The 57,671-nt window shown below is 42.3% G+C and carries 58 protein-coding genes and 6 pseudogenes (1 of these 64 running past the window's edge); 38 read left to right on the plus strand and 26 right to left on the minus strand.

The window, feature by feature from the left end:
- Window positions 1-289: 289 nt before the first annotated feature.
- Entirely contained in the window at window positions 290-607 is a 318-nt protein-coding gene (gene metJ / locus PSI17_RS03935; RefSeq protein WP_273550719.1) for a met regulon transcriptional regulator MetJ, read from the plus strand.
- 109 nt (window positions 608-716) lie between these two features.
- Here metJ and rpmE read toward each other — a convergent pair whose 3' ends face one another.
- Window positions 717-932 (minus strand): 50S ribosomal protein L31, encoded by a 216-nt coding sequence (rpmE, locus tag PSI17_RS03940; RefSeq protein WP_273550720.1) that lies wholly within the window; start codon window positions 930-932, stop codon window positions 717-719.
- 299 nt (window positions 933-1,231) lie between these two features.
- Here rpmE and priA point away from each other — a divergent pair, with 299 nt between their 5' ends.
- The 7 genes from priA to rraA all read left to right on the plus strand — a co-directional run bounded on the left by priA (window position 1,232) and on the right by rraA (window position 9,280).
- Window positions 1,232-3,430, plus strand: a complete 2,199-nt coding sequence (priA, locus tag PSI17_RS03945) for a primosomal protein N' (protein ID WP_273550721.1) — start codon at window positions 1,232-1,234, stop codon at window positions 3,428-3,430.
- 263 nt (window positions 3,431-3,693) lie between these two features.
- On the plus strand, window positions 3,694-4,719 hold the full coding sequence (cytR, locus tag PSI17_RS03950; protein WP_273550722.1) for a DNA-binding transcriptional regulator CytR: 1,026 nt from the start codon (window positions 3,694-3,696) through the stop codon (window positions 4,717-4,719).
- Window positions 4,720-4,790: 71 nt separating this feature from the next.
- Window positions 4,791-5,591: a cell division protein FtsN gene (gene ftsN, locus PSI17_RS03955; RefSeq protein WP_273550723.1), complete on the plus strand. Its 801-nt coding sequence runs from the start codon at window positions 4,791-4,793 to the stop codon at window positions 5,589-5,591.
- A 137-nt stretch (window positions 5,592-5,728) separates the two neighbouring features.
- A complete protein-coding gene (hslV, locus tag PSI17_RS03960; protein WP_273550724.1) occupies window positions 5,729-6,259 on the plus strand; it encodes an ATP-dependent protease subunit HslV in 531 nt (176 codons plus the stop codon).
- Window positions 6,260-6,270: 11 nt separating this feature from the next.
- Window positions 6,271-7,602, plus strand: a complete 1,332-nt coding sequence (gene hslU, locus PSI17_RS03965; protein ID WP_273550725.1) for an HslU--HslV peptidase ATPase subunit — start codon at window positions 6,271-6,273, stop codon at window positions 7,600-7,602.
- A gap of 130 nt (window positions 7,603-7,732) precedes the next feature.
- Window positions 7,733-8,650: a 1,4-dihydroxy-2-naphthoate polyprenyltransferase gene (locus PSI17_RS03970; RefSeq protein WP_273550726.1), complete on the plus strand. Its 918-nt coding sequence runs from the start codon at window positions 7,733-7,735 to the stop codon at window positions 8,648-8,650.
- Between the two features lie 108 nt (window positions 8,651-8,758).
- Window positions 8,759-9,280, plus strand: a complete 522-nt coding sequence (rraA, locus tag PSI17_RS03975; RefSeq protein WP_273550790.1) for a ribonuclease E activity regulator RraA — start codon at window positions 8,759-8,761, stop codon at window positions 9,278-9,280.
- Window positions 9,281-9,327: 47 nt separating this feature from the next.
- On the opposite strand, the gene zapB is transcribed toward rraA, so the two are convergent.
- Window positions 9,328-9,570: a cell division protein ZapB gene (gene zapB, locus PSI17_RS03980; protein ID WP_273550727.1), complete on the minus strand. Its 243-nt coding sequence runs from the start codon at window positions 9,568-9,570 to the stop codon at window positions 9,328-9,330.
- Window positions 9,571-9,888: 318 nt separating this feature from the next.
- Here zapB and PSI17_RS03985 point away from each other — a divergent pair, with 318 nt between their 5' ends.
- On the plus strand, window positions 9,889-10,686 hold the full coding sequence (locus tag PSI17_RS03985; RefSeq protein WP_273550728.1) for an MIP/aquaporin family protein: 798 nt from the start codon (window positions 9,889-9,891) through the stop codon (window positions 10,684-10,686).
- A 19-nt stretch (window positions 10,687-10,705) separates the two neighbouring features.
- Complete coding sequence (gene glpK, locus PSI17_RS03990) at window positions 10,706-12,229, plus strand: glycerol kinase GlpK (RefSeq protein WP_273550729.1); 1,524 nt, start codon at window positions 10,706-10,708, stop codon at window positions 12,227-12,229.
- 115 nt (window positions 12,230-12,344) lie between these two features.
- Here the strand turns inward: glpK and emrD are convergent, their stop codons facing one another.
- A complete protein-coding gene (gene emrD / locus PSI17_RS03995; RefSeq protein ID WP_273550730.1) occupies window positions 12,345-13,532 on the minus strand; it encodes a multidrug efflux MFS transporter EmrD in 1,188 nt (395 codons plus the stop codon).
- Window positions 13,533-13,908: 376 nt separating this feature from the next.
- On the opposite strand from emrD, the gene fpr reads away from it, so the two are divergent.
- The gene (gene fpr, locus PSI17_RS04000; RefSeq protein WP_273550731.1) at window positions 13,909-14,655 is read left to right on the plus strand and encodes a ferredoxin--NADP(+) reductase; all 747 of its coding nucleotides are present in this window, start codon (window positions 13,909-13,911) and stop codon (window positions 14,653-14,655) included.
- A gap of 38 nt (window positions 14,656-14,693) precedes the next feature.
- Here the strand turns inward: fpr and PSI17_RS04005 are convergent, their stop codons facing one another.
- Window positions 14,694-15,143 carry a DUF805 domain-containing protein gene (locus PSI17_RS04005; RefSeq protein WP_273550732.1) on the minus strand — a complete coding sequence of 150 codons (450 nt, stop codon included), beginning with the start codon at window positions 15,141-15,143 and terminating at the stop codon, window positions 14,694-14,696.
- 71 nt (window positions 15,144-15,214) lie between these two features.
- Here PSI17_RS04005 and PSI17_RS04010 point away from each other — a divergent pair, with 71 nt between their 5' ends.
- On the plus strand, window positions 15,215-15,835 hold the full coding sequence (locus PSI17_RS04010) for a DUF1454 family protein (RefSeq protein WP_273550733.1): 621 nt from the start codon (window positions 15,215-15,217) through the stop codon (window positions 15,833-15,835).
- Window positions 15,836-15,923: 88 nt separating this feature from the next.
- Window positions 15,924-16,691 carry a triose-phosphate isomerase gene (tpiA, locus tag PSI17_RS04015; RefSeq protein WP_273550734.1) on the plus strand — a complete coding sequence of 256 codons (768 nt, stop codon included), beginning with the start codon at window positions 15,924-15,926 and terminating at the stop codon, window positions 16,689-16,691.
- A 120-nt stretch (window positions 16,692-16,811) separates the two neighbouring features.
- On the opposite strand, the gene PSI17_RS04020 is transcribed toward tpiA, so the two are convergent.
- The 7 genes and pseudogenes from PSI17_RS04020 to PSI17_RS04045 form a co-directional block, all read right to left on the minus strand.
- Complete coding sequence (locus tag PSI17_RS04020; protein ID WP_337927201.1) at window positions 16,812-17,786, minus strand: sulfate ABC transporter substrate-binding protein; 975 nt, start codon at window positions 17,784-17,786, stop codon at window positions 16,812-16,814.
- A gap of 356 nt (window positions 17,787-18,142) precedes the next feature.
- Window positions 18,143-19,120: a 6-phosphofructokinase gene (gene pfkA, locus PSI17_RS04025; protein WP_273550736.1), complete on the minus strand. Its 978-nt coding sequence runs from the start codon at window positions 19,118-19,120 to the stop codon at window positions 18,143-18,145.
- Window positions 19,121-19,276: 156 nt separating this feature from the next.
- Window positions 19,277-20,176, minus strand: coding sequence for a CDF family cation-efflux transporter FieF (gene fieF / locus PSI17_RS04030; RefSeq protein ID WP_273550737.1), 900 nt, complete (start codon window positions 20,174-20,176; stop codon window positions 19,277-19,279).
- Window positions 20,177-20,207: 31 nt separating this feature from the next.
- Window positions 20,208-20,390, minus strand: a pseudogene (locus PSI17_RS04035) (phosphatidate cytidylyltransferase); the annotation flags it as partial.
- A gap of 42 nt (window positions 20,391-20,432) precedes the next feature.
- A pseudogene (locus tag PSI17_RS04040) lies at window positions 20,433-20,594 on the minus strand (IS256 family transposase); the annotation flags it as partial.
- 302 nt (window positions 20,595-20,896) lie between these two features.
- On the minus strand, window positions 20,897-20,980 hold the full coding sequence (gene dinQ / locus PSI17_RS17375) for a damage-inducible type I toxin DinQ (protein ID WP_443255997.1): 84 nt from the start codon (window positions 20,978-20,980) through the stop codon (window positions 20,897-20,899).
- 479 nt (window positions 20,981-21,459) lie between these two features.
- A pseudogene (locus PSI17_RS04045) lies at window positions 21,460-21,879 on the minus strand (hypothetical protein); the annotation flags it as partial.
- A gap of 36 nt (window positions 21,880-21,915) precedes the next feature.
- Between PSI17_RS04045 and PSI17_RS04050 the strand changes: the two are divergent.
- Window positions 21,916-22,137 (plus strand): annotated as a pseudogene (locus PSI17_RS04050) (tyrosine-type recombinase/integrase); the annotation flags it as partial.
- Between the two features lie 248 nt (window positions 22,138-22,385).
- On the opposite strand, the gene PSI17_RS04055 reads toward PSI17_RS04050, so the two are convergent.
- Window positions 22,386-22,892 (minus strand): Spy/CpxP family protein refolding chaperone, encoded by a 507-nt coding sequence (locus tag PSI17_RS04055; protein WP_273550738.1) that lies wholly within the window; start codon window positions 22,890-22,892, stop codon window positions 22,386-22,388.
- A 152-nt stretch (window positions 22,893-23,044) separates the two neighbouring features.
- Between PSI17_RS04055 and cpxR the strand changes: the two genes are divergently transcribed.
- From cpxR to trmL, 16 genes and pseudogenes are all read left to right on the plus strand, one after another.
- A complete protein-coding gene (cpxR, locus tag PSI17_RS04060; RefSeq protein WP_273550739.1) occupies window positions 23,045-23,737 on the plus strand; it encodes an envelope stress response regulator transcription factor CpxR in 693 nt (230 codons plus the stop codon).
- Window positions 23,734-25,110, plus strand: a complete 1,377-nt coding sequence (gene cpxA / locus PSI17_RS04065) for an envelope stress sensor histidine kinase CpxA (RefSeq protein WP_273550740.1) — start codon at window positions 23,734-23,736, stop codon at window positions 25,108-25,110. The genes cpxR and cpxA overlap by 4 nt, the downstream gene beginning before the upstream one ends.
- Window positions 25,111-25,363: 253 nt before the next feature.
- Window positions 25,364-26,293 carry an ATP-grasp fold amidoligase family protein gene (locus PSI17_RS04070; RefSeq protein ID WP_273550741.1) on the plus strand — a complete coding sequence of 310 codons (930 nt, stop codon included), beginning with the start codon at window positions 25,364-25,366 and terminating at the stop codon, window positions 26,291-26,293.
- The gene (locus PSI17_RS04075; RefSeq protein ID WP_273550742.1) at window positions 26,274-27,560 is read left to right on the plus strand and encodes an oligosaccharide flippase family protein; all 1,287 of its coding nucleotides are present in this window, start codon (window positions 26,274-26,276) and stop codon (window positions 27,558-27,560) included. Before PSI17_RS04070 ends, PSI17_RS04075 begins: the two co-directional genes overlap by 20 nt.
- Window positions 27,561-27,680: 120 nt before the next feature.
- Window positions 27,681-28,294 (plus strand): annotated as a pseudogene (locus PSI17_RS04080) (IS30 family transposase); the annotation flags it as partial.
- Between the two features lie 20 nt (window positions 28,295-28,314).
- Window positions 28,315-29,241 carry a glycosyltransferase gene (locus tag PSI17_RS04085; protein WP_273550743.1) on the plus strand — a complete coding sequence of 309 codons (927 nt, stop codon included), beginning with the start codon at window positions 28,315-28,317 and terminating at the stop codon, window positions 29,239-29,241.
- Window positions 29,225-30,481 carry a hypothetical protein gene (locus tag PSI17_RS04090; protein WP_273550744.1) on the plus strand — a complete coding sequence of 419 codons (1,257 nt, stop codon included), beginning with the start codon at window positions 29,225-29,227 and terminating at the stop codon, window positions 30,479-30,481. Before PSI17_RS04085 ends, PSI17_RS04090 begins: the two co-directional genes overlap by 17 nt.
- Window positions 30,478-31,398: a glycosyltransferase family 2 protein gene (locus tag PSI17_RS04095; RefSeq protein WP_273550745.1), complete on the plus strand. Its 921-nt coding sequence runs from the start codon at window positions 30,478-30,480 to the stop codon at window positions 31,396-31,398. The genes PSI17_RS04090 and PSI17_RS04095 overlap by 4 nt, the downstream gene beginning before the upstream one ends.
- A 1-nt stretch (window position 31,399) precedes the next feature.
- On the plus strand, window positions 31,400-32,677 hold the full coding sequence (locus PSI17_RS04100) for a hypothetical protein (protein WP_273550746.1): 1,278 nt from the start codon (window positions 31,400-31,402) through the stop codon (window positions 32,675-32,677).
- Window positions 32,678-32,805: 128 nt separating this feature from the next.
- Window positions 32,806-33,627, plus strand: a complete 822-nt coding sequence (locus PSI17_RS04105) for a glycosyltransferase (RefSeq protein ID WP_273550747.1) — start codon at window positions 32,806-32,808, stop codon at window positions 33,625-33,627.
- A gap of 300 nt (window positions 33,628-33,927) precedes the next feature.
- Window positions 33,928-34,122, plus strand: a complete 195-nt coding sequence (locus PSI17_RS04110; protein ID WP_273550748.1) for a hypothetical protein — start codon at window positions 33,928-33,930, stop codon at window positions 34,120-34,122.
- Between the two features lie 141 nt (window positions 34,123-34,263).
- The gene (locus tag PSI17_RS04115; RefSeq protein ID WP_273550749.1) at window positions 34,264-34,479 is read left to right on the plus strand and encodes a hypothetical protein; all 216 of its coding nucleotides are present in this window, start codon (window positions 34,264-34,266) and stop codon (window positions 34,477-34,479) included.
- Window positions 34,458-34,661 carry a hypothetical protein gene (locus tag PSI17_RS04120; RefSeq protein WP_273550791.1) on the plus strand — a complete coding sequence of 68 codons (204 nt, stop codon included), beginning with the start codon at window positions 34,458-34,460 and terminating at the stop codon, window positions 34,659-34,661. The genes PSI17_RS04115 and PSI17_RS04120 overlap by 22 nt, the downstream gene beginning before the upstream one ends.
- Before the next feature lie 175 nt (window positions 34,662-34,836).
- Window positions 34,837-36,003 (plus strand): nucleotide sugar dehydrogenase, encoded by a 1,167-nt coding sequence (locus tag PSI17_RS04125; RefSeq protein WP_273550750.1) that lies wholly within the window; start codon window positions 34,837-34,839, stop codon window positions 36,001-36,003.
- A gap of 30 nt (window positions 36,004-36,033) precedes the next feature.
- Complete coding sequence (locus PSI17_RS04130) at window positions 36,034-37,038, plus strand: NAD-dependent epimerase (RefSeq protein ID WP_273550751.1); 1,005 nt, start codon at window positions 36,034-36,036, stop codon at window positions 37,036-37,038.
- A gap of 39 nt (window positions 37,039-37,077) precedes the next feature.
- The gene (gene trmL / locus PSI17_RS04135) at window positions 37,078-37,581 is read left to right on the plus strand and encodes a tRNA (uridine(34)/cytosine(34)/5-carboxymethylaminomethyluridine(34)-2'-O)-methyltransferase TrmL (protein WP_273550752.1); all 504 of its coding nucleotides are present in this window, start codon (window positions 37,078-37,080) and stop codon (window positions 37,579-37,581) included.
- Window positions 37,582-37,656: 75 nt separating this feature from the next.
- Here the strand turns inward: trmL and cysE are convergent, their stop codons facing one another.
- The 4 genes from cysE to PSI17_RS04155 all read right to left on the minus strand — a co-directional run bounded on the left by cysE (window position 37,657) and on the right by PSI17_RS04155 (window position 40,501).
- Window positions 37,657-38,478 (minus strand): serine O-acetyltransferase, encoded by an 822-nt coding sequence (cysE, locus tag PSI17_RS04140; protein WP_273550753.1) that lies wholly within the window; start codon window positions 38,476-38,478, stop codon window positions 37,657-37,659.
- Window positions 38,479-38,497: 19 nt separating this feature from the next.
- Entirely contained in the window at window positions 38,498-39,517 is a 1,020-nt protein-coding gene (gpsA, locus tag PSI17_RS04145; RefSeq protein WP_273550754.1) for an NAD(P)H-dependent glycerol-3-phosphate dehydrogenase, read from the minus strand.
- Window positions 39,517-39,987: a protein-export chaperone SecB gene (secB, locus tag PSI17_RS04150; protein WP_273550755.1), complete on the minus strand. Its 471-nt coding sequence runs from the start codon at window positions 39,985-39,987 to the stop codon at window positions 39,517-39,519. The genes gpsA and secB overlap by 1 nt, the downstream gene beginning before the upstream one ends.
- A gap of 76 nt (window positions 39,988-40,063) precedes the next feature.
- Complete coding sequence (locus PSI17_RS04155; RefSeq protein WP_273550756.1) at window positions 40,064-40,501, minus strand: rhodanese-like domain-containing protein; 438 nt, start codon at window positions 40,499-40,501, stop codon at window positions 40,064-40,066.
- A 417-nt stretch (window positions 40,502-40,918) separates the two neighbouring features.
- Between PSI17_RS04155 and PSI17_RS04160 the strand changes: the two genes are divergently transcribed.
- The 5 genes and pseudogenes from PSI17_RS04160 to PSI17_RS04180 all read left to right on the plus strand — a co-directional run bounded on the left by PSI17_RS04160 (window position 40,919) and on the right by PSI17_RS04180 (window position 45,053).
- Window positions 40,919-41,215: a helix-turn-helix domain-containing protein gene (locus PSI17_RS04160; protein ID WP_273550757.1), complete on the plus strand. Its 297-nt coding sequence runs from the start codon at window positions 40,919-40,921 to the stop codon at window positions 41,213-41,215.
- A complete protein-coding gene (locus PSI17_RS04165) occupies window positions 41,212-42,471 on the plus strand; it encodes a type II toxin-antitoxin system HipA family toxin (protein WP_273550758.1) in 1,260 nt (419 codons plus the stop codon). The genes PSI17_RS04160 and PSI17_RS04165 overlap by 4 nt, the downstream gene beginning before the upstream one ends.
- Window positions 42,452-42,643 (plus strand): annotated as a pseudogene (locus PSI17_RS04170) (DNA-binding protein); the annotation flags it as partial. The gene PSI17_RS04165 and the pseudogene PSI17_RS04170, both read left to right, overlap by 20 nt.
- Before the next feature lie 123 nt (window positions 42,644-42,766).
- Window positions 42,767-44,080, plus strand: coding sequence for a murein hydrolase activator EnvC (gene envC, locus PSI17_RS04175; RefSeq protein WP_273550759.1), 1,314 nt, complete (start codon window positions 42,767-42,769; stop codon window positions 44,078-44,080).
- A gap of 1 nt (window position 44,081) precedes the next feature.
- Window positions 44,082-45,053: a divergent polysaccharide deacetylase family protein gene (locus PSI17_RS04180; protein ID WP_443255996.1), complete on the plus strand. Its 972-nt coding sequence runs from the start codon at window positions 44,082-44,084 to the stop codon at window positions 45,051-45,053.
- On the opposite strand, the gene tdh is transcribed toward PSI17_RS04180, so the two are convergent.
- Window positions 45,034-46,059 (minus strand): L-threonine 3-dehydrogenase, encoded by a 1,026-nt coding sequence (gene tdh / locus PSI17_RS04185; protein ID WP_273550760.1) that lies wholly within the window; start codon window positions 46,057-46,059, stop codon window positions 45,034-45,036. The genes PSI17_RS04180 and tdh overlap by 20 nt on opposite strands.
- 9 nt (window positions 46,060-46,068) lie before the next feature.
- Window positions 46,069-47,265: a glycine C-acetyltransferase gene (locus PSI17_RS04190; RefSeq protein WP_273550761.1), complete on the minus strand. Its 1,197-nt coding sequence runs from the start codon at window positions 47,263-47,265 to the stop codon at window positions 46,069-46,071.
- Between the two features lie 262 nt (window positions 47,266-47,527).
- Here PSI17_RS04190 and rfaD point away from each other — a divergent pair, with 262 nt between their 5' ends.
- Genes rfaD through rfaC form a run of 3 tightly spaced genes read left to right on the plus strand, consistent with a single transcriptional unit; the run spans window position 47,528 to window position 50,511 of the window.
- Window positions 47,528-48,466, plus strand: a complete 939-nt coding sequence (gene rfaD / locus PSI17_RS04195) for an ADP-glyceromanno-heptose 6-epimerase (protein WP_273550762.1) — start codon at window positions 47,528-47,530, stop codon at window positions 48,464-48,466.
- A gap of 9 nt (window positions 48,467-48,475) precedes the next feature.
- Window positions 48,476-49,528, plus strand: coding sequence for an ADP-heptose--LPS heptosyltransferase RfaF (gene rfaF, locus PSI17_RS04200; RefSeq protein ID WP_273550763.1), 1,053 nt, complete (start codon window positions 48,476-48,478; stop codon window positions 49,526-49,528).
- Window positions 49,528-50,511 (plus strand): lipopolysaccharide heptosyltransferase RfaC, encoded by a 984-nt coding sequence (rfaC, locus tag PSI17_RS04205; RefSeq protein WP_273550764.1) that lies wholly within the window; start codon window positions 49,528-49,530, stop codon window positions 50,509-50,511. The genes rfaF and rfaC overlap by 1 nt, the downstream gene beginning before the upstream one ends.
- Here the strand turns inward: rfaC and PSI17_RS04210 are convergent.
- The 8 genes from PSI17_RS04210 to PSI17_RS04245 form a co-directional block, all read right to left on the minus strand.
- A complete protein-coding gene (locus tag PSI17_RS04210; protein ID WP_273550765.1) occupies window positions 50,485-51,372 on the minus strand; it encodes a GNAT family N-acetyltransferase in 888 nt (295 codons plus the stop codon). The two genes, rfaC and PSI17_RS04210, sit on opposite strands and share 27 nt — an antisense overlap.
- A gap of 285 nt (window positions 51,373-51,657) precedes the next feature.
- Window positions 51,658-52,182 (minus strand): IS630 family transposase, encoded by a 525-nt coding sequence (locus tag PSI17_RS04215; protein ID WP_273550766.1) that lies wholly within the window; start codon window positions 52,180-52,182, stop codon window positions 51,658-51,660.
- Window positions 52,183-52,222: 40 nt separating this feature from the next.
- Window positions 52,223-52,660, minus strand: coding sequence for a helix-turn-helix domain-containing protein (locus PSI17_RS04220; RefSeq protein WP_273550767.1), 438 nt, complete (start codon window positions 52,658-52,660; stop codon window positions 52,223-52,225).
- Window positions 52,661-52,696: 36 nt separating this feature from the next.
- On the minus strand, window positions 52,697-53,062 hold the full coding sequence (locus PSI17_RS04225; protein WP_273550768.1) for a hypothetical protein: 366 nt from the start codon (window positions 53,060-53,062) through the stop codon (window positions 52,697-52,699).
- Between the two features lie 226 nt (window positions 53,063-53,288).
- Complete coding sequence (locus tag PSI17_RS04230; protein ID WP_273550769.1) at window positions 53,289-54,248, minus strand: polysaccharide deacetylase family protein; 960 nt, start codon at window positions 54,246-54,248, stop codon at window positions 53,289-53,291.
- Window positions 54,249-54,397: 149 nt separating this feature from the next.
- Complete coding sequence (locus PSI17_RS04235) at window positions 54,398-55,492, minus strand: glycosyltransferase family 9 protein (protein ID WP_273550770.1); 1,095 nt, start codon at window positions 55,490-55,492, stop codon at window positions 54,398-54,400.
- A 32-nt stretch (window positions 55,493-55,524) separates the two neighbouring features.
- Window positions 55,525-56,628: a glycosyltransferase gene (locus tag PSI17_RS04240; RefSeq protein WP_273550771.1), complete on the minus strand. Its 1,104-nt coding sequence runs from the start codon at window positions 56,626-56,628 to the stop codon at window positions 55,525-55,527.
- On the minus strand, window positions 56,625-57,671 hold the 3' portion of the coding sequence (locus tag PSI17_RS04245) for a glycosyltransferase family 4 protein (protein WP_273550772.1). Its footprint extends 84 nt past the window's final position; only the last 1,047 of its 1,131 coding nucleotides appear in the window; its start codon lies beyond the right edge, outside the window; its stop codon occupies window positions 56,625-56,627. Before PSI17_RS04245 ends, PSI17_RS04240 begins: the two co-directional genes overlap by 4 nt.

Here is a 57,671-nt window from a genome sequence, read left to right on the forward strand (position 1 = left end):
ATTGATTCAGCTATAGCTCTATGTACCGCATACACACAGTTAGTCGCATCGGTCAATTTAGACCCGTTTACCCTGACATCCAAAATGTTTTGCGGTTTAATACCACAATTCAATGAATGTCATTACACTTTCTCTATCCTATGAACTTCAAGTAGCCGTATAGTCGATAGGCGGCGAATTATGCTAGACTAGCGCATTATCGACATGAAAACAGGTCAGAAATTCCCTCCAACTTCTGATCTCAATGCTGGTCTCAATTAATTGATTCAAAAATTATTTAAGGTATCTCATGGCTGAGTGGAATGGTGAGTATGTCAGCCCTTATGCTGAACATGGCAAAAAAAGTGAACAGGTCAAAAAAATTACAGTCTCAATCCCGCTAAAGGTATTGAAAATACTGACTGATGAACGCACCCGCCGTCAGGTAAACAATCTGCGTCATGCAACAAACAGCGAACTGTTGTGTGAGGCTTTTCTCCATGCGTTCACTGGACAACCGTTGCCTAATGACAATGATTTGCGTAAAGAGCGCTATGATGAAATCCCAGAGGCAGCGAAAATCATGATGCGTGAGCTTGGTATCGATCCTGAGACATGGGAATATTGATAACAAAAACGCCCGATGCAAAACATCGGGCGTTTTTGTTTTAACTCTTGTTTTAACTATCTTTGTATTAACTCTCCGGCCTGTCTTGATGACAGACCGAAAAAAGTCATTACTTTTTAGCGCCTGGAACGCTGAAACGTTTGTTAAAGCGATCAACACGACCACCGGTCGCAACATCACGCTGCTTACCAGTGTAGAACGGGTGGCATTCACCACAAACGTCCAGGTTCAGGTTGTGACCAGCAGTAGAATTGATTTTGATGATATTACCGCAAGAACAAGATGCAGTAATTTCTTCGTACTTAGGATGGATACCTTCTTTCATGGGAAACCTCTGTTCAGGCCGTGTCGCTATCCAGTCTTGTTACCACCAGACACCACACGTCGTGTTGATAAAAATCGTGTTGATAAAAATAAGTATCGGTAATTTCTATACCAAAGGCGGCGGATCATACAGAATATCTGTTTATTGCGCAATGAAATCTGCCGATTTGCTATGATACCCTTATCGCTATCTATTTTTTACAGACTCGTCGTACTTCAGGATGTATTGATTATCTCCCCGCAAAGCGGGGAGATAATCAGCAACTTTCGTCTGACCATTAATTATCCGGAAATCGCCTTATGACCGTTGTTCAGGTGGCATTACCTGTCCCTCTCACCCGCACATTTGATTATCTACTGCCGGCAGAATTACCTTTGCCGGCTATCGGTGTACGTGTACGCGTGCCTTTTGGTCAGCGTAATGCAATTGGTATCGTCACGGGGATCGCGGACAGCAGCGAACTTCCTCCTGAACAACTCAAATTTATTGCCGCCATCCTTGATGCCCAGCCCCTCTTCCCCAACGATCTCTGGCAATTGCTCCAGTGGGCGGTCAACTATTATCACTATCCACTGGGGGAAGTTTTGTTCCATGCCCTGCCCGTCTTGTTACGGCAGGGAAACCCTGCGGAGTTTTCTCCGCTCTGGCAATGGCAAGTCACTGAGGCGGGTCGTGAACTCCCGTTGACACAGCTCAAGCGTTCCGCAAAACAACAGAAAGCGTTGGCCGCATTGCACCAACACCCCATTTATCGTTACCAGATCGCTGAATTGGGGTTAAGTGAAAGCGCCCTGCAATCGCTGAAAAAGAAATCACTGATCGCCCTGCATCCCATCCAACCCGAAGCTGAAAACTGGCGGGTAAATTTTAAGACGATCGGAGAACGGTTAACCCTGAATACCGAGCAAGCGACTGCGGTAGGCGCTATCCGGGCAGAAGATCAGACCTTTTCTCCGTGGCTATTGGCGGGTATCACGGGATCAGGTAAAACGGAAGTGTATCTCAGTGTGCTGGAGAATATTCTTGCCCAAGGTAAACAGGCGCTCATTTTAGTCCCCGAAATTGGTTTGACCCCACAGACTATCCGTCGGTTCCGGGAACGTTTCAACGCACCCGTTGATGCCCTGCACTCAGCCCTGAATGACAGTGAACGATTGACAGTTTGGCTGAAAGCGAAAAAAGGGGACAATGCCATTGTCATCGGGACACGATCTGCCCTGTTTACTCCCTTCGCCCATCTGGGCGTCATCATTATTGATGAAGAGCATGACAGCTCTTACAAGCAGCAAGAAGGCTGGCGCTATCATGCCCGCGATCTCGCGGTATTTCGGGCGAAAAAAGAGGGCATTCCGATCATTATGGGTTCCGCCACCCCCGCATTGGAAACGCTCTATAATGTGCAGCAAGGTAAATATCGCCAACTCACCTTAACCCAACGGGCAGGCCACGCCCAACCCGCAACCCAGCATTTACTGGATCTGAAAGGCTTGCCATTGACGGTTGGATTATCACAACCGCTGATCAATCGCATCAGTGAGCACCTCAAGGCTGACAATCAGGTGATCCTGTTTCTGAACCGTCGTGGTTATTCCCCCACCCTGCTTTGCCACGAATGTGGCTGGATCGCAGCCTGCCAACGCTGTGATCACTATTACACCCTGCACCAGAGCCATCGCCACCTGCGTTGCCATCACTGTGACAGCCAGCGCCCGATTCCGCGCCAATGCCCGCAATGCGGTTCCACTCACTTAATTCCTGTTGGTTTGGGCACTGAGCAGCTTGAAGAGGGGATTACCAAGCTGTTTCCCTCGATCCCGGTCACCCGTATCGACCGTGATACCACCAGCCGCAAGGGAGCACTGGAGCAGCAACTGGCAGAAGTGCATCAGGGGGATGCCCGCATTTTGATTGGCACGCAAATGTTAGCGAAAGGTCACCATTTCCCGGATGTGACGCTGGTCGCCTTACTGGATGTTGATGGTGCCCTGTTTTCTGCGGATTTTCGGGCAGCCGAGCGTTTTGCCCAACTCTATACCCAAGTCTCCGGTCGGGCAGGACGAGCGGGAAAACGGGGGGAAGTTGTCCTCCAGACCCACCATCCTGAACATCCGTTGTTACAAATATTATTGGAAAAAGGCTACGATGCCTTTGCCCGGCAAGCAATGGAAGAGCGCCAACAAGTTCACCTTCCCCCTTTTGTGAGCCATATCCTGCTCCGCACCGAAGATCATGACAATCAGCAAGCGCCCGCATTTTTGCAACAAATGCGCCAACTGTTTGAACATCATCCACATTATGATGACCATTTATGGATCATGGGGCCAGTACCTGCACTACAGGCCAAACGTGGCGGCCGCTATCGCTGGCAGTTGATGATTCAGCACCCTTCCCGCATTTTCCTACAGAAAATGATGGCCGGAATCTATCCCCAGATCACCGCGTTGCCACAGGCGCGTAAAGTGAAATGGAATATTGATGTTGATCCCACTGAAGGTTGATTAGGCGGGACGTTATCAGGCAAACCGTTGCTGAAAAACAGAGATAACTATTTCTCTAATTTGCGAAGTACCTCTAAGAAATGATTCATATCACATTTTTAATGCAAACAAAGTAACGGATGGATCGATTAATCAGTTTAAAATGAACTTATTAATATTGTTGTAGAAAATAAACCCGCCAGCCCCCCTCAGGAATGACTGGCGTTTTTTTAGCAATCCAGATAGCAATCGTTTCGCGGTCAGTGGGGAGTAAGGGGTGAACTATGGAAAAAAAGAATGGCGCGTTGGCAACCATGAAAGATGTTGCCAAAGCGGCGGGTGTTTCTACCGCAACAGTATCAAGGGCGCTAATGAATCCTGATAAAGTTTCTGCCCGTACTCGCCAGAAGGTTGAAAATTCGGTATTAGAAGTCGGTTACTATCCCCACAGCCTGGCCAAAAATTTACGCCGCAATGACGCCAGAACTATCTTGGTTATCGTTCCCAATATCAGTGATCCTTTTTTTACTGACGTGATTCGAGGCATCGAAGAAACCGCAGCTGAACACGGTTACTTGGTTCTGATCGGGGATTGCCAACATCAGCAGCAACAAGAACATGCCTTTATCAATTTTCTGATCACCAAACGCATTGATGGTATGGTGCTACTGGGTTCCAACATTCCTTTTGATGTTTCCAAAGAAGAGCAGAAAAACCTCCCCCCCATAGTGATGGCGAATGAATTCGCTCCGGAACTGGAACTTCCCACCGTCCATATAGACAACCTGACAGCCGCCTTCAATGCGACCCATTACTTGCAAAAACTGGGACACAAACACATCGCCTGCATTACCGGACCGGAAACCATGCCACTGTGCCACTATCGCTTGCAAGGTTACATTCAGGCATTACGGCGTACAGGGGAAGAAATTCGCGAAGAGTATATTATCCGCGGTGATTTTACCCATGAAAGCGGAGCGACATTGACGGAAACCCTGCTGACTTTGCCAGCGCCGCCAAGTGCTATTTTCTGCCATAGTGATGTCATGGCCATGGGCGCAATGTGGCAAGCTAAAAAAATGGGGTTAAAATTACCAGAAGATCTCTCTGTTGTCGGTTTCGATAATTTAAACCTCGCACAATATTGCGAACCAGCCCTAACCACAGTGAAACAGCCCCGTTATGAAATTGGGCACCATGCCATCCTGTTATTGCTGGAACAGCTTCAAGGCCGCTTAGTTGCTAAAGGTTCAAGATTATTGGAGACAGAATTGATCATTCGTGCAAGTACTTGTTCGCCTAAAAGCTAGGCAAATAACAATAGGTTAAGTAACATTAGTTATTCATTCCTTCATTTTTTAATAACTCAGTGAATTAAACAGTGGCACAACGAGATTATGTGAGTCGCGGGCGTAACAATCCCCGTCGGAAAAGTACTGGTAAGAAAAAAAATCAGGCTCAAGGATTCCCCAAAACTCCATTAGCCATTGCAATGGCCTTGGTGGTCACGTTTATTGGCGGGCTTTATTTCATCGTACACAATAAGCAGGAAAGCAATAAGCAAGAAGAAAGTGTACGGGATGCCCCTCAGCCCCACCCTCAAACCAAGGGAGATGGCCTGCCACCAAAACCCGAAGAGCGTTGGAGTTATATCAAGGAATTAGAAAATCGGCCTGTTAATCAATCTTCCCTGCAAGAACCGGATGCGCCGTTGAATAAACCGTTCAATCAAGCGTCCCAATTAACACCAGAACAGAAACAGCTACTCGAACAAATGCAGGCCGACATGCGCCAGCCACCTATTTCACTGAAAGAGGTGCCTTATAACAGTGAATCTGTTCCACGTTCACGGGTATTGATCAATCCGCCGGCACCTCAATCTGACTATGCTCAGCAGCAACATGCCCAGCGGCAAACCGAACCGGCTTTGTCAGCGCAAAAGCCTGAAACAAACGAGGCAAAATTAATGCTACAATGCGGCTCTTTCCGCACCATGGAACAGGCAGAATCTGTCCGTGCCAGCCTTGCATTCGCCGGCATTGAAAGCCAGATTGCCACGAAAGACAATTGGCACCGTGTTGTGCTTGGTCCTTATAAAAATAGGGCCAGTGCTGAAAAGATGCGCGAACGTGTTGCCGTTGCGGGTGTACCCGGCTGTATTCTCCGCCCTGCCGGGGGTTGAAAAAGCGGAAAGCTCCCCCATCTTAATTTCTAATAACTTACACATGGTGCTTTTATCAGCAATGCACAGCCAATTGTGGGATAACCCATTAATGCGCCGTGTGTACCCTCTTCTATTTTGTAACCAGGGGCTAACTCGTGACTACAATCGTAAGTGTTCGCCGTAATGGCAAAGTCGTCATCGGTGGTGATGGACAAGCAACAATGGGCCATACCGTTATGAAAGGCAATGTCCGCAAAGTCCGCCGCCTTTACAATGACAAAGTCATCGCGGGTTTTGCCGGCGGTACTGCTGATGCGTTCACGCTGTTCGAGCTGTTTGAACGAAAACTCGAAATGCATCAAGGGCATCTGACCAAGGCTGCCGTTGAATTAGCCAAAGACTGGCGAACGGATCGCATGCTGCGCAAGCTGGAAGCCCTGCTTGCTGTCGCAGATGAAAGTGCTTCCCTGATCATTACGGGTAACGGTGATGTGATCCAGCCAGAGAATGACCTGATCGCTATTGGTTCCGGTGGGTCATACGCACAAGCGGCTGCCCGCGCCATGCTGGAAACAACCGAACTCAGCGCCAGAGAAATCGCAGAACGCGCTTTGACTATCGCCGGCGATATCTGCATCTACACCAACCATAATCACAACTTTGAAGAACTGCCTTCGAAAGCGTAAGGATAGATAGTATGTCTGAAATGACTCCTCGCGAAATTGTCAGCGAACTCAACAATCACATTATTGGTCAGGACAAAGCAAAACGTGCAGTTGCTATTGCCCTGCGTAACCGCTGGCGTCGCATGCAGTTAGATGAATCACTGCGCCATGAAGTCACGCCTAAAAATATTCTGATGATCGGCCCAACCGGTGTCGGTAAAACCGAGATTGCCCGCCGTCTGGCAAAACTGGCCAACGCGCCTTTTATCAAGGTTGAAGCCACTAAATTCACCGAAGTGGGTTATGTCGGTAAAGAAGTTGATTCCATTATTCGTGATCTCACTGATGCCGCCGTCAAAATGGTGCGCCTGCAATCCATTGAGAAGAATCGTTATCGCGCAGAAGAATTAGCCGAAGAGCGTATTCTGGATGTCCTGCTGCCACCGGCAAAAAATAACTGGGGACAGACAGAATCCCAGCCTGAGCCATCTTCAACCCGTCAGGCATTCCGCAAGAAATTGCGTGAAGGCCAGTTAGACGATAAAGAAATTGAAATCGAAGTTTCAGCCGCTCCCGTTGGCGTTGAAATCATGGCACCGCCGGGCATGGAGGAGATGACAAATCAGTTGCAATCCATGTTCCAGAATCTGGCAGGCCAGCGTCAAAAAAGTCACAAGATGAAAATCAAAGACGCATTCAAGTTGCTGGTCGAAGAAGAAGCCGCAAAACTGGTCAATCCTGAAGAGCTGAAACAACAGGCGATTGATGCGGTTGAACAACACGGTATCGTTTTCATTGATGAGATCGATAAAATTTGTAAACGCGGTCAAACTTCCGGCCCGGATGTTTCCCGTGAAGGGGTTCAGCGCGATCTGCTGCCGCTGGTTGAAGGTTGTACCGTTTCCACGAAACACGGCATGGTCAAAACGGATCACATCCTGTTTATCGCCTCCGGCGCATTTCAGGTTTCCAGCCCTTCCGATCTGATCCCAGAGCTTCAAGGCCGCCTGCCAATCCGCGTTGAATTGCAAGCCCTGACCACAGAAGACTTTGAACGTATCCTGACTGAGCCTAATGCTTCACTGACTGAACAGTACAAGGCCCTGATGGCAACGGAAGGCATGAATATCGAATTTACCACTGACGGTATCCGTAAAATTGCCGAAGCCGCATGGCAAGTCAATGAAACAACTGAGAACATTGGTGCCCGTCGTCTGCACACTGTGCTTGAGCGTATGATGGAAGATGTCTCTTTCGACGCCAGTGAACGTCATGGTCAATCCGTTGAAATCAATGCTGATTATGTCAAAGAGCACTTGGATGAGCTGGTTGCAGATGAAGATTTGAGCCGGTTTATTTTATAACCAGTCAGATTGGCTTGATTCGCGACAACTCGCCGGATCGATTAAACATGGGAGGCTTTTAGCCTCCCATTTTACTATGTTCGATGGTATAAAATTAATTACACCAATCATAATGACAAACAGTGACAATATGAGCCCAACAACGTCTATCAGCCAGATACAGGCATGGCTGGAAAGTTTACGCCCCAAAACGCTTCCACTGGCCGTTGCTGCCGTCATCACGGGTTCAGCCCTTGCGTCATGGACCGGGCATTTCAAATGGCCTGTTGCGTTACTGGCATTATTAACCGCCGCCATGCTGCAAATTCTTTCCAATCTTGCCAATGATTACGGTGATGTTGTCAAAGGCAGTGATACAAGAGAACGCATTGGCCCGATGCGTGGCATGCAAAAAGGTCTGATTACCGCAAGACAGATGAAAAATGCCTTGAAGATCACGGTGCTGCTCTCTTGTTTATCCGGCATTGCCCTTATCGCTGTCGCCTGCAATAGCCCGAGCGACATACTTGGTTTCTTGGCCCTGGGGCTACTGGCGATTGTCGCAGCGATCACTTATACCGTGGGCACCCGTCCTTATGGCTATCTGGGATTGGGGGATATTTCCGTGCTGATTTTCTTCGGCTACTTGAGTGTACTGGGGACTTACTATCTGCAAGTCGGTACTTTTTCCATCAGCACCCTTTTGCCCGCTACCGCCAGTGGCTTACTCGCGGTGGCGGTTTTGAACATCAATAACCTGCGCGATATCGAAAGTGACCGCCAAAATGGCAAAAATACGCTGGCTGTCCGGCTGGGAGGAAAAAAGGCGCGCTATTACCATGCTGTTCTTCTGATCACTGCCATGCTCTGCCTGATAGTCTTCACGCTCCTATACCTGAATGGCTGGTTGAGTTGGTTGTTCTTGCTTGCTTTTCCCCTGTTGTTAACACAGATAGCGCAAGTCCTGCGTGATCCCACACCGGAAGGGATGCGTTCCAAGTTAGTACAAATGGTCAAAGCGGCATTATTGACCAATATCCTGTTTTCCATTGGATTAGTACTTAATTAAGCGAGTAAACTTCAATTTTACACATCCGTTTTAAGATTGATGATTTTGCCAACACTGGCTTTAAAAGGATATACTGTCCGTTCCTTGCATAAACCAGACGTCAATCCCATGAAATATGATACTTCCGAACTTTGTGATACATATCAAGAAGATATAAACGTGGTAGAGCCACTCTTCTCCAACTTTGGTGGGCGTACTTCATTTGGTGGTCAGATCATCACGGTGAAATGTTTTGAAGACAATGGCCTTCTTTATGATTTACTTGAAGAAAATGGACATGGTCGCATTTTGCTCGTTGATGGCGGCGGCTCGGTACGCAAAGCACTCGTTGATGCCGAACTGGCTCAACTTGCTGTCAATAATGAGTGGGAAGGCATTGTCGTCTATGGCGCAGTGCGTCAGGTCGATTATCTCGCAGAACTGGATATTGGTATTCAAGCCATGGCTGCCATTCCTGCCGGCTCCAATAGTGAAGGGGTGGGAGAAAGTGATATCAGGGTGAATTTCGGTGGCGTCACCTTCTTCTCCGGTGACTATCTTTACGCAGATAATACCGGCATCGTGTTATCAGATGTCCCCCTGGAGATGGACGAAGCGCTGGATGAAGACAGTGACGATGATAACAGGTAAAAAAAGGGCGCAATTATCGCCCTTTTTCAGCTAAGCCATCGGATGCCTTATTGCACATCTTCCATCTTACCCAACAGAGTGCGTAAGCGCTCTTGCCATGCAGTTTGTTCTTGTTTGAACTGCTCATTTTCACGAATCAGAGAATCACGGCTGTCTGCCATATTCTGGACATCCTGAGATAAGACAGCATTCTTTTCTTTTAATTCTTCAATTTCCATTTGCAGCAAAGTGATGGTATCAATCGCCTGCTGAACTTTAGATTCTAGCTTTTCAAAAACTTCAAATGACATTCTGGGGCCCCTCTTGTAAGCAATGTATTGATTGTATTTAGCCTATTAACGTCTGTCTAGTTGCATCCTTTCAATGTGCGGCATAACGCTAAATATAGTGACCAAACTCAAATGTCTATAAGATCACATTTGGCAAGCTCAATAAAACACCAAACACATGCGAATTCGCTCATTTTGTTGACGCAACACGCAGATTTCAATTTCGCTATTTCTCGTTTACGCGCATTAACGATAAATTCACAGGCACCTTTCTCTTAGTACACAAGAAGGGGCTAATAATTACACTCTCTCCCCTGTACTTTTTTATAGGATATAGAAATGAGCCAGACCACAACTCCAACACTATCAGGTCAATGCATTTCCGAATTTCTAGGGACTGCGTTGCTCGTTTTTTTTGGCTTAGGCTGCGTCGCTGCTGCCCGGGTCGCAGGAGCGCAACTGGGCTTATGGGAAATCAGCATCATTTGGGGCTTTGGTGTCGCCCTGGCAGTTTATCTCACTGCCGGCGTTTCAGGCGCACACCTTAACCCCGCCGTGACCCTTGCTTTATGCCTATTTGCCAACTTTGACAGAAAAAAAGTGTTGCCTTACATCATTGCCCAAATGTTCGGTGGCTTTGTCGCAGCACTCATCATCTACATGATGTATTACAACCTTTTCCTGGATTATGAGCAAGTTCACAACATCGTTCGCGGCTCGCAGGAAAGTCTCTTTACCGCCGGCGTTTTCTCTACTTACCCTGCCGCACCGATCTCCGTACTCCATGCGTTTATCATTGAAGTTATCATCGCGGCCGTTTTGCTGTGCCTGATCCTATCGCTGACAGATGATGGTAATGGCATACCACGGGGGCCTCTGGCACCGCTGTTAATCGGTATTCTCATCGCGGTGATCGGAGGTTCATTTGGCCCCCTGACTGGATTTGCCCTGAACCCGGCGCGTGACTTCGGCCCCAAATTAGTGGCTTACTTGGCTGGCTGGGGAGACATTGCCCTGACCGGAGGCCGGGATATTCCTTATTGCCTTGTTCCATTAGTAGCTCCTATTGTTGGCGCGATGTTAGGTGCTTTTGGCTACCGCAAACTGATTGCCCGCCATTTACCGCGCCATGATTGAATAAAACCAGGTTATCGTTATGACAACAGAAAATACGACTGAAAAAAAATATATCGTTGCACTGGATCAGGGCACGACCAGTTCACGAGCCGTTGTACTTGATCACAATGCCAATATTGTTTGTATCTCACAGCGTGAATTCCCGCAAATCTATCCCAAACCCGGCTGGGTGGAACACGATCCGATGGAGATCTGGGCAAGCCAAAGCTCCACCTTAGTTGAAGTGCTGGCAAAAGCGGATATCAGTTCTGACCAGATTGCCAGCATTGGTATCACAAACCAACGAGAAACCACCATTATCTGGGAAAGAGAAACGGGTAAACCGGTTTATAACGCCATTGTCTGGCAATGCCGCCGGACGGCAGACATTTGCACCAAACTGAAACAGAGAGACGGTCTGGAAGAATACATCCGTCACAATACCGGCTTGGTGGTTGACCCTTACTTCTCCGGGACGAAAATAAAATGGATTTTGGACAATGTTGAAGGTGTCCGCCTGCGTGCTGAAAATGGTGAACTTTTATTCGGTACAGTCGATACCTGGCTGGTCTGGAAAATGACTCAGGGACGCGTACATGTGACCGATTACACCAATGCCTCCCGTACCATGCTGTTCAATATCCATAATCTCGACTGGGATCAGAAAATCCTTGATGAATTGGGGATCCCTCGCGTCATGCTGCCCAAAGTCGCCGCCTCCTCCGAAGTTTATGGACAAACCAATATCGGCGGTAAAGGCGGCACGCGCATTCCTATCGCGGGGATCGCAGGTGACCAGCAAGCCGCATTGTACGGGCAACTGTGCGTGCATTCCGGCATGGCAAAAAATACTTACGGCACCGGCTGCTTCCTGCTGATGAACACCGGCAAAGACGCTGTTCGTTCCAATCATGGCCTGTTGACAACGATTGCCTGTGGGCCACGTGGTGAAGTCAATTATGCACTGGAAGGCGCGGTATTTGTCGGAGGCGCGTCCATTCAATGGCTGCGTGATGAACTGAAACTCATTGCGGATGCCGCAGATTCAGAATACTTCGCGGCCAAAGTCAAAGACAGCAATGGCGTTTATGTTGTGCCTGCCTTTACCGGCCTCGGTGCACCCTATTGGGACCCTTACGCCCGCGGGGCGATTTTCGGCCTGACGCGTGGTGCCAATAGCAATCATATTATTCGTGCCACATTGGAATCCATCGCTTACCAAACCCGCGATGTCTTGGACGCGATGCAGGCTGATGCAGGGACACGCTTGCAATCCCTGCGCGTAGATGGCGGGGCTGTCGCCAACAATTTCCTGATGCAGTTCCAGTCCGATATCCTTGGCACCCGTGTAGAACGCCCACAAGTGCGTGAGAGCACAGCGTTAGGTGCGGCTTTCCTTGCCGGTTTGGCCGTCGGCTTCTGGCAAGATCTGGATGAAGTGAAAAGTAAGGCGGTCATCGAAAAAGAATTCCGCCCAAGCATCGAAACGACTGAACGCAACCATAAATATAATGGTTGGAAAAAAGCCGTTGCCCGTGCCCAGGATTGGGAAGATCGCGCGTAACCGCAGAATATTAAGCGAATAGCATTAAGACAATAGCATTAAGCCAATAAAAAGCTCTGGCAGGGTTTATACACGTTGCCAGAGCTTTTAAAAAAGCGATCATTTTTAGCCGATGTTACGAAACGGGATGTTCCTGACGCGGGTGCCGCTGGGAAATGGGCAGCCAGCAAAACAGGATCAGCAGCGACGTGGAAAACATCAGCATGCCAACGCTAAACTGGCTATTTTGCGGTAACATTGCCGACAGCCACGTTGCCACACCTGAACCGACATTCTGCAATCCCCCCACTAAAGCCCCTGCGGCGCCGGCCAGATAAGGGAAGGGTTCCATTGCGCCGGTCGTTGCCAATGGGAACAACATACCGGCGCCAAAAAAGAATAACGCAGCCGGTATCAGTAACGTCCAGAGATTCATAAAACCAAACCAGCCGGGCAACCACATCAAGATCCCCGCCAACAAGCAACAGATCACCGACTGCCACATTAGTCGGTAAGATGTTTTACTTTCACGCCCCGCATACCACGCGCCAAAAAACGCTGCCGGTATTGGCAGAATAAACAAGATACTGACCGTCAGGCTATCCAGCCCCAACACCGCCCCCAGCAACACGCCGCTGCTGGCTTCAAAAACGGCAATCCCGGCCAACCCTCCCACCAGCATGATCAGGTAAGAGACGAAGGGGCCATGAGAGAGTAACTGGTGGAAAGAAACCAACATCGTGCTCCGTTTAGTCCCTGTAGGACGGGTTTCCGGTAAATGCCGAGCCAGAAAGGACGCAACGACAGCCCCCAACACCAATAGGAACACATAACAGGCACGCCAACCAAAATAGTGGGCAACCATCCCACCAATCATGGGAGCAGCCAAGGGACTCACCAAGATAGCCATATTCAGCAGGCTATTGGCATAACGCAATGTCGGGCCGGTATATAAATCCCGCGGCATGGTCCGCACCATCACCCCCGCAACCCCGGTGCCCAACCCCTGTAATGCACTCGCAATCACCAATACCGATAAGTTCGGGGCAAACAGGGCACATAGCGTCGCCACCAGATAAATGGACATGCCCACCAAAATTACAGGACGTCGCCCTACTTTGTCAGACAGCGGCCCATAAAAGAGTTGCGAAAATCCGTAAGAAAACAGATAGGCCGCCATCACCCGCTGAACTTCTCCCGCAGGCTGGTTAAGATCACTCGCCATATCAGCAATGACTGGCACATAGATCGTTTGCGTCATCTGCCCTACCGCAGTCAGGGCAATCAGCATCAACAACAAATTAACGTGTTCTATTTTTTTCATCGCATTTATACAAAATAACCCATTGAAAATAATTGAATAATTAATCATCAGCCACAGTAAAACCCTCAAGCGCTTATTTAAGGCACCTGACGCACTGATTTCATTAGATAGGATTCAATGAGCAAATCTATATTTTTTCTTTGCAGTATACAATTTTACATGAAGAAAAAATTGCAGGGATATCCCCCATTAATGTCAATAAAAGTGTACATATTCAACCATAATATTAGCAGATATCCAGTCAATTACACCGTAACACGTAATCGATAATGCTATTTCCAGTAATCACGTAGAATCGTCACAAAAAATTATCAATTCATGCAATATTCATTCACATCGTTAATTCATCCCCCATTGTGTAGAGAGGTTAATCGTCATGGCAAATTGGGTTACAGGACAAGTTACCGACATCACCCATTGGACTGACTCGCTTTTCAGTATCAAAATTCATGCGCCAATCGAAAAATTCACTGCCGGGCAATTTGCAAAACTGGCACTGGAAATTGAAGGGGAGCGCATCCAACGCGCTTACTCTTACGTCAACTCTCCCGATGACAATCAGTTGGAATTTTATCTGGTGACCGTTCCGCAAGGAAAACTCAGCCCCCGATTGGCGGCACTAAAAACCGGGGATGAACTGCTGGTCACAGAGCAAGCGGCGGGGTTTTTCGTCCTTGATGAGATCCCTGACAGCCAAACACTCTGGATGCTGTCCACCGGCACCGCCATCGGCCCTTATCTTTCTATCCTCCAGCAAGGCATCGATTTGGAACGATTCGACAATATCGTGTTGGTTCATGCGGTCAGATGGGGAAAAGATTTGAGTTATTTACCCATGATGCAAGCATTAGAGAAAAAATTTCAGGGTAAACTGAGAATACAGACCATCGTTAGCCGGGAACCATGGCCAAATTCACTGATGGGCAGAATGCCGGCGTTAATTGAAAATGGCGAACTGGAATCGGCGGTCGGCTTACCGATTCAGGCAGAAAACAGCCATGTCATGCTGTGCGGGAATCCCCAAATGGTCAGGGATACCCAGCAACGGTTAAAAGAGCAGCGTAATATGGCAAAACACCTGCGCCGTAAACCCGGCCATATCACCAGCGAGCAATATTGGTAATCAGCTCATGATGGCTGGTCACGGCACCCACCATAAACTTACCGGCGTTTTTGAGCAGGGTTATTGGCAGAAATATAATCAACCGTTTCTGCCATCTCACCAAAACGGTTAGCGCCTTCCGTTCCGCGAAATACCCCGCAATCCAATATCATCATGACAAAAATCAGTGTCGGGACAAAACGACCAATTCCCCACTGCCATATCGGTGCCATTGTGCTCAGGTCAAGGGACAGCAATATCCACGCCAACGCAAATAGTAACCCCCAGCTACCCCGTTTATTCCGGTCATGCAGACGCTTCGAAAAAATCGCCGCGGTTGGATACAATAGCAAAGCAATACCCACCGCCGCATAATTTATCGGGAGGATATTCATGCCATGCAGTGTCAGGAGCGTAAAGATCAAAACGAAACAGATGCCTGTGCCGCGCCAAAACTCTCGTCGTCCAATTCGGCCTTTGAATGAAAATCCCCATTGTTGTAATGTCATGTACTCTTTTCCAATGATTTTCCAATTGTGTGGATGCTGTTTTTCCAGGATTTAACTCAGTGAGTAACAAAATGAAAACAGACATAAATAAACTTCTGGTGACAATATTAATCGCTTTTGGCATCGGTTTACCATTACCCGCCGCCGCCAATGAGCCTTCTGTCATACCAGAAATAAACTCACCGTTAATGTATCTACTGCCGAATTCCCCGACTTTCGAAGACACCATTCCCACTTTTCGGGAAAAATACAACAAAAATCACCCTGACACGCCGTTATACGAATACCGGGTGATTGCCAGCAAAGATATTTCGCAGCCTTTTATCCGCGCCGCCAGTAAAATCAATGACAAAATTTACTCTTCGGCAGTACTGGAACGGGGCAGTGAAAAGATTAAAAGCCTGCAAATTACCCTGCTGCCCTCACAACATAAACGAGAGAATGCGCAAAACCACTTACTGGCAAAGAAATATATCACCGCACTGATCAACCAATTTGAACCCACGCTTTCCCTCGGGCAAGCTGAAATTCAATTGGAAAAGCTCTTGCAGGCAGCAGAAAACCGCCCGGCTTTCAGTCAGAAAATGGGTGCAATACGCTATATCATCGTCAACAGCAGCGAAAATATAATGACCTTCGCAATTGAACCGATTAAGCTATCGCTATCTGACACATCAGTAAATGAAAATTAGTGACACGACGCAGAGCTATTCGCGTCGATGATCTTTATACTGTGCATTCATTTCGCAATTTGATTATTTTCTGGTTGGAGGGAAAAATATGCGACATCCATTAGTAATGGGTAACTGGAAATTAAACGGCAGTACCCATATGGTTAACGACCTGATTGCAGGCCTGCGTAAAGAACTGAGCAATGTTGACGGCTGTGGCGTCGCTATCGCACCACCAACAGTTTATGTTTCTCTGGCAAAAAATGCCCTGGCGGGTAGCCGCATTGCGCTGGGCGCACAAGATGTTGGCGTCAATCTTTCGGGTGCTTTCACGGGCGAAACTTCCGCAGAAATGCTGAAAGACGTCGGTGCAAAATATATCATTATCGGTCACTCTGAACGCCGCACTTACCATAAAGAGAGCGACGAATTCATTGCGAAGAAATTCGCTGTCCTGAAAGAGCAAGGCCTGATCCCCGTGCTGTGCATCGGCGAAACTGAGCAAGAAAATGAAGCAGGCCAGACTGAAGCCGTCTGCGCACGCCAAATTGATGCAGTCCTGAACACGCTGGGCGCAGAAGCATTCAAAGATACCGTGATTGCCTATGAACCTGTTTGGGCCATTGGCACCGGCAAATCTGCAACACCTGCCCAAGCCCAAGCCGTGCATAAATTTATCCGTGACCATCTTGCAAAACAAGATGCTGCGATTGCTGAACAAGTCATTATTCAATATGGCGGTTCAGTGAACGCCGGCAATGCAGCCGAGCTGTTCACCCAACCCGATATCGACGGTGCGCTGGTCGGTGGCGCATCACTGAAAGCAGATGCTTTTGCCGTTATCGTCAAGGCCGCAGCAGAAGCTAAAAAAGCGTAATTTTTTACAGAACAGAAAAATGACGCAACCGCCACGAAGCATTCTTTGTGGCGGTTTTTCTCGTGTAATCTAAATTCTCCAATCTACCCAGTAATCCCTGCCCAGTAATCTGCTCCATGGCTAACGCCGGATAATTTCGTCAAAAGTTCCGCCTGTGGCAAAATGTGCTTTCTGCGCCTTATCCCAACCGCCAAAAACTTCATCAATCGTAAAGAGCTTCAAAGCAGGAAAAACGGTGCGGTATTTTTCTGCGATGGCTTTATCACGCGGACGATAATAATTTTTGGCCGCGATTTCCTGCCCAACCGGAGAATAAAGGTATTTCAGATATTCTGTCGCCAGCTCGCGCGTTCCCCGTTTATCAACCACTTTATCGACAACAGAAACCGTTGGCTCCGCCAGAATAGACATGCCCGGCGTTACAATGTCAAACTTCCCCTTGCCCAGCGCATTCATCGCCAGTAAGGCTTCGTTTTCCCAAGCAATCAATACATCGCCAATTCCACGCTCCACAAACGTATTCGTGGCACCGCGTGCACCGGAATCCAACACTTCCACATTTTTATAGAGTGCCCTCACAAACCCTTTGGCTTTGGCCTGATCCTGATTGTTATGCGCTAATCCATAACCCCAGGCCGCCAGATAATTCCAACGTGCGCCGCCGGACGTTTTCGGATTCGGGGTCACTACAGCAACATCGGGACGGATCAAATCCGGCCAATCTTTTATCTGTTTCGGGTTTCCTTTTCGCACCAAAAAGACAATGGTGGAGGTATAAGGTGCTGAATTATCCGGCAGACGCTGGATCCAATGCTTATCAATGCTTCCACGCCCGGCAATGGCATTCACATCATAAGCCAGTGCCAGCGTGACGACATCCGCCTGAAGGCCATTAATGACGGAAGTGGCCTGCTTGCCTGAACCACCATGTGATTGGCGGATCTTCACATTGTCCCCTGTTTTGTTGCGCCAGTATTCGCTGAATGCCTCATCATATTGCTGGTACAGTTCACGGGTCGGATCATAGGAGACATTCAATAATTGCAGCTCTTTTGCCCATGCCTGATTAGCCAGCGGTGTCAGCGCCAAGGCCATCAAGAATAACGCCGCCACGACATAATACTTTTTTGTCATTGCCCATCTTGAGCCTGTATTTATACCCCTTGCATTTATCACCACAGTCACACCTTCCCCTAAGTTATTATGATTTCGCCTTATATCCGATAAACTTCAAGTTGCAGCCCGCAAGACGAAAACCGCTTATGATTATCTCCCACGCCGCAGGGCGATAATCAATGCCTCTTGAAATACGGCAAGTACAAAAACTGACAGAAAGCGCGATGACGCAGAAATAATTTTAAATTTCTGCTTATGCACAAGAAGAATATGAGGAATGAGACAGCCACAGGATAGGGCTGTCTCCAAAATAGGATTTGGCAGGTAAGCACGGATTAGTAGAGTTTTTTCGCCGTTTCCAGCCACTCTTTCTTAAAGACACGCTGCATATTCTGCACGGCATCAATGATATCGTGATGAACAAGTTTCTCGTTCTGGATACCCACACAACGACCACCATGCCCTTCCAGCAGCAGTTGAACAGAATACGCCCCCATGCGGGAAGCAAGAATGCGGTCATAAGCGACAGGCGCACCCCCACGCTGGATATGCCCCAATACCGTTGCACGGGTTTCGTGGCGGGTTTCTGCTTCAATATATTTTGCCAGCTCAGCCACATCGCAAACATGTTCAGTAATGGCCACAATCGCGTGACGCTTGCCTTTTTCAATCCCGGCTTTAATTTCAGCCAGCAATTCTTCACGATCGAAGGGATCTTCATTTTCAGGCAGAACAATAAATTCACAGCCACCCGCGATTGCCGCCGATAAGGTCAAATCACCACAATAACGCCCCATCACTTCAACAATCGAAATGCGTTTGTGGGAAGTTGAGGTATCACGCAAACGGTCAATCGCTTCAACCACCGTTTCCAGCGCCGTGAAATAACCAATGGTGTAATCGGTGCCCGCAACATCGTTGTCAATCGTTCCCGGCAGGCCGATACAAGGGAAACCTGCCTCAGTCAGCTTTTTCGCGCCCAAATAAGAACCATCACCGCCAATCACGACTAACGCATCGATCTCATTTTTGCGCATGTTTTCAATGGCAGTTTTCCGCACCTTATCATCCCGGAACTCCGGGAAGCGGGCTGATCCCAAAAACGTACCGCCGCGGTTAATCATGTCGGAAACACTAAAGCGATCCAGCTTCTTCATGCGGTTTTCATACAACCCCAGATAGCCATCATAAATGCCGTAGACTTCCAACCCTTCGGTTAAAGCGGCACGAACAACACCACGAATAGCGGCGTTCATGCCAGGCGCATCACCGCCACTCGTTAAGACTCCGATTCTTTTAATCTTGTTGATCATGATGACCTCTGACTTGTCGATATAATATTTGCGAAACCTGATTGTCACTGCATAGCTGAATTGATTCAACTCCGTCTATGATACGGAAAAACATCTATTCTGCATTAAGATTATGTCTATTTTTTGATGCGCTTTTGATTATGGATAAATTCTCCGTCAGTCCCAACGGTTTTTATACTCATCAGCTACAGCAGAGCAAGGATCTTGGTGAATAATAATATCGGCATCTGGGAATCTGTTCCGCAATTTATTTTCAATCCCTTCGGCCAACGCATGTGCCTGCACCAAGGGCAAATTATCATCCATCTCCAGATGGAACTGAATAAAACGAATCGGGCCTGATTGACGAGTGCGCAAATCATGCCCACCTGCCACACCGGGATAACTCCGGATAATCTCAATAATCTCCTGCCGCTCTTCATCCGGCAAGGCACGATCGAGCAGAGATTGTACGGCATCATAGCCCATCCGTAACGCACTGTAGAGGATATAGACCCCGATCCCCAAGGCAAAGAGCGCATCCGCACGTTTAAAGCCATACCAACTCAACAGCAACGCCACCAAAATCGCCCCATTCATCAGGAGGTCGGACTTATAATGCAGCATATCCGCACGGATCGCCTGACTTTGTGTTTTACTGAGCACCCATTTTTGCAACGTCACCAAACATAGCGTAGAAATCAGGGCAATGACAATCACCCAAATCCCTATCGACGCATGTTCCAGCGGCTTGGGGGAATACAGGGACTGAAAGCCCGTCAAAAACAGGAAAATCGCCGAACCGGAAATAAACATACTTTGCGCCAAAGCCGCCAGTGATTCAGCTTTACCATGCCCAAAAGTGTGTTCTTTATCAGCCGGTTGCAGAGAATAGCGCACGATAAAAAAATTCGTCAGGGAAGCCGCCAGATCGACCAATGAATCCACCAGCGCTGCCAATAAACTCACCGAACCCGTCAACCACCAGGCAAAAATTTTCACGATCAACAGCACACTGGCCAGTACCGTGGCCGCCAACGCCGCAGAACTGACCCATCGCCCATAATTTATATTCATTGACTACCGCCTTTTAGTTATTCCGTCAGTCTCAGGTATAAAAATAGCGCGTTAGATGAAAAAATATAGGGGCAGCGAAGCAAAGCGAGTCAATTCTATCCAACATTCCGCCGTGGCCTTCAATGATCCCGCCAAAATCCTTCACGCCGCTATCCCGTTTAATCGCCGACATACATAACCCACCGATAAACCCCATCAGAGTGATTGCCGAAGACGACCCTGTTTACGATTTTGTGTAATCGCCATTTCATATTCATTATATGTGACCGTTTAAACGGTCACCGAATTCAATCATAAATCGACTCATTGCAAGACGCCAATCTTGGAGCGGCATCGTCCACTTTTTAGAGGCGGCCTGAATCGCCAGCCAGATAACTTTTTTCGCCGAGTCGTCCGACGGGAATATTTTGCGATTCTTCCCACACCGCTAGTGCTGGCGCGGTCTGGCGGTTCGTCTTGTAGGATTTTAAAACTGAAATAATTTTTTGATCCAAAACGTGCAGGCGGATGCGGTGTAGTCCGTTTTACGGCGGGTTTACTTTTATTTCGTGGGGATTAACCACGGGACGGAGTCAACTTAATTGATAATGGCGCTGTGTGTGTCTGGTTGCGCTTGGTGAGAGAGAATAAATTGAATAGAGATGAAGAGAGCTGCGAGCACCGTAAATGTTAAAGGCCACCGGGCGGTTAACCTGATGGCCTTTGCTACGTTTCCGTTATCTATTTCAGAAAGGTACGGATCAGTTCTAAAAACGCAACTAACGCTTTGAGAACGATGATAGCGGTATCAATAAACCTCTTCATCCGTTTGCTCTTTTTTAAGGAGCGCGATTTTCCCAATCTTTGCCTTTACACTGCCTGTCCGATTGGTTCTCATCAGTGTTAGTTGAGGAGTAGCGCGCTCTGACCGAGGCACTGAGCCAGCACCACCTGTATCCAGTCAGGGCTTTGATGCGTCCTGTAATTGACAAGACGCTGAAATCCATTTCCGCATCCATTGAAAATGGTCATTACGCTTATTCAACTAACAGCTGTAGATTATAGGATGATTTTCAGATGATTCAATCAATTAAAACAATGGATCAGCAAAAACAAAAAAACCAACGGATAAGGCTGGCTTTTTTGCTTTTCCCTTAAGAAGGGCTATTTGTTTCGTACTGACTAAGGTTGGTAGCCTCGGTCAGAGCGCGCTACTCCTCAACTAACATCATCAGTCTAATCCCTCTAGCATAAAATATCAACCTATGGTATAGCGTCAAAGATCTCATACAAAGGGACGATACTCACCCAATCACAGGCGAATACTTCTGTTTCAGCCCATCCGATTTATGTGCCGTGTTGCGTATCGCGCTGGCGTTCTCCGGGGTGCCGGTATTGTGATGGGTATGGGCGGCGGTCAGTTCGGCCAGTGCCCTGACCACATCCAGCGTGTCTAACATCAAGGTCATCACGTTAATTTGCTGGCTGCCCACCCAAACAACAGGCGCGACAATCGCTTGCTTGGCACCGGCGATGCTCTGGCGGATCAGGCCAATTTTTTCTATTAACTTTTGGCCGACTTCAATATCAGCTACCTTTCCCACGCTGGCAACAAGATTTGATGAAGTCGCCATGCTGTAATCACCGTCTGCAATCTGCTGAACCGCGCCCGCCAGTAAGGTCGATGTGCCCAACACCATAATCTTATCCGTGGCCTGTACCGTCTATCAGGAATGATCACAACATTGCAAAAGGTGAAATTGAGGTCAATAAAACCTGATTTACCGGAAGGGCAGGCGATTCACGTTCTGCGTCATACATTCGCGAGTCACTTTGTGATGAAAGGTGGAAACATTGTCGCGCTACAACAAATACTGGGACATGCCAACATACAACAAACGATGGCATATGCACATTTAGCACCCGATTATTTGCAGCTAGCCATTACCTTGAATACATTGAGTGAAGATATAGAAATCTAGTAATCAGAGGCAACTGTAGATAACCAAAGTGTCCACACGAGTGTCCACACTTGGAAAATTTCAACTCACCTACAAGTTGCTTAATAAAAAACTATCTCACTGATTTTGAAGAAAATATAATTTCAGGTGGGATAAAAAAAAGCCCCTCAAGGGGGCTGAAAGACAGGGATGGTGTCTATGGCAAGGAAAATCGTTGTTGATGCTACTGTGTAGCAAAAAAACTAAACATCAAAAGTAGTAATAAAAAATCAGTTCACTTTTCGGGCTTCATATTCATTTATTTCAACCGATTTTTTTAAAATCTCTCTCTGCTCCGGTGTTAATAGTTGATAAATCTGATTATTAATACGCGCAATTTCTACACCCAGAGCAACATTCTTTTCGGCTATTTTTTCAAGCTGCGAGCGAATCTCAGCTTCATCAAAATCCTCATCAGCCAAAAGGGCATTCAATTTTTGATGCTCAACTCGCATATCCATCAGTGGCTGTTCATACTGATGCTGCTCTTTGACTAAATTCCACATCTGCTCACGTTGCTGTTCCGTCAACGCTATTCCACCGAAGAGATAACTGTAGTTATATTGACGGTTGCGGTGATGATTAAAATTCCTCTTAGAACCATATGGCATACAATATGGGTATGGGGAAGAGGAACTCACCTCAGGAATATGATCCGTATCAGCAGTTTCAGCTAAAGCTTCTGTTGTTCCCAGAACAACCATTGACGCTAAAGCCAATATTGCTATGTTACGCATTAAATTTCCTCGCTTTCTCGAACAGCAGCATTCGATTCAGTGCGGATAACTATAACCCTACGGCTGCAAACTAGCGTCAGAGCATGTAAAAGAACGTAAAGTCATGGAATAGCAAAGTTTGTTATCGTATTTTGCTCTTGGAGGAAGAATTAATGCATAAAATCTTATTAGTTGATGATGACCGCGAACTGACATCGCTATTAAAAGAACTGCTCGAGATGGAAGGATTCAATGTTATCATCGCCCACGATGGCGAACAGGCTTTACAATATATCGATTCTTCAATTGACCTACTATTGCTGGACATCATGATGCCGCGCAAAAACGGCATTGAGACACTGAAGGAGCTACGGCAGTACCACCAAACCCCGGTTATCATGTTAACGGCTCGTGGCAGCGATTTAGACCGTGTTTTGGGATTGGAACTGGGAGCGGATGACTACCTCCCCAAACCATTTAACGATCGTGAACTGGTCGCCCGCATACGGGCTATTTTGCGTCGTTCCAACTGGAGTGAACAACAAGCGGATATTGGCACACCGATATTGGAGATCGATAAACTTCAACTCAACCCCGGGCGTCAGGAAGCCAGTTTTGATGGCACGATCTTGGATCTCACTGGCACAGAATTTACCCTGCTTTATTTGTTAGCGCAACATTTGGGGCAAGTCGTTTCCCGTGAACATTTAAGCCAGGAAGTCTTGGGAAAACGCTTAACCCCTTTTGATCGGGCGATTGATATGCATATTTCAAATCTACGCCGTAAATTACCTAACAGAACGGATGAACTTCCATGGTTTAAGACACTACGCGGCCGTGGGTACTTAATGGTTTCCGCAAAATGATCAATAGCCTGACCGCCCGTATATTCGCCATTTTTTGGTTCACGCTTGCGCTGGTTCTGATGATAGCCTTAATGGCGCCCAAACTGGATTCACGGCAGTTAACCCCGCTTTTGGACAGTGAATATCAGTCGGGAGAAAAGCTGGCAAAGCGAATAGAAGCAGAACTCATCAACGACTCCGGGAATGACTTATTCTGGTGGCTACGTCTGGATCACGCTGTTGCCCGGTGGACACCATCGGGCCAACATCTGATCCTCGTCTCCAGTGAAGGGCTTATCAGTGACATCAACACCCCGCCCCATCAACAACAAGCTATCCGTAACTTTATCGGCCAATCCGATAATGCCGATCACCCTAAAAAGAAGAAATATGGCCAGTTAGAAATACTCGGCCCCTTTTCTGTCCGCGATGGCGAAGATCATTATCACCTCTACATCAGTCGGTCAGCGGTGAGTCCACAATCAGATTTTATTAATTTGATGTTTGACCGTCCCTTTTTACTGCCTGCTGCCACCATGTTAATCAGCGCTCCATTGTTATTGTGGCTGGCATGGAGTCTGGCAAAGCCCGCGCGGAAACTCAAAAACGCAGCCGATGACGTGGCAAGAGGCAACTTACGGCAGCACCCTGAACTGGAATCTGGCCCGCAAGAGTTTTTGGCGACGGGCAGCAGTTTCAACCAGATGATCAGTGCGCTGGAAAGGATGGTCACCGCCCAACAGCGGCTGATTTCCGATATTTCTCATGAACTACGCACGCCCCTAACCCGATTACAACTGGCGACCGCCTTGCTGCGCCGCCGCCACGGTGAAAGCAAAGAACTGGCACGCATCGAAACAGAGACTCAACGTTTAGATGGCATGATTAACGACCTGCTGGTACTTTCCCGCAATCAACATAAAAACGAGTTACTCCGCGAGAATATCAAAGCCCACGATATCTGGCATGACATCCTGGAAAATGCAAAATTCGAAGCCGAGCAGATGAGCAAAACGCTGGATATCGTCTCCCCTCCCGGAAACTGGGTGATTTACTGCAATCCGACAACACTTGGCAGCGCACTGGAAAACATCGTCCGCAATGCACTGCGCTACTCCAGCAGCCATATCGCCGTTGCCTTTAGGTCAGACAACCAAGGTGTCACGATTACGGTTGATGATGATGGCCCGGGCGTCAGCCCAGATGACCGTGAACATATCTTCCGGCCTTTTTATCGCACGGACGAAGCACGGGACCGAGAATCCGGCGGAACCGGATTGGGACTGGCGATTGTTGAAACGGCTGTCAGCCAGCATCGAGGTTGGGTGAAAGCAGAAGATAGCCCTTTAGGTGGCTTAAGGCTGATGATTTGGCTGCCATTGCATGGAAGATAGATTGCTTTCGTTTGGGAATTTAGTTAGTTACATAACATAACAATTAAAGAAAAAAAGCTATTCTACTTGACCTCATGACGTCGAGGGACTAATCTCGTCGCTGCTTAACACAAATCATTGGTATGTTAGTTTTTGTTAAACAGAAAAATCCAATGATATTAATTGGATAAGCCAAATTGTCACACCCAACAGGCACTCTGGGAGCCGTAACCTAGTGCGGTAGCTTTTTTTATTTAAAATATAAAATATAATTATGTTTCTATTAAAATGGTTCAAAATCCAACTACAGGTATTAAAATTATATATAATTTCAGATGAGAATTATAGAAAGAAAATTTACAAAAAAAGATTTAACAAAGAGATGAATCTAAATGATCCGAAAACTTTTAACGAAAAAATAAATTATAGAATACTCAAAGATAGGAATCCTTTGTACACGAAACTAGCAGACAAGATTCAAGTGAGAGAGTACATTAAAGACAAAATTGGTGAACAATATTTGATTCCTATATTAGGCATATATGATTCTCCAAAAGAAATTAATTACGAAACATTACCTGAAAAGTTTGTATTAAAGTGCAATCACGATTCGGGAAGTGTTATAATATGTGAAGACAAAAGTAATTTCAATCTAAAAAAAGCTAATAATAAACTAAAGCTTCACCTTAAAAGTAACATGTATGCCAAAACGCGTGAGTGGCATTATAAAAATATAACACCTAAAATATTATGTGAAGAATATCTAGATATTTATTATGAAGAAAATAAAAAACCGATACCTGAAGACTATAGATTACATTGTTTTCATGGTAAAGTTGAGTTTATTGAACTTCAATTCAATAAATTTAAAGAAAAAAAATTCATAAACATTTACGATAAAAATTGGAATATACAGCCATTCAAAATGGGTTTTGATAATTCTAACTTTACTGTAGAGAAACCTAATAAAATTGATAAAATAATAGAGTTATCGGAAATTTTATGTAATGATTTGGATTATTGTAGGGTTGATTTTTTTGTAACAAAAGATCGAATATATTTTGCAGAAATTACTTTTACTCCATGTAACGGGTTAGATTTAATAACTCCAGAAGATTGGGATTATAAATTAGGAAAAAAATGGACACTAAAAACCAATCAATTAACCAATCAATTCAACAGTAATGAAAAAAATTATTTTTAATTCAATGTGGCTAATTTTCGAACGACTAACCAATATTATTGGGGGCTTGTTAGTTACCATTTATGTAGCACGATATTTAGGCCCTGAAAATATGGGGCTTATTAATTATTCCTTAGCCATTGGAGCCTTGATTGTACCAATATCTCAATTAGGAAGTGATGTAACAATATTCAATAGAGCTGCAAAGAAAGAAGCAAGTGCGGTCATATTATTAAAAACAACTAATAATTTAAGGTTAATTATTTGCATTATATTAATAATCTTATCAGTTTCTTATTTTTATATCAAAGCAGATAATAAGGATAACACAGCGATATTAACTTTAATGATGGCAGCTTGCTTATTTACATCATTAGATATATATCGATATTTTTTTGATGGCATTTTAAAATCTAAACTAAATTCTATAGCAGCACAACTGGGAATATATCTTAGTTTATTCACTAGATTTTTCTTTGTTAAATTAAATTTATGTTTAATTTATTTCACAGTTCCATTTATTCTTAGTGTTGCAATCCCCTTCTTTATCCGATACAAATTCTTCTCCAAATTATACAAGAACATTTCATTCAAAAAAATCAAAAGAAAAAAAAACAAGTATAATAAATATTTAATTTATACAGGTATCCCGCTCACCCTCTCAAGTTTATCTATTGTTTTTTATACAAAAATAAATCAGATTTTTATCGGAGAGTATTTAGATATGGGAGCAGTTGGTATATTTAATGCAGCGACAACTCTTTCTCAAGGATGGTCATTTATACCAATCGCAATTATTACTTCTTTATTTTCTCAAATACTAAGAGGAAGTAACAAAAGACTAAAAGACGGCGCTAGTTTATTATATTTAATTACTATTCTGATATCAGCACCCATTATCATCATAATGAATTTATATAGTTTTGAAATAATATTTCATACATATGGAAATGCTTTTATTGATGCTTCGCATTTACTAACAATATTATCTATAAGTAGCTTTTTTTCTGTTGCTGGGACAATTTCGTATAGAACTATTATTGCTATGGGAGGATATAAATTTGTTATGTATAAAATGTTCATAATGGCTGGATTCAATATAATACTAAATATAATATTAATCAAATATTATGGGGTACTTGGGGCCGTATATGCAACTTTAATTACTGAATTTATAGGAGCAACAGTTGCAAACTTTTTCTTTAAAAAAGGGATAATATTCAAATGCATGATACATACATTTTTCCCCAGAAAATATATTAATAGTTTCTTGGATTCGCCTAATTAAGTGCTATTTCTAAGGCAGGCGGTCAGTTGCTATAGTAGGCATATTTCTCGCCAAAGGAAAATGCGCTATGGCCTATACACAACTGACCGAAACAGAAAGATACCAGATTTTCAGCTTAATGGCAGTGATTTATGTCAACATCTCAGGATAGCGAAAAAATCGTATCGTAAACGCTATGGGAGCTATGAGCGCAGAGGGAAAATTAAAAACAAGGTCAATATTGATATGCGCCCCAAAATTGTTGATAAAAAGCAGGGGATTGGGAAGGGGATACTATCGCCGGAAAAGCTCATAAAAGTGCATTATTGATATTAGTTGAACAAAAATCGTCACTTACAATCATCATTAAACTTGAAGATAAAACAGCAGAAGGTGTTGAAAAAGTAGCGACGAGACATTTATCACTGATAAAACATAAAGTTAAAACAATCACCTTTGATAATGGCCTCGAATTTGCCAAACATGAGTGTATCAGTAAAAATTTAGAGACAAAAATTTATTTTACTAACCCTTATTCCCTCTGAGAAAGAGGGATAAATGAGAACACGAATGGATTAATCAGGGATTACTTCCCAAAAGGAACCGATTTTAATAGGGTATCAGGGAGGTAGGTCAACCTTGTGGCAAACCGATTAAATAATCGTCCTCGTAAAACACGAGATTACAAAGCACCAAGTGAGTTATTTAAAGGAATCCCCACTCATTTACTTCGTTCATTACGGTGTTACGCTTAATATGTGAACCCAAGAAATATATGAATAAAATTAAATTAACAGATAGAATTATAAGCACATTTGAAAAAGAATATCCCAAAGTTAGTGTAATAGTTCCTACATATCATGATTGGGAAAGATTAGAAAAATGTCTTACAGCATTACGAAAACAAAATTATCCAAAGGAACGATTAGAAATACTCATTATTAATAATGACCCTAACGATACTCCACCAATTAATCTTTATTTTAACAAAAATGAATTTTTTTTATCTGAGAAAAAACCAGGTTCTTATGCGGCAAGAAATAAAGGATTAATCACTGCAACAGGTAGTATTATAGCTTTTACCGATTCTGATTGCATTCCTGAACCTGACTGGATTGTTAATGCTGTGAATAAATTTATAGATAATCCTGAAATTAAAAGAATAGGAGGAAATATAAAACTTTTTTATAAAGAAAAAAAATTAACAATAGCTGAAAAATACGAAAAAATATATGCTTTCAGGCAAAAGGAATATATTAACACTCAAGGAATGGCAGTTACTGCTAATATGTTTAGCTATTCATACTTATTTGAAGAAATAGGCTATTTTAATGAAAGTCTATATTCTGGTGGAGATTCAGAGTGGGGACGAAGAGCAAAAAAATCTGGATATAATATTCACTATTTCAATGATGTTACTGTTTATCATCCTGCTAGAAGTAAACTCTCGGAATTAATCTTAAAAAACAGAAGAGAAGCAGCTGGAAAACTTCGAGTAAATAAATTAAAAAACATTGACTTTTTATTAAGTATTGTAATTCATATTCTTCCACCTATAAAGTCTATAAAAATAATTGATAGTAGAGAGGCCAAAACAACAGAAAGAATTCTTGCTTTCTTTATAAGGTATTTATTAAGAATAAATACAGCCTTAGAATATATAAGAGTCGGGGTATTTAAAAATAATGCTGAAAGAAAATAATAATATATTCGTAGTGTTATCTGCATTTCTATTATTTAACAGTTTTTATATACTCCCTCCTATAACAAGTTCTTTTATAGTACCAGTAATAGGATTGATATATTCTTTAATATATAGAAATGGGAATCTATCTTATAAGATAATAAGAAAAAAAAAGCTATTCAAGCATTATTGTTTTATTGTTTTATTGTTTGGTTCAAATTTACTTATCACTATATTACATAGCTCCTATGATTTATCTTATGCAAAAAACTATTTAGCACAATTCATTCAACTAACTCTCATTCTATCGTTTTTTTTGTTATTTATTCCTTATAAAATATACAATATAAATTATTTTGAGAGAATAATTGTTTTAACTTTTGTTTTACAAAGTATAGTGCAGATAGCTGCCTTTTCAATTCCTAGTATAGCCCAAATAATTCATTTAACTTATGATCAGGACAAGATCCAACGACTATATTTAAATTATGGTGGTATAAGAGGGTTAGCATTGACAGGATCTCCTGGCTGGGGCCTATCTATTGGTTATGCTATTTCATTTTTATTTTATGTAAAGTCTTATATATTAACAAGAAATATTAAATTTACAACTATCATAATTGGTTTATTGCTTATAGTTGGAGCTCTTTTTTCTGGAAGAACTGCATTTTTAGGATTATTATTTAGTGTATTATATTTCTTTATATCAAATGATACCTACACTCAAAAAATAATAAAACCAATTAAAATATTCATATCAATGCTTACCATATTGTTTATATGTATGATTATATATCCAACAATGATTCAGCAGATAGAACAAAAAGTATTTCCTTTTATTTTTGAATTCGTATATAAATATGAAAATACAGGGAAATTTTCCTCTAAATCTACTGATGTTCTGAGTAATATGTGGGGTGTAAAAATTACATTCAACGAAATAATGTTTGGATCAGGAATATTTACAGATCAAAGTAGTGGTAATTATTATAAAAATGTAGATGTAGGCGTGATTAGAAATATTTTATTCGGTGGAATCCTATGGTTTGTTTTAATCTGTTTTTACCAAATATTTATTTTGGATATTTTTAATAAGAACTTCAGATGTAAAAATGAAAAAAATATATTGATTTTGCTCTTTATAATGCTTTCAATTATGGAATTGAAAGCTATGACACTTGGTTTTAATAAGTATATGTTTACAATTTTAACTTTTTATTATTTTTCTAAAAAAATTAGCAAAGTGGAGGAACTATGAATAAAACAAAAGTTTCTGTAATAATACCTACACATAATAGATCTCTTTTACTAAAAAGAGCCATAGATAGTGTTATTGAACAGTCATATACTCCTTATGAAATCGTGGTAGTCGATGATTCAAATTGTTTAGATACCCAAAAGTTAATTAAAAGCTATGACAATAAGCTTAATGTTAAATTGATAATTAACCCTAATACAGGGGCGTCTTCATCTAGAAATTATGGAGCCATTCATGCAACAGGTGAATACATAAGTTTTCTAGACGACGATGACATGTGGCTGCCAAATAAATTAGAAAAACAAATAAATAAATTGAAAAATAAAAAATATGATGCCATATTTACACAATTATTTATAAAATATGAAAATAGAAATTTACAATATAAAACCAAGGGGAAAATCCCTAATGATATCTTGAAAGAAATTTGTATGGAAAATTTTATAGGAGGAACAATTACATCCTTTATAAACCGTGAATTTTTCTTAATGGTTAGAGGATTTGATGAAAACTTTCCAGCAAGAGAGGAATATGATTTATGGATAAGATTAATTAAAAATCATGCAGCTATAACTATAGTTGAAGAACCTTTAGTTATAGCTAACCGCTCTTTGGATAAAAGAAAAAGAATATCAGCTAATATAAATAATTATATTAAAGCTATAGATATGATTAATAAAAAGCATAATGATTTAGTAAATAATACATTAAGCACAGATGAAAAAAAGACACGAACTTCTAAACAATATGAATTTCTCGCAGCACAAGCCATATCGATAGGATTAAGAAAAGAAAGTTTTATTTACTATAGTAAGTCATTTATAAATAGGAAAAAACTCAAACCTATTATACTTAGTATATTATCATTAATAAATCCAATTTTAGTTATAAAAATCAGATGCATAATGGATAAATAACATGGCCAGTTATAATAAAATAGAAAAAAAAATTGCTGACTACTTAAAGAAAAACCCCTCCCTAAAGAGAACAATAAAAAAAACGTATCAATATTTTTCTTATTTATTTTATAAAAAGAAAAAAAAAGTAGTATGCAATTATGATGTAGTCCCTATCAATAATGATGAACATGAATCTTACTTTGGCTATTATGACAAAAATCCATATAAAAATGGCCGAGTATTATATCAAGAGATAGAGGGGAACTCTTATGAAATACCTTTAAAAAAAATCTTAAAAGAAGAATTTATATACATAGTTATTAAAGAAAATAATGATATAATTTATAAAAACAAAACTTATGCTTTTAACTGGCAACAAGGCTCTAAACCTCAATGGATTTCAGACAATCAAATTGTCTATAATAATATAATAGATGGTAAGACAAGAGCTGTTATATATTCTATTAATGATAGGAAGGAAGTGATTCTTGAATATCCTATTTATGATAGTTTTAAAAATTTATTTTATTTATCTATTAACTATGAAGTTCTTAGCAGTCTTCGACCTGATTATGGTTATTTCAAAAAAAACGGTTGGAATAATACTAATTATTATCAACAATCAATAATTTATTGTGAATATAATAAAAAACCTTACAGTTTAATAAAAATAGATGATATAAATAAAAAATTTCCCATACATGAAAACATATCATATGAAAAACAGAAACTTAATCACATCATGATATCTCCCGATGGAAAGCTATTTCTTTTTTTACATAGATTTTATGGTGCAAAAAATGAGAGAAATGATCGCTTGTTTATTGCTAGTATGAAAAAAATGCCAGATACTAATTTGGCTTTATTAAATAACACCAAAATGGTCAGTCATTATTGCTGGATTGACTCAAACTCTTTTATTGTGTATATGAACTTCAATAATTTGACAGGATATTACATAGTAAACATTAATGATAATCTTGAATTAAAGATAGAAAAATTAGATATTCCAAATTTAGATAAATATGGAGATGGTCACCCTACTTATATTGGTGACAATAAGTTCATTACTGATACTTATCCTGACAAATCAAGAAATAAACATCTATTATTAGTGGACATAGATAACAATAAAGTTGACGTTTTAGGGTCATTTTGGGAACCTTTAAAATATTATGAAGAATCTCGATGTGATTTACACCCTAAATGGGATAAAGATAATAAGTGTATATATATAGATTCAGTACATACAGGAAAAAGAAAGCTATATAAAATCGGCCCCATAATTATAGGGTAGTCTTTTATATAAAATAAAATTATATATACCTTTAAATCGTATTAATGTTAATTATTAACAAATTTGTAGATAATTATGTTTCTACTATAATATTTAATTACACAATAAAATTCATGTAAATAAAATTAATGGAAAAGTTCTCCGTTCTGATTAGTGTTTATATTAATGATGATCCAATCTTCTTCAAAAAAGCACTGAATAGTATTTATTACGAACAAACACTTAAACCTAGTCAAATTGTGATTGTTGGTGATGGAAATTTAAACGAATCACAATTATCTGTGATAAATAAATTTTCTCGAAGAGTTGGAGCTAATATAGTAAACTTCTATCAACTAGATGAAAATTTAGGCCTTGCTAACGCCTTGAATTATGGATTAAAAAAATGTAAGTTTGACCTTGTAGCCCGAATGGACGCAGACGATATATCTCTACCTGAACGTTTTCATATACAGATAAAATTTATGGTAGAAAATCCTAATATTGATGTATGTGGTTCTTATATAAATGAAATTAATCCTTATAATGAAAAGCTTATATCAACAAAAAAAGTTCCTCTATCTCATGAAGAAATATATACATTTGGGAAGAAAAGAAGCCCCATGAATCATCCATCTGTGATATTTAAAAAAGAAAAAATTTTATCTCTAGGCGGCTATCCTTTATTTAGAAAATCACAAGACTTTGCTTTATGGAGTCTGCTTCTTAATAGTCAATCATGTTTCAGTAACTTGGATATTGTATTGTTACATATGAGATGCGGTAAAAATCTCTTACAAAAGAGGGGGTTATTTCATTTAAAACAAGAGATAAAAGTTATTAATTTCCAAAGAAGAATAGGATTTATATCTAGAAGGGAACTCATATATTCAATTTTTATTAGATCTATGTTTAGATTGTCACCTATTTTCATAAGAAAATATTTATATAAAATATTAAGAGCATTATAATAACTCCACTTTGTTAGCCATATATTTAATTAATTATATTTTTAATTGAATAACTACTAAATGGCTTGCCAAAATGGTAGGAGTAGGAGTATCAAAGAAACTCAGTCCTATTTTTGCAAATGTCTTGATTGCACAAAAATAAGCCGCAAAAGGAAGGACTGAGTTATATTTATTTTACCACCAATCCCCCGCAATGAACGACGCCAGATGAAAAAAGTCGTTCAAAAAACGACGGATAAAAATTATGCACGCCGGATCATGAGTATACTCTTATTATACTAAGGCAAGCCCGTCGCCCAAGTGGCCGATAAACTGTGTTGTGCTGAGTCTTCCGTCTGGCACTGGATTAGACGGTTTAGGGGCAGATGGATAGGGTTACTCAGTTTACCGGCAGGACGAGGACGCTATACACGATGGCATTTAGCCCCACTTTGCCCTCTTCTGTCCTATCTCTTAACACATACTCCCCAACAGTTTTGTTATCGCGGTTCCTGATGGAACCTGGCCTTTTCGTATTTTTAATCAATAAGTTACTCAATATTGCCCTTTCAATGAGCACACTTTATCGTTACTTCCGTCAACAAGAAATGGTCTGAAGAAGGGCGGCCCTGATATTAAAGTTACCCAATCCGGAATATGAAGAAAAAATGGGTCCGTATTACCGAAGCTCTCTCCCATGCCTCAGAGAAACATCCTGTTGTTTATGAAGATGAAGTGGATATTCATTTGAACCCGAAAATCGGTGCAGGCTGGTATTTTAGAGGCCAGCCAAAAAGTATTCTCACACCCGGGCATACTTTGCGGGTTATCTTGATGCTCGGACCAACAAAATTGTCGTTGCAGGTGACATGAAGAAAAATCATCAATTATTTATCAATATGTTAGCGGGATTAAAACGCCAATATTATGATGCAGAAACTTTAACCATGATTTTAGACAACTACGTTATCTATAAAAACAAACTGGTAAAAGAGTGGCTACAACAGAATCCGACCGTGACGCTTTTATTCCTTCCGGTTTATTTTTCCATATAAAAGGTTAAAACCACCGTCTTTAGACGGTGACCTTGATCGTAAGTGTTTTGAAGTATGCGTGTTTAGCCAAGACGGACGACTTTAGTTGGTAGTAGTTAAGTCACCCACTTGAATTGAGTCGGTGTCCATATAGGCATTTAATATCATATTTATTATTAACTTCACAGAGGTGAACTTGAAAATTACAATTGTTGGAACCGGGTATGTAGGGATTTCGAATGGAATTCTCCTAGCTAAAAAAAACAAAGTCATCGCACTAGATATTGATAATATAAAAATAAACCTTCTGAATAATAAAAAATCTCCAATTTCCGATAATGAAATAGAAAGGTATTTAATCGAAAAAGATTTAGATTTCACTGCAACCTTAGATAAAGAATTTGCATATAAAGATACGGATTTTATCATCATTGCCACTCCAACTGACTATGATTCAAAAAACAATTATTTCAACACAAAATCAGTAGAATCTGTTATTGAAGATGTCCTAGAGCACAATCCTTCCGCAACAATGATAATCAAATCAACTATTCCAGTTGGTTTTACTAAACAAATGAGAGAAAAATATCAAACTAACAATATTATTTTCTCTCCTGAATTCTTACGTGAAGGACGAGCTCTTTACGATAACCTATATCCATCCAGAATTGTTGTTGGTGAGCGTTCTGAAAGAGCAAAAATATTTGCGAACCTTCTTATCGAAGGTGCAATCAAGAAGGATATTCCTGTTCTTTTCACAGATTCTACTGAAGCTGAGGCCATAAAACTCTTCGCCAATACTTACCTTGCTATGCGTGTAGCTTATTTTAATGAGCTAGATAGTTATGCCGAAGCTAAGGGGTTAGATTCACGCCAGATCATTGAAGGTGTATGCTTAGATCCACGTATTGGTAATCATTACAACAATCCATCTTTTGGTTATGGTGGTTATTGTCTACCAAAAGACACAAAACAGTTACTGGCTAACTACCAGGAAGTACCAAATAATATTATTGGTGCAATTGTAGAAGCTAATCGAACTCGTAAAGATTTTATTGCTGATTCTATTATTAGTAAAAATCCAAAAGTAGTTGGTGTCTATCGTCTGATTATGAAATCAGGTTCAGATAATTTCAGGGCTTCTTCAATTCAAGGAATCATGAAACGAATCAAAGCTAAAGGTATTGAAGTAGTCATTTTTGAACCTGAAATGAAAGAAGATACTTTCTTCCACTCAAAACTGATCCGTGATTTAAATGAATTCAAATCTATTTCTGACATTATTATTTCCAATCGTATGTCTATAGATTTAAAAGACGTTGAATCAAAAGTATATTCACGTGACCTTTTTGGAAATGATTAATTTTTTATAAACTATAACAGTTGAGTTATTATGAAATACTTAGTCACAGGCGCAGCAGGATTCATTGGTTTTCATTTAATAAAAAAATTAATAAAAAATGGGAATCATATTATTGGAATTGATAACATCAACGATTATTATGACATCTCTTTGAAAAAATCAAGATTGGAAATTTTATCTACTCTTGATAATTTCAAATTCATATTTATGGATGTTTCTGATAAAAACTCAATTGAAGAATTGTTTAAAAACAACCAAATTGATCGTGTCATTCATTTAGCTGCTCAAGCTGGTGTCCGATATTCCTTAATTAATCCTTATTCTTACTCAGATAGCAATCTATCAGGATTTTTAACTATTCTTGAAGGTTGTCGACATAATAATATTAATCACTTAGTATATGCATCATCAAGCTCTGTTTATGGTTTAAATGATCAACTTCCATTTTCAACGTCTGACTCAGTAGATCATCCTATTTCTTTATATGCTGCTACGAAGAAAGCTAACGAGTTAATGGCTCACAGCTATTCTCATTTATATGGCATTCCCACTACAGGACTTAGATTTTTTACAGTCTATGGACCATGGGGAAGACCAGATATGGCTCTATTCAAATTTACAAAATCAATACTAAACCATGACCCCATAGATGTTTATAACAATGGACAACTTAGCCGTGACTTCACTTATGTAGATGATATTGTTGAAGGCATTGTCCGAATTTCTGATGTTGTTCCTACTTCTAATAGTTCTTGGACATCCAAAATAGGTAATCCAGCAAATAGTTCAGCACCTTATAAAGTATATAATATTGGTAATGGTTCTCCCGTGAATTTAATGGATTACATTAATGCTCTAGAAAATAGTTTAGGCATTAAAGCGATTAAAAACATGCTTCCTATGCAACCTGGTGATGTTTATTCGACATGGGCTAATACTGAAGACCTATTTAAAGCTACTGGCTACAAACCTTCCACTAACGTATCGGACGGTGTGGAACAGTTTATTCAATGGTATAAACAATATTATCTGTAAGCTGTTAAGCTATATTCCCAATAATTACTAGGGAACACCATGCTAAACATCGTCCTATTCGAACCAGAAATTCCGCCTAACACAGGCAATATCATCCGTCTTTGCGCCAACACAGGCTGTCAGCTTCATCTCATTCAACCTTTGGGTTTCACATGGGACGATAAACGCCTGCGTCGCGCTGGGCTGGATTACCACGAATTCGCCAATATCAGGCAGCACCACGATTACAACGCATTCTTGGAAAGTGAAGGGCTTAGTTCAGTCAATTCGCAATCCCCTTCCGGAGCGCGCCTGTTTGCCTTAACGACAAAAGGTACTCCGGCACACAGTAATGTTAGTTATCGTGATGGTGATTACCTGATGTTCGGACCGGAAACCCGTGGTTTGCCGTCTTATGTGTTAGATAACATGCCACCTGAACAGAAAATCAGGATCCCTATGCTGGCGGATAGCCGTAGCATGAATCTTTCTAATACTGTTGCTGTGGTGGTGTTTGAAGCATGGCGGCAACTGGGTTATCCGGGTGCGTTATTGCGGGATTAAGATTAATAGGATATTCAGCGCCTAATCCGTACTGAATATCCTATCTATTGATGCTCGTAAGAAAAGGACAGAATTTCAAATCCCATCCCCATTCTCAAATCCATTATTGATGCCATTGAAATGCTGGTTCATATCCAGTGATGGCTTCTCGCTTTCCGGTTTACCCACAATCCTTGCCGGTACGCCTGCCACTGTGGTATGCGGTGGCACTGGCCTTAATACAACCGACCCTGCCCCAATTTTTGCGCCACGGCCAATCTCAATATTACCAAGGATTTTGGCTCCCGCACCAATCATCACCCCTTCACGCACTTTCGGATGACGATCTCCCACTGTTTTGCCCGTCCCGCCCAGCGTGACGGATTGCAGAATGGAGACATCGTTTTCAACAATTGCCGTTTCACCAATCACAATGCCGGTTGCGTGATCGAGCATGATGCCACAGCCAATCTCCGCGGCGGGATGGATATCAACACCAAATGAAACTGATACTTGGTTTTGCAGGTAAATCGCCAGTGCTTTGCGATCTTGTTTCCACAACCAGTGTGCAATGCGGTAAGCCTGTAGTGCATGGAAGCCCTTAAGGTAGAGCAATGGAGTCGAATATTTATCGACTGCCGGATCGCGCAGGCGAACCGCTTTGATGTCACAGGCTGCCGATTCAATCATCTTAGGATCACTGCGGTACGCATTTTCAACGACTTCCCTGACTTCAATAGGAGGCATAATCGGTGATGCCAGCTTATTTGCCAGCATATAGCTCAGGGCACTACCCAGATTTTTATGCTTGAGTAGTGTCGCGTGAAAAAAGCTGGCTAACATGGGTTCACAATCTGCCAGAGCCCTTGCTTCATTTTTTATATTTTCCCAGACTTCATTCAGTTCTGATCGCGACATTTCAGTGTTCCCATTTGACTTAAGAGTGAGAGCCTTCTCCCTCATCTCTGGTAGCTCTTCCCAATAATGCTTGGGCAGCCTCAATCACATTTTTATTGCAGTACAGTATCTGGTAGATCTGTTCTGTGATCGGCATTTCAACACCCGCTCGTGCTGCCAAAGCACGAACTTCTTTCGTATTGCGATATCCTTCAACAACTTGTCCGATCTCGCGCTGCGCTTCATCGACACCGATGCCTTTCCCCAACATCATGCCAAAACGACGGTTACGGGATTGGTTATCGGTACAGGTCAGGACTAAATCGCCTAATCCCGCCATACCCATAAAGGTGGAAGGATCAGCACCCAACGCGATCCCAAGGCGGCTCATTTCTGCCAAACCGCGGGTGATCAATGCGGTGCGGGCATTAGCGCCGAATCCCATACCATCAGAGATCCCGGCACCAATTGCAATAACATTTTTTATTGCTCCGCCGAGCTGTACGCCTATGAAATCTGGGTTTTTGTAGACCCGGAAACTTTTACCGCAATGGAAGAATTGTTGAAGTTCTTCACCAAATTCAGGGGTGGTGGCAGAAACGGCAATTGCTGTGGGTAAACCTGCCGCGAGTTCTTTGGCGAATGTCGGGCCAGAAACAACGGCCAAAGGGGTTTCATGACCTAATATCTCACGGGCTACATCCTGCAATAAGCGCCCTGTTTCAGTTTCAAGCCCCTTGGTCGCCCAAACAATCCGGCTGTCATGTTGTAAATGGGGTTTTATCTGCTGTAAGACGTCACCGAAAACATGGCTGGGAACCACGATCAGGATATTGCGGCTGGCTGAAACCGCACGCTGCAAATCCGCCTCAAGCCGTAAGCTATCAGGAAAAGGAACATCCGGTAAAAATGTCTGATTACAACGCGCTTGTTGCAAGGCATTAACGTGCGCAGGGTTATGCCCCCAAAGCACAACTTGGTGCCCATTGCGAGCCAGAGTAATGGCTAAGGCGGTGCCGTATGAGCCGGCACCGATCACTGTCATAGAAGCAGTATTCATTAAGCTTCCTGTTCAGCCTCATTAGGCTGGGGTTCAGCCTGCTGTTGCAGATAGTTCATGAACAGGGCATCAAAGTTAACTGGCGCCAGGTTCAATTGTGGGAAAGTACCACGACCGACCAGGCTGGTGATGCACTCACGGGCATACGGGAACAGAATGTTCGGGCAATATGCGCCTAAGCAGTGCGCCAACTGGGTTCCTTCGATGCCATCGATAGAGAAAATACCCCCCTGCTGAACTTCACACAGAAACGCCGTTTCTTCTCCCAGTGTCGCCGTGACGGTCACACGCAGGACAACTTCATAAACGCCCTGAGCCAATTCACTGGAAGCCGTGTCCAGATCCAATTTGACCTCCGGCTGCCAGTCCTGCTGGAAAACCTGCGGCGCTTTTGGTGCTTCGAAAGAAACATCTTTCGTGTAAATACGCTGGATCTGGAAAGCCATTTCTGGGTTGTTTTGTTCTGACATAATGATGTTTACCTTTTTCAGATGTCCTTATTAAACTTTTCAATCATGCAAGCATACTTGCTTGCACCTCAGTTCGTTATTTCTTGCCGTGAGCCAATGGCAGATTTTCACCCGACCAGCCGGCAACCCCTTCTTTCAGGGAGTAGACCTGCTCAAAGCCAAAACGCACCAGATTTTCCGCCGGTGTTTTGGATTCCAGCCCATTGGCTGAAACGACGATGACAGGCTGTTTTTTATGTTTCTCCAACTCACCTAAGTTATTGTCTTTAATCTCAGATGGCGTCAGGTTAACGGAACCAATAATATGCCCTTTGCGGAAATCGTCACGGGAGCGTAAGTCCACAACGACAGCATTTTCCTTGTTAATAAAATGGATGGCCTGAGCACGGGTGATCTCTTTACTCTTGGAGAACACGCTTTTTACCGTCATCACGATGACAGCCACCAGCAGTGCAATCCAGGCAAGGCTCAGGATCGTGTTCCGGCTAATAAATTGCATGATTTCTTGCAGCATGGAGGGCAACAACTCCCGTTGGTTAATAACAAATATCTAAGGTGGAGAGTATACCTGTGTGTTGCCTCAATTACAGCCAATTAGCACCCATCCGGGCATATTTGTGCCATTTTTGCGGAGAGTTTCGAGAAAAATTTTAAAATCCCCCACGAACAACTTGATTGTAATGCATCAGTGAAATATTTCATGTAATAGTGATTTCCTGCTGCCCTATCGAGCGCGGATATCGATCAAGTGATTGATCCGGTTTTGGCTAATCCCGTTTTAATATTGGGGAACAGGGGGGCATTTTGAGGTTGTCACCACACTCTACTCTAGATTATATTTTTATATAATTGTTCATATTTGAGCTATTAATCCTATTTATAGCCTTTAATGGGTCTTATAAGGTCTATTATTTTATAATTTGGAGGGGTAATGTCTTTTATTCATTTGCTTTATTCACCATCTGAATTAGCTGCTAATATTGGTCAAAATGCCAAAAATCTTAGATTATCGAAGAATTTATCCAGAAAAACTTTAGCCGAAAAGTCAGGAGTTTCTGAGTCCACGATCAAAAGATTTGAAACTAAAGGAACTATCACTTTAGAGGCAATGATCCTTTTAGCTACTCATTTAGATGCGTTAGATCCCATATCCAATCTTTTTAAGACTGAATACCTAAGTACATATGAAGAATTAAACAACGCCAAACGTCAGAGGGGTACAAGATGAACAAATTTAAACATATAGAGCATCTTGATGTTTTGTGCAATGGTATAAAAGTCGGCATGCTTACCAAGATTCAAGGTAAAGGGATTTATTTCACTTATGATAATAATTGGTTAGCTTCAGGGTTTAATTCATCACCTCTGACTATGGCTTTTAATGGAAAGCCTCAATTAGCCAAAGATCCCCGACTTTTTGAGGGATTACACGGGCCTTTTGCAGATTCATTACCTGATGGTTGGGGAATGTTGCTGATGGATAGGTTTTTTGACAGCAAATTTGGCAATGGGGCGTGTCAAACTATGACTGCATTGGACCGCCTAGCATATATAGGTGATCGTGGTATGGGAGCCCTTGAATATCATCCTGAAACTGAAAAAAAAGAGGTTATGGAGTATATTGATTTTTCAGAATTATTTGAAGAGTCGATAAAAGTTCAGCAAGGTGAGACTTCGAATGTTTTATCTAAATTACGTTTAGCGGGAGGCTCACCTGGCGGAGCTAGACCAAAAGCCGTGGTTGCATTGTCACCTGATAAGCGCCATATAACCACGGCTTTTGGCTCGATACCTGAAGGCTATGAACATTGGATTGTAAAATTTAGGTCTTTGAATGAAGCTGTTGAAACAGGAGCTATAGAATTTGCATATTCTGAAATGGCCAGAACTGCTGGTGTTCATATGGCAGAGTCTGCCTTGCTTCATGTTGATATGCCTGATGGAACAGAAGAATACTTTTTTGCTACCAAGAGATTTGATAGACAGCAGAATAAAAAAATTCACATGATAACTGTTTCTGCACTTATGTATGCTAACTTCAGATTCCCATCGATGAACTATCCGACCTTATTAAAACTAACTAACGTATTAACAAAAAATGCAAAAGAAGTGGAGAATGTGGCTAGGTTAATGATTTTTAATGCGTTATCACATAATTATGATGATCACACAAAAAACTTTGCATTTCTTCATAATGAAGAAAAAGAATGGGTATTATCACCAGCTTATGATTTAACTTTTTCAAACGCATTAGGGGAACATACAACAGGATTTGGCGGTAATAATACAGGAAGAGCAACAAGAAAACGTATTAGAGAAATTTGTTCTGAATATAAATATCTCAAAGCAGATGATTATATAGACCAAACGCTAGAGTCGTTATCCAATTGGGAAAATGAATTTAAAAGATTAAAAATCCCTTATGATGCAGGTAAAGGGATTTTCAACACCCTTGAGCGGGATCATGATTTTTTTGAAAAATGAAGGGCTAATTACGGGCAAAGCACATTTACATGATGATGCAATGGTGCAGCTTCTCCGTGAAGATCCAGAGTTTGCACAGCCTTATCTACATCAGGTGTTTGTTGATATGGATGAAGAAGGCGGACAGGAAGCATTTCTTATGGCATTGCGCCATGTTGCAGAAGCGAGCGGTTACGGCGGATTTTTCTAAATTAACTAAAATTTATATTAATGATAAAAAACAGGCTGTTCTCTGGTCAGGGACAATTCCTCATGGAATAATCAGGCGCAATATCGCAGCAGGGTACTGAATAAGATGGCTGAAAATAAGGATTTAAAGAGCCGTAACCATCGGCAGAAACAATATAAGAAGCAAAATAAAATCAGAGTGTTACATCTCTTTGCTTTGTTGTTCATCTTTTTCAGCCTCAATGCAAATACTGTCGCCAATCAGATTTCAGACAATAAAAATCAGCTTAAAGATCTTCAGCAAGATATTGCTGAGAAAGAAAAAAGTGTCAAACAGCAACAAAAACAACGTACTGATCTGGTTAATCAATTAAAAGAACAAGAAAGTACTATCTCAGAAGTGGGACGTTCCCTGCACACGACACAAACTCGTCTGAATAAACTCGTCAACGAAGTCTCATCACTGAATGCCAATATCAAACACCTGCAAACCCAACAAAAGGAACAACGTCAATTACTAGCCAACCAATTGAATGCAGCGTTCCGGCAAGGAAACCACCAAGGTTTAGAATTATTGCTCAACGGGCAGGAAAATCAACGCAAAGAACGTATTCTCGCCTATTACAGTTACTTGAATCAGGCACGTCAGGAAACTATCACCAACCTGCAAAAAACAACCGAAGAACTTGACCAGCAAAAAAAACTACAACTGGAAAAACAGAGCGAACAGAAAACGATCCTGAGCAGCCAAAAACAGCAAAAACAAAAGATGGAAGTTGCCCGTACCGCGCGGAAAAAAACATTAACGACAATCGAATCTTCCTTGAAAAAAGATCAACAAAGCCTCACAGAGCTTCGGCAAAATGAAGCCCGGTTGAGGAATAAGATTGAAAAAGCGGAACGGGAAGCCAAGGCGCGCGCTGAACGGGAAGCACGCGAAGCGGCTCGCGTCCGTGCCCAAGTTGCCGCGAAACAGAAACAAGCACAACGAAAAGGTGCCAGCTACAAACCCACGGAAGAAGAACGTGCGCTCATGGCCCGGACGGGTGGCCTTGGGCGCCCTGCCGGGCAAGCGATATGGCCGGTACGCGGTCGTGTCATCCATAACTTTGGCGAGGCGATACAAGGTGAACTTCGCTGGAAAGGGGTGGTTATCTCAGCAGCGGAAGGGACAGAAGTCAGGGCAATCTCAGATGGACGAGTATTGCTGGCAGACTGGCTGCAAGGCTATGGTTTGGTGGTCGTGGTCGAACACGGTAAAGGCGATATGAGCATTTACGGTTACAATCAGAGCACATTGGTCAGTGTCGGGCAACAAGTTCGGGCAGGTCAGCCAATCGCGCTGGTTGGCAGCAGCGGTGGGCAACAACAGCCTTCACTGTACTTTGAAATCCGCCGTCAAGGTCGGGCGGTTAACCCATTACCGTGGTTAGGAAAGTAAGATGGCGAAGATGCAGTATCTGTTATCAAAGCGGGTTAATTCATTCACACTGGTATTTTGGGTACTGTTATCCTTCACATTATTGTTGCTTGCTTTTAATACGCAAGCGGCGCGTTTAGCCATCGTCATTGATGATGTTGGCTATCGTGTTAATGAAGACAATAAGCTATTACAACTGCCGGTTGCGGTTTCGATCGCCATCCTGCCCAATTCTCCGTATGGCAAAAAAGTAGCGGAAAAGGCTCATCTGCAAGGGCGGGAAATTTTAATCCACCTGCCAATGGCACCATTAAGCCAGCAACCGCTGGAGAAAGATACCCTCCATCCTGCCATGAGCAGGGAAGAAATTGCCCGTATTATGCAAGATGCGATACAGAAAGTGCCTTATGCTGTTGGGATGAATAATCACATGGGCAGCGCCATGACCTCTAATCTCAGGAGCATGGAAAAGGTCATGCAGGTGCTATCCCAAAGCCGTCTCTATTTTCTGGACAGTGTGACAATTGGTAATACACAAGTCACCAAAGCCGCAATGGGAACGTCTGTTCCGGTACTGCGGCGAAATGTTTTTTTAGATAATATTCAAACCGAAGCCGAAACACGGCATCAACTTAACCGTGCGATCGCCCTCGCCCGCAAGCAAGGTTCTGCCGTTGCCATTGGACACCCGCATCCCACCACGATGCGTGCCCTGCGGCAAGCACTTGCGGTATTACCCCATGATATTGAACTGGTCACCCCCGGTATGTTGTTGAACGATGATCAAACTGCGCGCAACGGCATAAGGCCCCATAAAGAAGCAAAACCGGTGCCGGAAACTCAATGGGAATCGCTCAAGAGGGTAAAAAAGATATTATCTGATAATGCGCTCTTTCATACTTTAAACCGATATATGCAGAAACTTTGGGGTAATCAAACAGGTGCCCAAACCCCCAAGGCACCTGTGATAACATTTAATCCCAATTTAAGATAACTTTGCCAGATTGCCCTGATCGCATGATATCAAAGCCTTTCTGGTAATCATCAATCGGCAACTGGTGTGTAATGATCGGGGACAAATTCAGGCCAGATTGGATTAAAGCCGCCATCTTGTACCACGTTTCGAACATCTCACGCCCATAGATGCCCTTGATAAATAATCCCTTAAAGATGACCTGATTCCAATCTATCGCCATATCAGAGGGAGGAATGCCCAACAAAGCGATACGTCCGCCGTGATTCATCGTATCGAGCAAGGTACGGAAAGCCGGTGGTGCCCCTGACATCTCTAGACCGACATCAAAACCTTCCGTCATGCCCAGACCGGCCATCACATCCGTCAATTTTTCTTTGCTGACATTCACCGCGCGGGTCACGCCCATTTTACGAGCCAGTTCAAGGCGATATTCATTCACATCGGTAATCACGACATGCCGGGCACCGACATGCTTACACACCGCTGCGGCCATAATCCCGATAGGGCCAGCGCCTGATACCAGTACATCTTCGCCCACCAAATCAAAAGAGAGCGCGGTATGTACCGCATTGCCGAAGGGATCAAAAATCGCTGCCAGCTCATCGGGAATATTGTCGGGAATTTTAAATGCATTAAAGGCGGGAATAACCAGATATTCAGCAAAGGCACCTTCACGGTTCACACCAACGCCTGTGGTATTGCGGCATAAATGGGTGCGTCCACCACGGCAGTTACGACAGTGACCACAAGTGATATGGCCTTCGCCGGATACGCGATCACCCACCTTAAACCCTTTTACCTCCTGACCCATTGCAACGACTTCACCCACATATTCATGCCCGACGACCATCGGAACCGGGATCGTTTTTTGCGACCAATCATCCCAGTTATAGATGTGAACATCCGTCCCACAAATGGCTGTTTTACGGATTTTAATCATCACGTCGTTGTGCCCAAGTTCTGGCGCGGGCACATCAGTCATCCAGATACCTTCCTCTGGCTTTAATTTAGATAATGCTTTCATAATGATACCTTAAGCAATGACATTCAATTGCTTGCCAATGCGTGTAAATGCAGCCACTACATGTTCAATCTGTTCTTCAGTATGGGCGGCAGAAATCTGGGTTCGGATACGCGCCTGACCTTTAGGCACAACCGGATAGAAGAACCCAATCACATAAATACCTTCTTTCAAGAGTTCTGCGGCGAATGCCTGTGCCAGTTTCGCATCTCCCAACATAACAGGGATAATGGCATGGTCAGCCCCTGCCAGCGTGAAACCTGCCTCCGTCATTTTCTCACGGAACAAATCCGCATTTTTCCAGAGACGCTCACGCAGATCATCGCCATTTTTCAGCATATCCAGCACCTTGATTGATGCCGCGACAATAGCGGGAGCCAACGAGTTGGAGAACAGATATGGGCGTGAACGCTGGCGCAACCACTCAACAACTTCTTTACGCGCCGCAGTATACCCCCCCGATGCCCCCCCCAGTGCCTTACCCAATGTACCGGTGATAATGTCAACACGCCCCATGACATCACAGTATTCATGGGTACCGCGACCCTGTTGACCCACAAAACCCACCGCATGGGAATCATCCACCATGACCAGCGCACCAAATTCATCCGCCAAATCACAGATGGATTTCAGGTCAGCAATGACACCATCCATTGAAAATACCCCGTCCGTTGCGATCAGGATATTTTGTGCCCCTTCCGCTTTTGCCTGTTCCAACTGTGCCCTTAATTCTTGCATATCGTTATTGGCATAGCGGTAACGTTTCGCTTTGCATAAACGGATACCATCAATAATGGAGGCATGGTTCAGGGCATCAGAGATAATGGCATCTTCCGGCCCAAACAGGGTTTCAAACAGTCCGCCGTTTGCATCAAAGCATGAGGAGTACAGAAGGGCATCTTCCATCCCCAAAAATTCAGCAATCTTATTCTCTAATTCTTTATGGGCGTCTTGCGTACCACAGATAAAGCGAACGGATGCCATCCCAAAACCGTGGCTATCCATACCGGTTTTTGCTGCCGCAATCAGGTCAGGATGATTCGCCAAACCTAAATAGTTATTGGCACAAAAATTAATGACTTGGTTACCCTCAGCAACCGCAATATTGGCATTTTGGGCAGAAGTGATAATACGCTCATTTTTGAATAACCCTTCTGAACGGGTTTGCTCCAACTGCTCATTAATTTTCTGATAAAACGATGCTGACATTTTTCTCTCCTGATTCCCTAAATAAGTGAAAGGCGCCTGTATTTTACTGATAGATTCGGCCAGTGACGACACAACCAGAAAGAGAATAGCAACTTTGTAAAGCGGATCACGCCTTAGCGCCTGACATGCTGCAAGATTTCAGGATATTCCGCTGTTTAAGCTGCTGTCGTCAGTAGGGTTAAGTGCTATTATACGCAGCAAACATCTACCCAATAGATGAAATCTGGGTAGCAAGTGAACTGACTATTTAGAGGTGAGCCAAATGATTATTGTCACTGGTGGCGCAGGGTTTATTGGCAGCAACATTGTCAAGGCACTGAATGACGAAGGCTATAAGGATATTCTGGTTGTTGATAACCTGAAAGACGGCACAAAGTTTGTCAATTTGGTTGATTTGGATATCACCGATTACATGGATAAGGAAGATTTCGTCGCCAGCATTGTTGCGGGTGATGAATTAGGTGACATTGATGCCATTTTCCATGAAGGTGCTTGCTCATCCACCACAGAATGGGATGGTAAGTATATGATGGACAACAATTATCAGTACTCCAAAGATATCCTGCATTATTGCATTGAGCGTCAAATCCCGTTCCTGTATGCCTCTTCTGCTGCAACTTATGGTGGCCGCAGTGACAATTTCATTGAAGAGCGTCAGTATGAAAAGCCGCTCAATGTTTATGGCTACTCTAAGTTCCTGTTTGACCAGTATGTGCGTGATATTCTGCCTCACGCGGATTCTCAAGTTTGTGGCTTCCGTTATTTCAATGTTTACGGGCCGCGCGAAGGGCATAAAGGCAGTATGGCCAGCGTTGCCTATCATTTAAACGACCAGATTCATCAGGGACAAAATCCGAAATTATTTGCCGGCAGCGAAAATTTCTGCCGCGATTTTATCTATGTCGGTGATGTTGCCGCAGTTAATCTGTGGTTCTGGAAAAATGGCGTTTCCGGCATTTTTAACTGCGGAACAGGCCGCGCTGAATCTTTTCAGGTGGTGGCAGATGCAGTAACTGGATTCCATCAAGAAAAATCCCCCGCTGTGGAATACATCGATTTTCCGGAAAAATTAAAAGGCCGTTATCAGAGTTTCACGCAAGCCGACCTGACAAAACTTCGCGCTGCGGGTTATAAAGAACCGTTCAAGACGGTCGCCGAAGGTGTCGCTGAATATATGCAATGGCTCAATCAGGATAATTAATCGACCTCTATGAAGATATTGGTGATCGGCCCATCATGGGTGGGCGACATGATGATGTCACAAAGCCTCTACCGTACTTTGAAGGCTTTGTACCCCGATGCAGAAATTGATGTAATGGCACCGGCATGGTGCCGCCCATTATTGGCAAAAATGCCGGAAGTAAATCAGGCAATAGCGATGCCGCTGGGTCATGGCGCGCTTGCTTTGGGTGAGCGCCGACGCCTCGGTCTCGCATTACGGGAAAATAGATACGATCGTGCCTATGTCTTGCCTAACTCATTCAAATCTGCGCTGGTGCCTTTCTTCGCCAATATCCCGCTGCGTACAGGCTGGCGCGGCGAAATGCGTTACGGGTTACTGAATGATCTCCGGGTCCTGAATAAGCGTGCTTTTCCACTGATGGTTCAACGCTATGCCGCTCTCGCCTATGAAGGGAAAAACCTGCGTAACGCTGATGAACTTCCACAACCTTTGTTATGGCCGCGACTGAGTGTCGGTGACGAAGATATTGCGGAATCAACCTCAGCCTTTAATATTGCTGATCACCGCCCGATTATTGGCTTCTGCCCCGGTGCCGAATTCGGCCCGGCCAAACGCTGGCCACATTATCACTATGCCGCCCTCGCCGAGCAGTTAATCAGCCAAAAAGGTTATCAGGTTTTGCTGTTTGGCTCTGCCAAAGATAGTCAGGCGGGTGAAGATATTCGTGCCCTTTTAAGCGATGATGCCCGCGAAGATTGCCTTAATTTGGCCGGGAAAACGTCACTTGAGCAAGCCGTCAATCTCATTGCGGCCTGTGATGCTGTCGTCACCAACGATTCAGGTTTGATGCATGTGGCCGCCGCCTTAAACCGTCCTTTAGTGGCATTATATGGCCCCAGTAGCCCGGATTTTACGCCTCCTCTCTCAGATAAAGCTGAAGTGATCCGCCTGATCACCGGCTATCATAAAGTCCGAAAAGGTGACAGTGACGGTGGTTATCACCAAAGCCTGATTGATATTCAACCTGCAAGGGTTTTAGCTTCATTAGAGAAACTGCTACAGGCGGAGAACCAAAATTAATGCGTGTTTTATTGGTAAAAACATCTTCAATGGGGGATGTATTACATACTCTGCCGGCATTAACCGATGCGAAAAAGCATTTTCCTGATATCCAATTTGATTGGGTTGTGGAAGAAGGATTTGCGCAAATTCCAACCTGGCACAATGCGGTCAAAAATGTGATCCCCGTGGCGATCCGCCGTTGGCGAAAAAATTGGTTCAGGAAAGATATTCGTGAAGAACGAGCCCGATTCAGGCAACAACTGCAACAGCACCAATATGACGCCATCATTGACACCCAAGGCCTGTTAAAAAGTGCTTTTCTGGTCACTCGCTTGGCCTCTGGCCCAAAGCATGGTTACGATAGAAAAAGCGTCCGTGAACCCGTCGCCAGCTTCTTCTACGACCATTGCCACTCTGTCAGCAAACAGCAGCATGCGGTTGAACGCATTCGAGCTTTATTTGCGGATAGTTTGGGCTATGAAAAACCGCCGGAACAAGGTGATTATGCTATTGCGTGCCATTTTTTGCGTGAGGAACGTCATAACCTGAATAACTATCTGGTTTTCCTCCATGCAACCACGCGCGACGAGAAACATTGGCCTGAAAATCACTGGCGGCAACTTATCGCAGATATCGAACCCACTGGCCTGCGTATCAGACTGCCTTGGGGTGCAGAACATGAACACCTGCGGGCACTCAGGTTAGCTGAGGGGTTTTCTCATGTTGATGTACTGCCGAAACTGACACTTGCTGAAATCGCACACGTTCTGGCGGAAGCAAAAGCGGTGGTTTCAGTTGATACAGGATTAAGCCACCTTACAGCGGCACTTGATCGACCCAATATTACGCTATTTGGGCCGACGGATCCGGGTTTGATTGGCGGGTACGGGAAAGAGCAACATCCCCTGAAATCGGTGGATAATACGATGCAGGGTATTACGCCTTTGGAGGTTATGTTGCTTTTGGAAAACATATTAAAAAAGCACTTTGCCCAATGGTAATATTTCACACCAGCGATTTTTGTATTCAAAAGTAGGATTACCCAGAGAGTAACGCATAGTTTTGTCTGCCTGCTGACACAGCGCTTTTGCTTCTTGGGTATTCACCCACATCAAGATACTACCAACACTAAGATGAGCATGTTCAGGATCATAACCCCCATTTATGGCATCAAAGGAAATCCATTTGGGGCTATCCGCCCACAGAACAAAATCGTAGGCACAAGGTTTACCATTAATCAATAACACGCTGCCAAATATATGCTCACGAAGCTCAGTATATATTTCAATCAAATGTTTTTTTTGCTCCTCAGAATGGCAGTAATTCCAACGTTTCTGATACAGATCGATATAAATATCTACCAATTCTTCTGCACTAAATTCATTTGAGGAACGAATTTCTCCCCCCGCACGCTTGAATTTATTAATTTCATTGCTGCGATTACGACGGGTTTTGTAAGAAAAACTATCTTTGATTAGACAAACTTTTCGTTTGTTCAATCGGGAGTTAAAACTGGTATTGATAAAATTACTTTTGTGAATTGGAGATAATCTCTTTGATTTTACAGGTAAAAATATTTTTGCATCTTCGGCAATAGGGAAAACAAGCTCATCATATGGAATTGGATATCTAATTTGCCCTTCTTCAATTAATTTTTTGTTTTTCAAGGAAAAACAAGCACCTTTAACGCCAGATCCTGTTTTTTTAATATAAAAGCAAAACTGCCCAGCAAGGCGCTTATCCAAAAAAGATACAATATTGGGGTGTGTTGATGTACATCCACCAAAAAGGGCATGAGCTTCTTTATACTGCTCAAAACTGCATGCTTTCCATCCTGAAAAAAACACTTTTGCAGTTTCCATAGAAGATATCTCCATTAAAAAACTAAACTTGATAAATAAATCATTAAAAATGACGTTACAAGATACTGATAAACAATATAACAATAAAGTTAATCTATCTATATAATGAATAAGATATTCATAATTAGAAAACTAACAATTATTCAATGTATTTTTATTATACTCATTGTATATTTTATAACAATAAAACTTAAGGCCATATAATATCATAAGAATGAATTTTTACATCCCCAATAAGTCAATAAAAAACATACTGGGGTAATTTGCTAAAACTGAGATAAGTAATTAAGAAAAATTAATTGCATATTTTTCACCATAACCGCCCAACAATGCATTGATTTCTTCTTCCATCGTCTCTTGAGTCCAGCTCATAAATCGCCGCCAGTGATATTTGGCCTGTTTCCAGACGATTTCAATCAGATTCAGCTCAGGGCTATACGCCGGGAGGTAAAGTAAAAACAGATTATGTTCCCGTAACCACCTCTCTTCGGTTTTTGCCTCAGGGTTATGATGGATACGGGCATTATCCAGCACGACAAATGTCAGTCGAGAGTCCCCCTGCTTTGCCACCTGTGTCAAAAAATTTATCACCTTAGCTCGCGTGACACTGCCTGATATTATCTGATAAAACAGACTGTTATCCGTGTAATTCAGGGCACCAAGCACCGAGCGTCTGCCATGATTTAGCGGCTCAGCTTCATGGGGTTTGCCCCGTGGACTCCAGCCATATTGCACCGGAGGCGACGCGGAAAAACCCGCTTCATCAAAATAGACCAGACGGTAGCGGCCGGCCTGGGCCCCGGCTTTCATTTTGTCCAGTAAGGCGGATTTTTCAGCAAATTCCGTTTCATCACGTTTTTTTTAATGACAAACGGGCACGTTTATAGGTGATCCCCTGTTTTTTCAGCGTCCTTGACAGCGTTTCAAGCGTGCAGGGCAGAGGACCGTGTTTTTCCTCAACCCGTTGAGCTATCCGCGCCAGCGTCAGAGACTCCGCACAAGCGACTTCAACGGCGGTGGCGATCATTTCAGGTGTCATCGCGGGATACCGACCTCCGACATGCCCCCCCAACAGACCCGCGATACCGAAGTCATGCCATGTGTGAACCCAGTTATAGATAACCCGGACACTACACCCGGTTTCAGACGCGATCTGGCGCGGTTTTAACCCCCGACTCAGCATGAGCAACCCTGTGCCTCGTGTACGGATGTCCCGATGTTGGTGATTCAGGGCGAGTTGTTGCAACGTAATTCGTTCAGGCTCAGAAAGCACTATCTTTGATTTCATTAGTCAACGCGGTCAATAAGTGGATTAGATGACCCATTATAACGAAAGTGCAGATAGTTTCATGGGTTTACTTATATCAACATCTTCAGCAAGATAACCATTTCTAACATAAGGATTATATTTTAATATTGCACTGTTAGTTTTAGTTCCCAAAACATCAACTTGATAACCTGATTTATTTAATTCTCTTATTAAGATAGTATCAACTATCATATCACCTATTTTCCCTTCATTGCGTAATATTAATACTGTTTTTATAGTATCAACATCAAGAGATTTTTTTCCCTTTTTATCCCAAAGTAATTTAGCAATAAATAACCTTGCATAATATCTTACACCTTTCATAAAATAATTTATTTTACGATTCCAAGATCTCAACGTTGCAAATTTTTTATTTTCCATAAATCATTCCACAATTAATAATTCTTTCCAGCATATGAATTTTTATTCATCCAATATTACATTCTGAATATAAAAAACCTCCAATATACTATATTAAGTTATTTTTAATATAATTTTCACTCTATTAAGAAAGATATATTCCATAGCTAACACACTCGTCTATGAAGAATAATTTCTCTTATGTTACTGAATAAATAGCCCTCCAATAGAGGGTATATAAAAGTATTCATTGTTTACACTTCAATCTATAATACTCAGCCAACGTCATCCCTTTCACCAATGGCTGTAAAAATTCAAACAACCCTTCCAAATCGCTATAAAGCTGTTCAATCTGTGCTTCATTTTTAAATGTTGGACTTCCTCCCGGCATAAATTCAGAAGAATGTAACATAAACTCAACATAATCACTGCCATTCGCTAAAGTTTGCTGAACAACTGTTTTCATCTGCGCCAAATTTCCACCCTTTGGTCGCAACCAGTTAACCGATGGAGAACGCTGTTTTCCTCTTAATCGATCATATTTCTGCTTAACGAAGTTCATCATCGCAGAGTGCTTATATTGAATACTCATCGGTACTTGCAATAATGAAGAATCGCCTTCTTTGGCAATATCCTGCACGTCCATAAAATAAGCATGAGTTGGAAAATGGCGATAATCTGTTCCGCCATTGCCATGAGGATTACCTTTGGTAAACAGCCAGTTAACTTTTGGTGTCACAGAGCAATCCACTTGATACCCATACTCAACCAGCAATCGTGCATAATATTCGTTAAATGCCCAACGACCAGCACGATGACTCAACATCTTAGTTTGCAGCTTATCTTCCAAAAGATTAGTCATCAAATCAATTTTGGCTTTGATCTGATCTTTAGGATACTCAATAAGATACGGCTTATAACGCATATCGTCATCAGTGAGAGGAACAATAGGGGGACTATTCCAAGCATGCAAATGCATACCAATTTCAGCCGTATTTCTGGCTACCACATCCTTAGCAAATTCGATATAGCTATCATCCATTGCCATCTCAAAGTTGGTTAGCCAAACAGGTTTGAATCCAAAACACTCACATAAGCTTTGAAATCGTGGCAAATACTGCGTATTTTCGGTGGATATTTGCTCACTGTTTTGCCACAGATTATCCCCTTCAGTATCAATTGTGATGATAAATGCAGGTTTAGTCATAAAAAGTTCACCTAACGTAGGACTAAAGATAAAAGATGAACCAATATTACTCAATGGAAACAGACAACGCAATTTACTCGATTATGAGTAAGATTAACACTTTTGACTACCTCAGCTATAAAATGGTTCAAGTACTCTAACCTGAATTCTTATGTTTCCAATTTACTTAAGAAAAAACTGATCTTGTCCAAAATAACATCTAATGGTATTTCACTAATTCTACTATTTTCATTCTTCTGAACTAACTGAATAGCATTTTTATTTCTAGGCCCCCATACATAATTATTAACAAAACTTCCATGTTTATCATTACCATATAGAGCAATTGTATTTTTTTCATATGCGGCTGCTACATGTACAATAGATGTATCTGGTGAAATAACTAGGTCAGACTGTCTTATAATTTCCACTGCACTGAGAAAATCACCAAATGGATTAATTATATATTCACCCAAATACGAAAGAGTATTTAATTTATTACGCTGCCCCACTAATATGATGTTAATTGATGGGTACCATTTATGAATATAAGATGTTATCCCCATCAATTGTTCTTCTGAAAGATTTCTTCTTTCCTCAGCAGCGAAGGGATTGATAACAATAGTTGTTTTTCCAGGCAAATCAGAATAAAAATCACATACCTTGTCTTGAGTGTCTTTAGGAATATGTAGATCATATTGTATATTACAATTATAGATCCCTATACTCTCCATAAGAATCTTGTATCTTTCAGTGATATGTGATTCATATTGGAAATATTTTATATTTTTATTATATATGTTTATTTTTTCTTTATTAAACCCCAATACACTCTTAGAATTAATTAGTCGTATAAATAATAGATAAATGACTGGCAGTTGCTCTCCCATATCAATGACAAGATCATAACTCTCTTTCTTCAGTGTCAAACCAAGTTTAATTATCTCTTTAGTTTTATCAGGATAGAAGTAAAATTTATCTATATATGGATTATTTTTAACCACACAGTAATTAGAATTACCTGATAACACATGCAACTCAAATCCACGCTGATATAGCGCCTTAAATACGGGTGTAGAGATAATCATATCACCAATTTTATTATCATCTCGTAAGAAAAGAATTTTTTTTATACTGCTAGAATCAAATTCATTCTTTCTCCTCTTATCAATAAATATTTTAGCGATATTAAACCTTATTTTTTTAAAGAAGTAATTTTTCCTTCTATTTATCTCGCGTAACTTTTTGAATTTTTTATCAATCATTGAAATATCTCAAAAAATAATGTCAGAAGTACTTATTGTTGTATCAAATTTAAATACTTGCCAAGCACAACTTCCAAATCGAATTTCTTATACATATCTTCCGTGATTATCGGTGGATTTTGATAAACAAGTCGCATTTTTTCCGCTAACGAGTCGGAAGTCAACTCAGATTTATATTGCTCCAACTCACCCATCATAATCTCGCTGACTCCACCAGGGCAATTCGTGCTGACAATCGGAGTATTGCAAATCAAAGCCTCAATCAAAACATTGCCTAGCCCTTCGCTATCCGAACTTAATACAACAGCTTTAGCCTCCCGTATTACCGGTAATGGGTTCACTAAAAAACCGATTAGGAAAACTTTAGATTGCAAGTTAAATTCCGCAATTTTTTGTTTTATTGCACTGATTATATTTTCATCGCCTTGACCTGCAATTAACAACTTACAAGGTAGATCAGCCATAGCAAAAGCTTCCAGCAAGCGATCATGGCGTTTTACTCTATGGAAACGTCCAAGATGAAGAAAATAATTTTCGCCGGAATAAGGGTTATTTTCCAAAGAATGGGTTTTAATTTCAGTAAGATTGAATGGATTGTAAATCGTGACTATTTTTCTCGGAGCCAATGATAAGTTTTCTTTCAAATCCAACCCAACAGCATCAGAAACACAAATCAAGTTACGGTTTCGATAGACTCTCTGAATTTTCCATTTCTTAATCCAGCGAGATAATCCTGTTTTGTTTTCAAGATACGATTTTGAAAATACACCGTGAATACAAAACCATACATTTAAGTTTGCCAATATTTTAGATTTAGCAACAATACGATCCGTTTTATGTAAGTTAGATATCACTAACACTGGCTTACCTTTTTGAAGAAAGACTTTCGACAAAATTTTATCCATAGATTTAGCTCTACGAACAATTTCAGTCTGTCTTCTAAAAGGTCCTCTGTATTCGTCTGTATTAATGATTAGTTCAACATGATTTGGGATCGGGTAATCACATTTATCAGAGAGAGATAACAAGGTAATATCAAAACCTTTTTGTTGCAGGCCGCTACATAAACGAATTGTAACATTTTCAGCTCCCCCTCCTGGTAATCCGTCAATGATAAATAGAATATGTCCTTTCATTGGGAAAGCACCTTGCTATACAGTTCCGTAAGCTGCTGAGATAAATAAATGGGAGTATAGTTCACTATTTTCTCTTTTGATAACTTTGAGATTTTACTGGTTAAATTATCCGCAGGCACTGAAGAAATAGATTCTGCTAAAGCTGAAATATCCAGAGCATCACACACAAAGCCGTTCTCTCCTGAAACAATGAATTCAGCTCCTCCACAAGTATCACTCGTTATGACAGGTAATCCACATGCCATCGCTTCCAAAATAACGTTCGGGAAAGGATCATATAGCGTTGGTAATAACAAACCATCCGCCATTTGATAAAATGGCAGTGTCTTTTTTTGTACGCCAAAAAATCGAACCCGTTCATGACAGCCAAATGAATTGGCTAACTGCTTATATTTATCTTCTTCTTTATCTTGCCCAATCACAACCAGATAAGCATCTGTCATACTAATAGCTTCTATCGCAGCTTTTAATCCTTTTCTTTCAAAACCTGAGCCTACATATACAAAACATTTTGCCTGTGCGGGAATAGCATATTTCTGCCGTAACGCGAACCGTTCAGCTTCCCCGGCCGAAAAAAATTGTGACTGGTCAATGGCATTATAGATAACAGAGATTTTTCCATCAGGAAGATTAAAATCTTCCATTACCTCACGCTTAACCATCTCAGAGTTGCAAATAACTTTTTTTAATTCAGGGGAGAAATACATCTTTTTCTCAGCATCCATGACATAGCGATGATAGCGACTGGCAAAAAGCAATTTGCTTTTCCAGGATGGTAAGATACGTGCTCTTTGCTGCAACCAACGTCGATGGACACCATCCCCGGCTCGATACACATCACATCCCGCAATTCGTTCATGGCTTTGAACAATATCGAATTTCTCCCTTTGCCAAATGCGGCTGGCAGCATCGGCAAATCGCTTTTCTCGACTAATCCGATCCCATTTAAAAGGGTTTACCAAATGCACATGCCAATTGGGGTTACGACTCCCTTCCCAAGAGCGGGTAATTACGTTCAAATCCAAACTATCATTATCCAATGC

Origin of the sequence: Xenorhabdus sp. IM139775 (genome assembly GCF_028598745.1) — a bacterium.
In the GTDB taxonomy this organism is placed as follows: Bacteria; Pseudomonadota; Gammaproteobacteria; order Enterobacterales; family Enterobacteriaceae; genus Xenorhabdus.

Bases quoted from the DNA above. Each gene is read 5' to 3' on its own strand.
- metJ (WP_273550719.1), top strand. From the start codon at position 290: ATGGCTGAGTGGAATGGTGAGTATGTCAGCCCTTATGCTGAACATGGC.
- rpmE (WP_273550720.1), bottom strand. From the start codon at position 932: ATGAAAGAAGGTATCCATCCTAAGTACGAAGAAATTACTGCATCTTGT.
- priA (WP_273550721.1), top strand. From the start codon at position 1,232: ATGACCGTTGTTCAGGTGGCATTACCTGTCCCTCTCACCCGCACATTT.
- cytR (WP_273550722.1), top strand. From the start codon at position 3,694: ATGGAAAAAAAGAATGGCGCGTTGGCAACCATGAAAGATGTTGCCAAA.
- hslU (WP_273550725.1), top strand. From the start codon at position 6,271: ATGTCTGAAATGACTCCTCGCGAAATTGTCAGCGAACTCAACAATCAC.
- PSI17_RS03970 (WP_273550726.1), top strand. From the start codon at position 7,733: ATGAGCCCAACAACGTCTATCAGCCAGATACAGGCATGGCTGGAAAGT.
- rraA (WP_273550790.1), top strand. From the start codon at position 8,759: ATGAAATATGATACTTCCGAACTTTGTGATACATATCAAGAAGATATA.
- zapB (WP_273550727.1), bottom strand. From the start codon at position 9,570: ATGTCATTTGAAGTTTTTGAAAAGCTAGAATCTAAAGTTCAGCAGGCG.
- PSI17_RS03985 (WP_273550728.1), top strand. From the start codon at position 9,889: ATGAGCCAGACCACAACTCCAACACTATCAGGTCAATGCATTTCCGAA.
- glpK (WP_273550729.1), top strand. From the start codon at position 10,706: ATGACAACAGAAAATACGACTGAAAAAAAATATATCGTTGCACTGGAT.
- emrD (WP_273550730.1), bottom strand. From the start codon at position 13,532: ATGAAAAAAATAGAACACGTTAATTTGTTGTTGATGCTGATTGCCCTG.
- fpr (WP_273550731.1), top strand. From the start codon at position 13,909: ATGGCAAATTGGGTTACAGGACAAGTTACCGACATCACCCATTGGACT.
- PSI17_RS04005 (WP_273550732.1), bottom strand. From the start codon at position 15,143: ATGACATTACAACAATGGGGATTTTCATTCAAAGGCCGAATTGGACGA.
- PSI17_RS04010 (WP_273550733.1), top strand. From the start codon at position 15,215: ATGAAAACAGACATAAATAAACTTCTGGTGACAATATTAATCGCTTTT.
- tpiA (WP_273550734.1), top strand. From the start codon at position 15,924: ATGCGACATCCATTAGTAATGGGTAACTGGAAATTAAACGGCAGTACC.
- PSI17_RS04020 (WP_337927201.1), bottom strand. From the start codon at position 17,786: ATGGCCTTGGCGCTGACACCGCTGGCTAATCAGGCATGGGCAAAAGAG.
- pfkA (WP_273550736.1), bottom strand. From the start codon at position 19,120: ATGATCAACAAGATTAAAAGAATCGGAGTCTTAACGAGTGGCGGTGAT.
- fieF (WP_273550737.1), bottom strand. From the start codon at position 20,176: ATGAATATAAATTATGGGCGATGGGTCAGTTCTGCGGCGTTGGCGGCC.
- dinQ (WP_443255997.1), bottom strand. From the start codon at position 20,980: ATGAAGAGGTTTATTGATACCGCTATCATCGTTCTCAAAGCGTTAGTT.
- PSI17_RS04055 (WP_273550738.1), bottom strand. From the start codon at position 22,892: ATGCGTAACATAGCAATATTGGCTTTAGCGTCAATGGTTGTTCTGGGA.
- cpxR (WP_273550739.1), top strand. From the start codon at position 23,045: ATGCATAAAATCTTATTAGTTGATGATGACCGCGAACTGACATCGCTA.
- cpxA (WP_273550740.1), top strand. From the start codon at position 23,734: ATGATCAATAGCCTGACCGCCCGTATATTCGCCATTTTTTGGTTCACG.
- PSI17_RS04070 (WP_273550741.1), top strand. From the start codon at position 25,364: ATGTTTCTATTAAAATGGTTCAAAATCCAACTACAGGTATTAAAATTA.
- PSI17_RS04075 (WP_273550742.1), top strand. From the start codon at position 26,274: ATGAAAAAAATTATTTTTAATTCAATGTGGCTAATTTTCGAACGACTA.
- PSI17_RS04085 (WP_273550743.1), top strand. From the start codon at position 28,315: ATGAATAAAATTAAATTAACAGATAGAATTATAAGCACATTTGAAAAA.
- PSI17_RS04090 (WP_273550744.1), top strand. From the start codon at position 29,225: ATGCTGAAAGAAAATAATAATATATTCGTAGTGTTATCTGCATTTCTA.
- PSI17_RS04095 (WP_273550745.1), top strand. From the start codon at position 30,478: ATGAATAAAACAAAAGTTTCTGTAATAATACCTACACATAATAGATCT.
- PSI17_RS04100 (WP_273550746.1), top strand. From the start codon at position 31,400: ATGGCCAGTTATAATAAAATAGAAAAAAAAATTGCTGACTACTTAAAG.
- PSI17_RS04105 (WP_273550747.1), top strand. From the start codon at position 32,806: ATGGAAAAGTTCTCCGTTCTGATTAGTGTTTATATTAATGATGATCCA.
- PSI17_RS04115 (WP_273550749.1), top strand. From the start codon at position 34,264: ATGAAGAAAAAATGGGTCCGTATTACCGAAGCTCTCTCCCATGCCTCA.
- PSI17_RS04130 (WP_273550751.1), top strand. From the start codon at position 36,034: ATGAAATACTTAGTCACAGGCGCAGCAGGATTCATTGGTTTTCATTTA.
- trmL (WP_273550752.1), top strand. From the start codon at position 37,078: ATGCTAAACATCGTCCTATTCGAACCAGAAATTCCGCCTAACACAGGC.
- cysE (WP_273550753.1), bottom strand. From the start codon at position 38,478: ATGTCGCGATCAGAACTGAATGAAGTCTGGGAAAATATAAAAAATGAA.
- gpsA (WP_273550754.1), bottom strand. From the start codon at position 39,517: ATGAATACTGCTTCTATGACAGTGATCGGTGCCGGCTCATACGGCACC.
- secB (WP_273550755.1), bottom strand. From the start codon at position 39,987: ATGTCAGAACAAAACAACCCAGAAATGGCTTTCCAGATCCAGCGTATT.
- PSI17_RS04155 (WP_273550756.1), bottom strand. From the start codon at position 40,501: ATGCTGCAAGAAATCATGCAATTTATTAGCCGGAACACGATCCTGAGC.
- PSI17_RS04160 (WP_273550757.1), top strand. From the start codon at position 40,919: ATGTCTTTTATTCATTTGCTTTATTCACCATCTGAATTAGCTGCTAAT.
- PSI17_RS04165 (WP_273550758.1), top strand. From the start codon at position 41,212: ATGAACAAATTTAAACATATAGAGCATCTTGATGTTTTGTGCAATGGT.
- envC (WP_273550759.1), top strand. From the start codon at position 42,767: ATGGCTGAAAATAAGGATTTAAAGAGCCGTAACCATCGGCAGAAACAA.
- PSI17_RS04180 (WP_443255996.1), top strand. From the start codon at position 44,082: ATGGCGAAGATGCAGTATCTGTTATCAAAGCGGGTTAATTCATTCACA.
- tdh (WP_273550760.1), bottom strand. From the start codon at position 46,059: ATGAAAGCATTATCTAAATTAAAGCCAGAGGAAGGTATCTGGATGACT.
- PSI17_RS04190 (WP_273550761.1), bottom strand. From the start codon at position 47,265: ATGTCAGCATCGTTTTATCAGAAAATTAATGAGCAGTTGGAGCAAACC.
- rfaD (WP_273550762.1), top strand. From the start codon at position 47,528: ATGATTATTGTCACTGGTGGCGCAGGGTTTATTGGCAGCAACATTGTC.
- rfaF (WP_273550763.1), top strand. From the start codon at position 48,476: ATGAAGATATTGGTGATCGGCCCATCATGGGTGGGCGACATGATGATG.
- rfaC (WP_273550764.1), top strand. From the start codon at position 49,528: ATGCGTGTTTTATTGGTAAAAACATCTTCAATGGGGGATGTATTACAT.
- PSI17_RS04210 (WP_273550765.1), bottom strand. From the start codon at position 51,372: ATGGAAACTGCAAAAGTGTTTTTTTCAGGATGGAAAGCATGCAGTTTT.
- PSI17_RS04215 (WP_273550766.1), bottom strand. From the start codon at position 52,182: ATGAAAGCCGGGGCCCAGGCCGGCCGCTACCGTCTGGTCTATTTTGAT.
- PSI17_RS04220 (WP_273550767.1), bottom strand. From the start codon at position 52,660: ATGAAATCAAAGATAGTGCTTTCTGAGCCTGAACGAATTACGTTGCAA.
- PSI17_RS04225 (WP_273550768.1), bottom strand. From the start codon at position 53,062: ATGGAAAATAAAAAATTTGCAACGTTGAGATCTTGGAATCGTAAAATA.
- PSI17_RS04230 (WP_273550769.1), bottom strand. From the start codon at position 54,248: ATGACTAAACCTGCATTTATCATCACAATTGATACTGAAGGGGATAAT.
- PSI17_RS04235 (WP_273550770.1), bottom strand. From the start codon at position 55,492: ATGATTGATAAAAAATTCAAAAAGTTACGCGAGATAAATAGAAGGAAA.
- PSI17_RS04240 (WP_273550771.1), bottom strand. From the start codon at position 56,628: ATGAAAGGACATATTCTATTTATCATTGACGGATTACCAGGAGGGGGA.